The following is a 57,671-nucleotide window of genomic DNA, read 5'->3' on the forward strand; positions in this document are numbered from 1 at the left end:
TGTGACTAGCATGCAACTCTCTTAAGTCTGTTAATTTAATACTACTGTCAACCGACACACCTATATTAGTAAGGTCATCAATCATCTTGCGCTTGTCTTGACGTGACTTGCGTTGGCGTTCTGCTGCTGTCATTGTCACATCAATATTGGCGTGACCTTGTGTGACATCGCTTGTGACATGCGTGTGACTTGGTGTGACAGCTTGCGTGACATTAGTGTGACTGTTTTTGAATTTGTAGTTTTTAATCTCTCTATCAATACGATGGTGGTGATGACGCTTACCACGTTTGACAAAAAACTCATCAAGCACATATTCCAATGAAGCGCGATATTCAGCACTGGTACATAGCAGACGACGTGCCAGTCTATCTATATCTGATGTATCGATGGCTTGCTCGCTGTGGTAGTACATATCTATCAAGTCACGATAGATAGCACGCTCAGGCAATGATAAGTGACGTGCTGAGTTGTTGAAGTCAGCAGGGTTAAACATATAAAAATGCATTACGCCACTCCTTCACTAATCAAACGCTCAACGATCCATGCTTCACCGCGCTTGGTGAACATAGCTTGTGAGAAACCTTGGTCAGTCTGTTTGACTTCGCCCAGTCCTTTATCGATAAACCATTGCTGGAATACACGTGAGCGCTTCACGGCCTTGTTATAAACACCAAGCTCGTCAAGTATCTTATTCATAGCAACAGCTGATAGGCGAACCTTTTGAGCAACTTGTGTGGCATTAAGCAAGCCAGCACGCTCAACTACATTGTCATAATGATTAATCTTAGGCAGAGCTATAGTTAATTGTGCTTGTACAACCTGCTTTGCTTCTAGTTCATCAGCCCAAGCGCGTGCCGCTGTTACTGGATTGGTAAAATCAGGCATCGTTACTACTGGAGAATTAGATTGTGCACGACGCTCTAACTCAACCCATCTGCGATTAATACGGAAACGTAGTGGACGACTATAGCCACTCACCAAATCAAGGCATTGCACTTCTGTCAGCTCGTACTGGCGATAACGCTGTCCATTCTGTTCGTTGTAATAATAGGTCTCCCCAATTTTGGGGAGACCCTCAGATTCATAATCTTTATTAACCAATTCGATATCACGGCAGACATGCTCATGACGTTTATCGCAAAGCTCTGCAATTTCACGGCTAGACATGCGTTTATCGTTATTTGCTTGCATCAATTGAATATTCATTGTAAGATTCCTTCATCAAATGTTTGTATTACAGAAACACCTAAAGCCCATCAATGTCCGTTGATGGGCTTTTTGCTTGTTCGGCTCTTAGGTAATCAATCGCTTCTAGCTTGTCACCCAAATCAATTATCTGTTGATTGCGCTCGATGCATTCAAACTCACGTTTGATATCTGCATCATTGCCAGCGACTTCTACTCTCGCTCTTAAACGGCAGATTTTGCACTTGTCGTTACACATGATCAGCCCCACAATGCTTTGCGATTTGAACGCTCAATGTGCGAAACGTTACGATGGCGTTCTGAATAGCCGTTTGAATTGCGTCATGCTCATTACAATCGATACGACCGTCTTCTAATGCTTTGTGCATCTCAGACATAATGTCGCCCTGGCATGCTGACGTAGATAATGCTGTCATGAGTATGCTTGCCTGCGTCGCCTCGCCATCAACCTGATAAAACACACCGCCAAGACGCTGGGCCATGGCTTGGATGATAGCCGTGTCGTTGGTGTACTCCATGATGGTCAAAGCTTCGTCTAAGCGCAGATGATGACTATCAGTGTTTGGATTAACCTTGTTATTTAGTACTGTGCTCGACATACCCATGCGTGCGGCAATGGCTGTTGAGCCGCCATGCTTTGGGTTATGTACTGTGCTGTGTGCTGCGTCTATTACGTCCATCGTGTCCTACCTATTTATAAAAACGTTTTGTTGGTGGCTGGCGGGTTGTATTATCTAATCAACTGTTTCAAGTTCGGCTAATGCAGGGCAAAGATCCACGGCTTTAAATTCGCCATTGGTTAGACGCTCTGCCTTTAATGCCAAAGCGGCTGACATATTGGCTTTGCCTTGAACCCATTTCCATACACCAGGCTGACTACAGCCTAGTGCTTTAGCCGTCTTATGCTGATTCCCGAAATAGCTAACTAAGGCTTCATAAGGGTTGTTAGGTTTCATTTTTATTACCTTGGGTATATTTATACCCCAATAATATAACTTTAGTTATTATAAATCAATAACTTTAGGTATTTTACATTGATAACCTAGGTTATTAGAATGATTGCAATAACTGGAGAATAGTAATGAGCACATTAGCGGAGAGGGTTAAGCTGGCTAGAGATAGGCTGAATCTGTCGCAACAAGATGTTGCAGATGCCACAGGCATGTCTCAGCCAAGTTATTACAAGATAGAAAAAGGACTAACTAAGCGGACTACATACATCAACGAACTAGCCAAGGTTTTTGAGGTGAATGTTGATTGGTTAGCAAATGGTAGCGGAGAAATGCTTTCTGGCGCAGCCAATAAGGCCAAAGATACCAAGAGCACTGGTAACGAGGCTGTAACTAATTCTAAGATAGAGCTTGCGAGAATATTGGAAGCAGGATCTGTATCTACAGATGATTCTGATGACGATATGGTATCAATCCCTATTTATGATCTTTATTTTTGCTGCGGCGATGGCAATGGTTCTTGTGAGTTCGAGAACATCAAGGGTTACAGAAAGCTACCACCTTCTTTTTTTAAAGATAGAAATATTAGACCGGAGGACTTTAAATTAATTTGTGCTATCAACGACAGCAATTACCCTTACATCAAAGATGGTGATGAGGTTGGTATTGTAATAACCGATAGAGAGGTAAAGGACGGCGAGTATTACGCAATCTTATTGGATGGTGATCGCATGATAAAGCAAATCTTCAGGGAGGCTGGAGGCTCTTATAGACTGAGCAGCTTCAACAAGGCTTACCCAGACAAAGTGGTTACTCCTGAGCATAATGAAAGCTTGATTATTGCAGGCCGACAAGTTTATAGAGCAGGATAAAAATTATGGATAACAGTAAATTACCGATAAACCAGTTAATAGCTAAAATTAATGAAGCGGCAGAAAATGACGAAGCGCTAAACTTAACTGTTGATGAAGTAAAATTAGCAGCTAAAGAATTTGGCGGTCTGGTCATGATTCCAGTTTATAGTATGGATAATTTTCCAATTAAGCGTCGCAATCGTAATGAAGATGCTGATGTGGGTAAAGAATAACTAGGGTTTTTATTAATAAAGGGATTTTACAGATGACAGACTGGCATTTTGGCTATCAGTTCAACACCCCAATTGTGGGTGAATCGAACTATCAAAAAGCTTTAACAAAGAGCTATAAAGATCCCAATGCTTTTGTAAAGGGCGAGTCTGCTTTTGTTGATGTAAATTTAGTTTACGAACCAAACAATCCTTACGATAAGAATGCAGTAGCTGTTGTTTCTACTCACGGAACATTAGGCTATCTATCTAAGCAGGATACTATTCGCTATCGTCATTTATGCGAAGGCGAACGAGAAACTTTGTCTGTAAGATGCAAGATATATAGAGGCAGTAAAGGCCTCTATGGCTCGTGGGTTGATTTGGATCTAGAGGATTTAGCTGAATCACCACAAAGCTTAAGAAAATACAAAGATGCAGCGAGCCAGCCTACACCACCTTCCCTTCCAGAAAGCCCTAAACAAAAAATATCAATAACAACGATTGTCGTAGGCGCACTAATATTGTTTTTTGTTTTCTTAATAGTCTTCTAAAGCTAAGAGTTGGCGAATACTAAATAGGCGTCAGCGTCAGCACGCTTGAGACTGGCGATAAAATGAGGTGAAATTATGGTTTTATACTCTATAACTTATGATCTTGTTAAAAATAGAGATTACGAACGCTTGTATAAGGCGATCATCAGTTTATCTAATAACACTTATACGAAAACTACTGAGTCTCAATGGATCGTACAATCTGATAAGACTGCTACGCAAATATTAGAGTTTTTGAGGAAGCACGTAGATAGCGATGACATTATATTCGTCATCAAAGTGGATAGAAGTTCATGGGCGTCAGTGAATATGAATAAGACCGCCTCTAATTGGCTAAATAGTTAAAAAACAACCGCGTTCATTAGAAATTACTAAGAGCCGCCCTATATGGGCGGTTTTTTGTGTCTGAAATTCCAATCTAACAATTACTTACAGTTTATTACGACCGTAAAAATCCCAAAGTAATAAATATTTTCAGTATTTATTACTTTGGTTATTGAAAGTAATTATAACTATGGTTATAATTGATGCATCACAACGACGCAGAGTAACTGTTATGAACTCAATCAAAGACTTTCTAGCCAGCATCGGCATCCTTGCACTACTAATCCTTGGTATGACGGCAGCAACGGCTGGCGTGCAACACATCAATGACGCATTTAATCGCTCACAAGCGGGTCAGGACGCGATGATTGCGGAACATAAGGCCTATCTAGCCAGCGATGATGACAACTATGTCACTGACCCGATGAATGGCTTTGATGCTGAGGCTTATGAAGCGTCTGAGCAGGCAAAAGCAGCGCGTCACGCTAATCTTTTTATATCTAATGCTTATGGGAGAGAGTGATGACGACTTATCACATGAAGCAATCGATAGCAGGATGCCTTCGTAATAACCGTGTCGGTACCATCGATTTTTTAGAAGATGAAAACGGCAAACCTCTATCTGACGCTGAAGCAAGAATTGAATTAAACAAGCTGTTAGAAGCAGGTCACACCGTTATGCCAGTTGGTGACGACTGCGAAGGTTTTGACGTATTTGGTGGTGGTTGCCCTGGTCATGAGCCACTAACGGGTGGTGACTTATGTAAGGCGATATTGAAAAACCAAGTTTACCAGCCTTGTTTTGTTTCTGATGTTTCTGAGTCTCATGCTATCGAGCGCAAGCAAACAGCAATGATAGATAAAACTTATTCAGGAATAAAATTTACTTTTAGAAGCGGGTGCAATGGATGGGCTTACGTTGTCCCAATCAGTAATATGGGCAAAATATTAACAGCTAAGGAAGCAGGGCTATGAGCAAGTTAAATTTCGCAGAATTGGCGAGCAATCTTAAGACGCAAGATAACCTCGCTACTCAACACCCTTTGTATTGCGTCTACTCCAAGCGTTCTATTTACATAGAAGATGGTTATGGCGGCATGGAAACAAAAGACGTTTGGGTTGATGCTGATGATTACTCGGAAGTAGAGGGTGACGGGTTATCAGAGGCGCTATCTGTAATTTCAGAAGGGTATGACTCAGTAGAAGTTACTGTTGATGACTATAAGCGCCAGTATCACCGAAAAACTGTAGGAGTAATTCCTCAGTTTGAAACCGCCTGTCTCACTCGTGCTGGTGCAGATGCTTACCTTGAAGCCAATGGTCACAACTTAAACCAGCCATACATTCACGTACATTCACTAAATCGCAATGATGAAATGATCGGTTTGCGTGAGCACGTAATCGATACATTTTAAGAGGAGGTGACCATGAAAAGCTCTTTTGAGAATGCAGTAACGATGCCAAGCGGCGTTGTTTATAAATGGGATGCTAGTAGGACCAAGCGCGGATTGTTTGGTAGCAAGCATGACAAGACGATATGGCTAAAGCGTTTTAACTCGAAGTATAACGTTGAAAGTCTATTGATGGTTTTAACTGAAACGAATGTATTTATCTCGCTTTATATCAACGGCGTAGATGCGACCGGAATACTTCATCCGACTGGTGAACAACTATCAAAGCTATTAGGTAATGAGTTATCGCTTGAAGAAACTTTTGAGTATTGCCGCAAGACGTTCTGCCCTGACCTGACCTATCGGCCGTTAATACCAAGCCAAAAAATAAACCGGCAATCATGGCTCAGCCTGATTTGTTTGAAATAGCTTAAGGATTGAGATATGGCTGATGATATCGACCTAGCAAGCGAACGCATAGATGCTGAGATGAAAGCTCGCCTGCGCGTAATGCCAACGTTTGACATTGCATCATTAATCGAATGCCAAGAATGTGGCGAAGAAATACCAAGTAAGCGACGTGCCATTGGTGGTGTTAAGCGCTGCTTTGATTGCCAAAATAACTTTGAAGGACGGAGATAGTTATGGACCTAATCGAATTAAAAACAGCCTATCTAAAAGCTATGTTGTGTGCCGCTGCCAAAGAAGACGTTAGATATTACTTGGAAGGTGTGTACTTCGTCGGCGGTGACAACAAAGTGTTGGCCTACTCTACTGATGGTCGTCAACTACTACGCTGGATTGTGAGTGAAGACTATCAAGGCGATGACTTCTCTTACATCCTTAATCGTCGCTGCATCAAAGATGCTATCAAGACCAAGTACCACATTCATTTAGAAGCCTCAACTGGCGACCTTGTTTGCGCTAAAGACGAAGACTTCAGAAAATTTAAAGGCTTGATTGATGGTAAATATCCAGACGTTAAGCGTGTTGTTTCAGGCTACGTTGACAATATCAATTCAGAGAAGGACGAAAATATATTGATCAATGCCAGCTACTTAAAGAGCTTAAGCAAGATAGGTAAAACCGTCGGAAAACATTACAAGCTCAAAGATGTGCCAATACGTCTCTACAGCTCAAAACCATTGAATCATATTACTAATATATTTACATTCAACGGTAACAAAAACCTTATGTATATCGTTACCAGTTGCCAATCTGCAGGCACTACAGATGAAGAACATCATGCGGTTCTGCTTGATGAACACCCAATCCCAAAAAATGAAACTCAGCAATGGATTGACGAAGGTTTTGGAGCGATATGCAGCGTCAGCAATAAATCTCCAGATGACGCCAAAGGCTTTGCTGAATTTGCTATAAATCGAAAAGTTATTGTTGATTATGACGACGATGGCTATATGGACTCAACAGGCAAAATTTGGCGGTTTGTTTATTTCATTGACGCTGTTGAGCCGAACTCACACTTTAAACAAGGAGTAAGTCATGGATAACGACACCTTAAACATGCTCCATCAGATGGGTCTAACCCCACTCGACTGGGTAGATGCCAAGCAGTTTGCCGAGCTAACTGGCATTGCAGAACAGAAACTTACTCACCGTAAGCAACACTGGCCAGAAAACGTTGTTTGGACGCGAGAAAGTAATAATATATATTACTCAATAAGAGGATATAACAAGTGGATGACACAGCAAGCAGACATACGTTACCGCAAGGCGTGCGGCTTAGATCGGGACGCATTCAGATCTACTTTAGCAGAGACGGTAAGTCCTATCACGTCACGCTCCCGCACCCAGTCACTGCGGAAGGCATCAAAGCAGCTGCTAAAATTAGACGCGACCTAATTACCAAAGCGGAATGGGGTGTGCTCACAGAGGCAGACCTCGCCAGCGCAAAAGGTGAGATAGTTAATGATGATAGCGTTATCGTTGGTGATGGCGCTTTATTCCAAGAAATCGCCCAAAAGTATCTAAAGCACTGTGAAGCCAATACAGACTCCAAAAAAGACTACGTGAGTGCATTGAACAAGCACTGGATGCCTGAAATGGCACTGATACCCATTCACGAAATAACGTCTGACCTAATACGTGACATCATCTCTGACATTAACTTCAAGTCTGACAAGACCTTTAATAATTGCCTGGTACCACTGCGCGGCGTATTTGATAAAGCCATTGAGCTGCGATTAATCACGCCTGCAGAAAACCCCATGGCCATGATTAAGAATAAAAAGGTACAGTCAGGACTACCCGACCCATTTACCCGCGCTGAAATGGATGCGCTACTAAATTGGCTAGATAAGAATTTGATTGATAAAGACCACTTCTATTACTGGTATTTCGAAGTAGCATTTTGGACGGGCTGTCGCCCAAGTGAGCTTTACGCTTTGAGATGGAAGGATATAGACTGGTTTAATGGCTCAGTGATTATTAATAAGAGTCGTGTGCGTGGTGTTGAGAAGCAAGTAACCAAGACTCATACCGCGCGTGAAGTCTATCTGAATGACCGCTCGAAGCGTGCATTTGAAGCACTGGATGCTATGAAGCTGAGTGATGACTATGTGATGATATGCCCAGAAACAAGTGAGCCTTTCTACAATGAAAAACCTGCCCGCATGAGATTGATTGAAGCAATGAAGTCTACGAGGGTGAGACATCGTCCAGCATATAATGCCAGGCACACCTATGCCACAATGCTGCTCATGTCAGACGTGAACCCAGTATTTGTCGCCAACCAATTGGGCCATAGCTTACAGATGCTCATTAAGCGATATGGTCGTTGGCTGCATGGCGATCAGAACAAGCTTGAGATATCAAAGCTCACAACTAACTGAATAACCTGTCATAGATTATAAGCAGTCATCAACATTGCCCTAATCCTACTAATAAGTTAAAGTTAATGAATATTTTTTTCTGGGTTATCACGAAAAGCTAACAACTATCGGTATAATTCGTATAAAAGGAATTCACACTTGAAAAAAGTAATACTAGCCACTGCACTATCTATATTCGCACTTTCAACTAACGCTGCACTTAAGACAGTAGATAATCCGTTCCAAAGCAATACAGTTTTAAAAGAGTCTGTCGAAGTTGATCACCCACTATTTGCCAAAGGTGCTGGCGGTTCGCAATGTAAAGGCTTACCTAGTACTTGCGGCCAAATGGCTAACTGTGAGCAGGCTAAGCAAGCTCTGAAGTGTGGCAACACTCGATTAGATCGAGATAAGGACGGAGTACCATGCGAATCAATATGCCCAGGTGGTTAATTGGTGCCGTCTTACTTTCGACCGTAACTGCCTGTACCCCTTCCCAAGATAGAAGTTACGCTAGTAAGTTCGTTTCTGGTAATACTGTGGTACATGAAATGTTTTGGGGAGCCGATCATAAGACGCCCTACCCTTTCACCACGTCAGGCGAGATATTGTGTGTCTATTATCCTGATTTTGGTATTGAGGTGTATTTTGAACCTGCAGGCTACAGTAAAGACTCATCTATCGGTACGCCGCTCAATAAGGCCGCTGCTAAGGCTCTGAAGCGTGATGGTATGAAGCCGAATGTGCCATATAGTATTAAGAAAGGTGCTGACTTGAGTGAGGCTGTAGAGGTTGGGCTGCGGGTGTGTGATGAGCAGATGGATAAGACTGAGGGTATGTAAGGCGTTGGATTGGGATTGATACAAGGATGGAGTTATGAGTAAAGCGTTATTAACGGCCTTATTGATTTTACCATTGGCAGCTAACGCTGTTGACTGGGTTGATTTAGGCAAGACTGCTGACAAAGAAGTTCAGAGTTTCTTGGATTATGATTCTGTTAAAAGACAGAATATTACGGTCTATGGAGGCGCTAGTAGTTTTAGAGGCGCAAAAGAAAAACCAAAATATATTTCAGCTATATTTCAATCAACATACATCAACAGGAACCCATTAAGAAAGAAAGGCTTTTACTATTCAAAAGAACAATGGTTTATATCATGTGAAGACCAAAATTATTTTGTTAAGGCTCGTATAGTTTATGGGTTTAAGGATGAGGTAATGGAAAGCTGGAAATCACCTAAAGGAACGCTATCAGAGTCTGACTTCTCTTATGCGTTTCCTGAAACCCTGGCTGGTAATAACGTCGAAACAGCTTGTGGTGCAATAGTACTGAAAGAGTTAGACAGCACTGAGAACTATGAAGATTACCTTCAAAAATACATTTATGATGATTAGATACTAATGCTAATGTGCCCTATAGCATTAAGAAAGGTGCTGATTTGAGTGAGGCTATAGAGGTTGGGTTGAAAGTGTGTGGTGATGAGATTCAAAGTAATTTTTAAAACAGTTAGGTATAAAGCCTAGAAAGAAATAATAAAGTTCATACTCAAATATCTACACAAGATAAGTAGATTTCACAACATAGAGATTGATATGATTTGGAATATTCACGGTGTTATGTACCCAGTTGCACCAAACGAACTTGGCCATAGTGAAAATCGCTCTCCATACAATATTAGTATGTCTGATTTCATAAATATTTTTGCAACTTCTCAAGAAAGGATTGAGATATTAAAAGGTTTATTGGCTTATAGAGCGGTTCTATACAGTGTTGACGTAACATGTGGATTCCAATGGATCAATGGTAGTTTTACTGAAAATGTAGAGGTATTGCGAGGAAGGCCACCTAGTGATGTAGATGTCGTGACTTTTGCAAATATGCTAGATACAATTCCGGACTATAATAACTGGGCTATGAAAAATCACTTATTATTTAGTTCTTCAGATATGAAAGCTGCATATAAAGTAGATTGTTATTGGGTTGATCTAGACTTAGGGTTTAATGCACATACTGTAGAACGTTGTACGTACTGGTATAGCATGTGGTCACATCAGAAAGTAACCGACTTATGGAAAGGGTTCTTCTGTATTGCACTTTCACCATCAGAAGATTTGCTTGCACAAAATATGTTGTTAGAGATAAATATTGAGAAAGATAATGCATAATTATGATTATCAAAAGCTACTAGCTGAAAAAAATACCCTGGAAAGGTTAATTGCCAATATTCCAGAGAGAGCTATTGTAGATAGAATGAGCTTGCAATCACGCATAGATAATGTAAAACAAAAAATCGACGCTGTTAATATTAAATTAATTTCTAAGAAAGCTATAGTTACGTTTCGTGGCAAACCGGTTGATGAGAGCCATGGCATTACTGCTGAATTTTCAGGAAAAGCGATCAATGGTCTAAATGAAATGGTAGCTAGTGTTGTTGCTAGCTTAAATAATAATTTGAAATTTATGGGGCCTATACCGAATCGAGAACAACATCAGCTTATGATTACTGGCACCGCTGTTGGTTCTTTCGGCTTTGAGTTCGAACTACCTGAACCAAAATACGATATCTTTGCAGAAAAAAATGGCACCGAAACAGCTTTATCAGATATTTATACATTACTTAAAGAAACAACTGATAGCGTAAATGATGACATTAGTGAAATTGTGTCTAAACTGCATCCAAGAGCAATTAAGAAAATATCAGAATTCTTAATTATCTTACAGAAAAGTGAGGCTTTATTTGCTCTGCAGCATAATGAAAAAGTATTCAGGGTAGAAACCTCAGCTCAGCTAGACACTATTATTAATCGCCTTAATAATGCAGATATTGAGGAAAGAGAAGAGGTTTATACAGGAGAGTTTTTAGGCGTTTTACCGAAATCAAGAACCTTTGAGTTTGTCGAACACTCAAGTAAAGATGTAATTAAAGGTAAGATTGACGCATCTGTACTAGATCCTGAAACTATCAACTTAGATTACTTGCATAAACCTATAAGTGTCACTTTCAGCGTTCTTCAAAATGGACAAACTAAACCTAAATATACGCTTTTAAAGCTATCAGACATAAACATCTAATTAAAGTAAACTTAAACCAGAAACCCACCTCACAGTGGGTTTTTTATTACTTAGTCAATAATCTTTTGACTTAATAGTAAACTTGGAATCACCGTTCAATTAAAGATAGTGCATCGTCTTGCCAGCCAATGATGTCAAAATGATGTCATAAAAAAAGCCAGCCACCTAAGTGACTGACTTCTTTAATAAAATTTGGTGGAGATGGCGGGAGTTGAACCCGCGTCCGCCAGCATTACGCTCATGAATCTACATGTTTAGTTTCTGTCTTTAATTTTAGTCCTCACCGATCCGACAGTCAGGATGGATTGGACGATTCTCTACTTTTGAACCCAAGCGATTGAGACAATCCCTTGTGGCGAACCTATATGCGGACGCTTCAACTGGGCTAACCAACTATAGGTAATCGGCAGCGCAGTAAGCAGGGTTTAAGCTGCTAGAGCGTAAGTTTCGTCGTTTGCGACTATAACAATATATGTTTTATTAACGAGAGGACATACACTCTCGACATGCATCATTGAGTTTCATCACCAGCGTCGAAGCCAGAACATCCCCAATAAGACTGGCTATTATATAGGAGATACTGGTTAGGTTTCAACCTATAAGTAGTCTGCATTACATTACGTTACAGCTTGATAGATTAAGCCAAAACAGTATTTAACCATTTGCCAATATTTTGAATTTGTGGCATACAGACTTGATGTGCCATCGGATACGTATTGTAGGACACATTATAATCTTTTGCTGATAATAACTGCTGCGCTTGCTCACCTAAAATGACGGGCACAACTGGATCATGAGTGCCATGCTCAATCAAAATCGGCATCTCTTTATTGGCAGCGCTATACTCAATATTGTCATTGGTTGCTAAGTAGGTAGAGAGCGTCATCAAGCCCGCCAAACGCTCTGGATAGCCAAGTGCTACATGGTAGGCGACTGCCCCACCCTGCGAAAATCCTGCAATGGCGATATGCTCTGGTAGCACGCCGCGCTCAATCTCACGGCTAATCAAATCATGTATTTGCTGAGAAGACTCTTCAATTTGAGCCACATCTACTTTACGCTCAAGACTCATCTCTATGATGTCGTACCATGCTGGCATCACCATGCCGCCATTTACTGTGACTGGACGTTTAGGTGCATGCGGGAAAATAAAACGTACTGCCATATCATCCGCCAGTCCAAGCTGCGGTACAACTGGCTCGAAGTCATGACCACTAGCACCTAAACCATGCAGCCAAATCACCGCGCGATCTATCTTTTTTTGAGAGGGATTGTGCTCAACGACGACTGCATCTAAATAGTTACTCATAGTTATCCTTAATAGTTGATGAGATATGCTTTAAGCATTTGTGTGTTTTTTGCCAAAATAAAGTGTGTGTCATTATATGGTCAATATCATCTGTTAGTTTGAGAGCGTGGTCAATAGCGAGGTACTAAACGAATAATAGTAAAAAGATGCGTTTTATGACTAATGGTTTCGCTACTATCAAATTCAAATAAAGTCATTTGTCTATTAATTATCGCTTTTACTACAGTTGTATCTGTATTAATGCTAAATTCTTACAAGGCCAATTTCTTACAAGGCTGAGCTCTTACAACAATATCACGACCTTTAGCTTCTTTTAGCAAGTAGCAACCAACACTCAAATATCAATCTTTTAATTCCTATCAATATATCCGATGGAATTTTTTATAATTTTGCAGGAACATTTTACATGACAACTTCTAACAAATCAGTGCTTGGGCTGAGTAAGCAGACACTGACTAAGATTAATATCGCCTTGCCTCTAACCCTTATCAGTTCATTATTGATAGTAGGCTGCTCTACCGATAGCCGCTCAATGCCCACATCAACAGCGCAACCTCAATCACAGCTACAATCGTCTTCACCTGTTGCATATACCTATGGAATGCGTCCATTTTATCTGATAAATGATATGGACGAGGGGCCATTAAAAGAAGAGCTACAGGCATGCAAAGGACAATTGCCAAGTAAGACAGATTTCTCTATTGCGCATCGAGGTGCGCCATTACAGCTGCCTGAACATACCTATGACAGCTACGTGGCTTCGGCACAAATGGGTGCTGGTATCTTGGAATGTGATGTCGCTTTTACCAATGACGGTGAGCTTGTCTGTCGTCATGCCCAAAACGATTTGCACACCACGACTAATATTTTGACCACGCCGCTGGCCAACCAATGTACCGTACCGCCTATATTAGATGCTACAGGCAAACTTACTAATGCCGATAGTATCGAATGTCGCACCTCAGATATCAGTGCCGCTCAGTTTAAAACATTGACAGGTAAGATGGATGCTGGCAATAAAGAAGCAACCAGTATTAGTGAGTATATGGATGCAACCGCGCCTTGGCGAACAGATTTGTACTCGCAAAATGGCGAAGTAATGACGTTAAAAGAGCATATCGCGTTGGCGCGCCAGCTAGGCATGAAACACACACCTGAACTAAAAGTACCTGCAGTGACCATGCCGTTTAATGGCTATCGTTTGGACGATTATCGTCAACAGCTGATAGATACCTACAAGGCAGCAGGTGTACCTGCAAGCGATGTATTTGCACAATCATTTAATATAGAAGATCTAGATTACTGGATTAAAAACGAGCCAGCTTATGGATCCAATGCCGTTTATCTGATCGACGATAGCAATGAGACTGCTAAGGATAAAACGTTTGATAAAGATGACGCAACCACTTGGAAGCACTCATTGGCTGATATCAAAGCACGCGGCATCAACACCATTGCACCAGCACTTTGGTTATTAGTCACCACTGATGGTAAAGGAAATATGCAGCCATCAGAATACGCAAAACAAGCCAAAGTCAATGATCTAAAAATTATTACTTGGTCGATAGAGCGTTCAGAGCCATTAACCGATGGTGGTGATTGGTACTATAGCGGCCTTAGCGATGCTATCAACAATGATGGTGATATGATGAATTATATTGACGTACTAGCGCAAGACGTTGGTGTCCAAGGCATTTTTTCAGACTGGCCTGCTACGGTGAGCTACTACGCCAACTGCAAAGGTCTTAAATAGTTTTTGCTTAGTCTATTAGTAGACAATCACGCTTAATTCTTGTTACCAAGGCCAGCTTATTCATTGAGCTGGTCTTTTTATTGAATGTATTAACACGACTGCATCGTAAATTGCCTACTTAGCACCCTGCTTTTCCATTAACTTTTCACACCATTTAACTCGTGGCAGCGAGAGCAACCCGCTCTTTTGTGCTACGATAATTTACTAAGCTTATAAGACGATGTAGAGACTATGATCCATATTTTACTGGTAGAAGATGATCCTGCGATCGCAATGTCGCTCAAGGTCACTTGCAAGCGCGAAGGGTGGCAGATAACTTGGTTGGATAATGCCAGTAGTGTGCTACCCATGCTGCATAGTCCTGAGGCACAAGATTTATCGGCGATCATTATAGATGTCGGTCTACCAGATGGTGACGGTTTGAGCCTATGCCAGCAAATACGCCACACACCTGATATCGACGGCTTAAAAGATTTACCTATTGTGTTTTTGACCGCGCGTAGCGATGAGGTCGATCGTATTTTGGGGTTAGAAATGGGTGGTGATGATTATTGTGCAAAACCCTTTAGTCCACGCGAACTTGTCGCCCGTCTAAAAGACATTTGGCGACGTGAACAGCTGATTCAACAGTCAGGAATTCATACCAACCACTCAGATGACATTGAAAGTATGTCCTCGAACAATATGTCAGAGCAAGCATCAACGTTCGAAAACCAATCTGGCACTTGGCATTATCAACCGCTGAACTATTCGTTAACGTGGCAAGCGCAAAAGCTTGAGCTGAGCAATACAGAACGCAAAATCTTGCTGGCATTATTACAAGCACCTTATCAAGTCTTTAGCCGCGAACAACTGCTTAACGCCGTCAGTGACTATCCCGATCATCGTCTGGCTCGAACGATAGACAGTCATATCAAATCAATTCGTAAACAGCTTGCTACGGTAGATTCAACTATTGATGTTATCCATACACATCGTGGACTGGGTTATGCATTATGTCCTGCTTGATAACGGCCGCTAGTTTATGAACAATAAAGCCAATAACTCCGATTATGCTGCTGATAACGACCAAAGCAATTGGTATGCCAAACTGCACCCCATTGGTACTGCTCAGCAAGCCCCTAAACGCAAACGACTGCTCAATTTAAGTATATTTTTTAGAATTTGGCTTGCAGTTGCGTTAGTGCTCGTCATATGTGGCGTGGTGGTATTTACTCAGTTGTTTGGCTACGTCAAACCAACAGCGCAGCAAGTCATCGAAGACACACTCTTAGATACCAGTAAATTACTCGCGGCCAGTCTACAAATACCGTTATCTACAGGACAGCTATATGATGAGAGTTATCAAGCGCAACTCGATGCTGCATTTGTCGGCATGCCAGCGACGGATGAAACGCTCAGTCCTGTCGATCAAACCAAAAGCTACAGTAGCTTTCGCATATATGTGACAGACAGTAACGGTATAGTCATTTACGACTCATTGCCCCCACCTGACAATAACGAAGGGCAAAACTACGGTCGCTGGAACGACGTCTATCTCACTCTAAAGGGACAGTATGGCGCAAGAAGTACACTGCGAGATTATCAGCAGCGGGACGGTTCGGTCATGTATGTGGCTCAGCCTATACAAGACACATCTGGAGATATCATCGGCGTGGTCAGTGTCGGTAAGCCTGTCGCTAGCGTATTACCTTATTTAGATGACACTCGTAACCGTATGCTCATCACCGCCCTACTTATCAGCATCGCCGCCCTTATGTTGGCAGGTCTAGTAGCATGGTGGCTTAAACAGAGTATTACTTTGGTCACTCAGTACACTGGCGCACTGGCAGAAGACACTAAAAAGCCTTATTTTTATCTGGGTCACGAATTAAATAGTTTGACAGATACCATCGAGACCATGAAGCATCGACTCGAAAATCGTGCTTACGTCACTGATTATGTCCATACGCTCACTCATGAGTTAAAAAGCCCTTTGACTGCCATACGTGCCAGTAGCGAGCTGTTAGAGGACGATGGAGTGGATGCTAACAAACTGGATGATGAAGATCGGCAAATGCTAATCGAGACGGTAGGTGAACAAAGCGTAAAAATGCAACAGCTCATCGACCGACTACTACTGCTTGCTAAAGTAGAACAACCTACCTTTAAGCTCAACCGACAATCGACCCCCCTATTACCGCTTTTGCAGAGTCTGGTGAAAGATAATACAGCTAAGCAGCAACAACAAAGCCTAAACCCTATCGATATATATATCGATGATAAACACGTGACCAATACTGCAAATTTACCAGTAGAAGTACTGGCATCGACTAGTGTGTATGCTGATCAGTTTTGGTTAATACAGGTACTACAGAACGTGCTGGACAATGCAATCCATTTTGCAAAGCGTACTGTTGATATTTCACTGCATAGCACTGCCCGAACCGTCACTATCGATATATTTAATGATGGTAAGCTACTGCCCGAATACGCTGTCGCAAAAGCATTTGAGCGTTACTTCAGCTTGTCTCATCAAAGCCAACCATCTTCTCAAGCAATAAATCAAACAGACATTGATGAGCCAAATCAGACTGACCATAGTAGTAACATGCTCAAGAAGGGTACGGGTCTTGGCCTTACTTTAGTGAAGCAGGTGATTGAGCATCATGGTGGTCAGGTAGCCATCAGTAATGTCCATATCAGTGATAGTAAAGCTGACACTGATGAAGCTAGAGCTAATATTGATAATAACCAGCGTTCTGGTGTGATGGTTATTATCACTCTACCGCTAGCTTGATACTAAGATTTATAACAGTTCATGAATTCTCCATCATCACTACACAGGATTTCTACTTCTTTGTTTTACGATGACGTTATTCAGATTCGTAAAGCAAACTAGGAGTAAAAACCCCATGTCACATCAATTAACTGATAACCCTATCATCAAGAGTCTCATCGGTCTTAGTCGTCATCACTGTGCACAAACCTTATCAAGCGAAGGCGTCGATAGTATTGAGTTTGGTCATTGGCTAGCGATTCCTAGTCAGCAATTGTTGTTGGTATTTCGACATCAGCAGTGTGTGACTATTGATGAGTACCAACTAGCAGCCTAATACTTTGCTAACTCAACGCGTTGATTGCATTTAAGTAATATTTGTATTTTATTTGGACATAAAAAAGCCCTTTATCATTTCTAGTGTTAAATCACTGAAAACAATAAAGAGCTGATTACGTTAAAACAAAAATACTAAGTAATTGATTGTACTGGTGGCTGTACATCAGCGTTTTGGCCACGGTGACGTAGATAGTGATCGAGCACGACAATCGCCAACATCGCTTCGGCAATGGGCGTAGCACGTACACCAACACAAGGATCATGACGACCCTTGGTTAGCATATCGACTGCTTCACCCTGGGTGTTAATACTCTTACCAGCAGTCGTGATGCTAGACGTTGGTTTTAAGGCAATACTCACACGGATATCTTGACCTGATGAGATACCACCCAAGACACCACCAGCATGGTTGGCTGCAAACCCATCTGGCGTCAGCTCATCACGAGCGCTATGCCCGAATTGACCTGCCACCGCCATCCCATCGCCAATCTCGACGCCTTTGACTGCATTGATACTCATCATCGCATGAGCGATATCGGCATCTAAGCGATCAAACACTGGCTCGCCCAAGCCTACTGGTACACCGCTCGCAATGATATCAAGACGCGCGCCGCAACTAGTGCCTTCACGGCGCAAGTTATCAATTAAGGTTTCAAAACGGCCAATCGCTTCTTTGTCTGCACAAAAGAATGGATTGCTATTTACAAACTCCCAGTCAATTTGGCTAGGATCTAGAACGTTACTATGCTCGTTACCGATTTGGGTAACGTGACCACGAATTTGTACGCCCAGACGTTCTTGCAAATACTTCTTGGCGATGGCACCAGCTGCTACGCGCATTGCCGTCTCACGCGCTGACGAGCGACCACCACCACGATAGTCACGGAAGCCGTATTTCATACTATAAGTATAGTCAGCGTGTCCAGGACGGAAAGTATCTTTGATATCGCTATAGTCTTTTGATTTTTGATTGGTATTACGAATCAGTAGACCGATAGACGTACCTGTGGTTTTGCCTTCGAATACACCGGAGATAATCTCAACTTCATCAGACTCACGGCGCTGGGTTGAATACTTAGACGTACCCGGTTTGCGACGATCTAAATCTACTTGTAAGTCGTCTGCAGATAACGCTAAACCTGGTGGTACGCCATCAACGATGGCCATAAGGCCTGCACCATGCGACTCACCGCATGTGGTAACCGTAAAAACCTGCCCAATACTATTGCCTGCCATAACTATCCTTAAACAAGTAAACGCTACTGATGACTATGTGACCAATCACTCATGCCACTTATGATGACTGCTTATGTTGCTTATAATGAGTGATTGTATTGTTATTTATAGTTTCGGCTCATGCAGCCGACGTATTCAACCTAATATCTATTGAAGGCTATCCAATAGCTGAACATAAGAGGCAAACAACTGACGATTCGAGACTAGCTCATCATAGGTAATCGCAAAGACACCATGACCGCCAAGTGCAAACTTCAACCAATCAAACTGGATTTCAGGATAGGCTTGTTTTAAGGCCCATTCGCTGTCACCCACTTCACAGATCAGCAAACCATCTGGGCTCAGATAGTCTGGCGCTTCAAACAAAATACGATGTACTAAATCTAGACCATCTTGACCAGCGGCAAGTGCATGCTCAGGCTCATATAAGAACTCAGGCGGCAAATCTGCCATGATGGCAGCATCCACGTACGGTGGATTGGTGACGATAAGCTCATACTGATTCTCAGCAGGTATCTTGGCAAACAAATCAGACTCAATTACGTTCACTTGATGGCCAAGGTCATGATGGTCAACGTTGACCATTGCCACTTCTAATGCGCCTTTATCGATATCAACGGCATCGACCAACCCATCAACGAAACGAGTAGCAAGCGCGATAGCGATACAACCAGAGCCAGTACACAAGTCCAAGATACGCTCAGGCTGCGACAATTGCTTCACATCCAAGCCATGATCATAAAATACCGCTGACTTTTCGTTCGGACTGACACCCAATGGTTTGGCCAACTCAGTAACTTCAAAGTACGGATGGAACTGCTGACGAATTAGCTCTGCGATTGGCGAACGAGGAATAAGAACACGCTCATCGATATAAAAAGGCAAATCACAGAAGTACGACAAGTTAATCAAATAACTGAGTGGTTTACGCTCGGCGATACGTTCTTCTAACAGCCCTAATACCAACTGCTTCTCAGACGTGGTCAGACGACAATCTAAAATCTGCTCATTGGCAGACCAGTCTAGAGACAAAGAGTGCAAGACAATGGCTGACGCTTCTGCAAACTCATCGGTCGTCCCTTGTGCAACAACGACATCATAGTTACGCAGCTGCGTGACTGAAAAACGAATAAAGTCGCGAATACTGACAAGCTGCTCACGTGCTTCGTTTAGCTCTGCATGTAAGTTGGCAAATTCATCGTGCTCACCAAGAAGCCCAGTTTCTAAATCATACTCCATTTCACTGCCCAAGCCCTCAGACTCATTGTTGAAGTATTGGTTTTGAAACTCTTCTGCACTCATTGTTTGGTCTTCTGACATATCGCACCTTATGGATTAACTGCTGGCGGGTTAAATTGCTTTTTGCTAAATATCGTTATATTAAATAAAATTCAGTCATACATTATAGACGTAAACCTCTAGTAGCGCCAATAACTGTCATTTTTACTTGCATAAAAAATAGTGCGCATAATTAATACTTTGCGTAGGAATCAAGCACGATGTCATACACACCTTGGTTAAATTATTACCTAACTGTAGCGAATACGTCAGCAGTTGACGTTTGGCAAGTCTTAAATGCAAAAAGATGTGTCAAAAGTTTGCGATACAATCAAATTATGCGCATAATAGCCGCATTAGTAGCAACTACAAGTGACTCAATATGATGAAAATAAAGCCTATTATTACTGCTATATCTATCGCCGCTGTAAGTGCCAGTGTGGCCGCACTTGCTGCACCTGCCGATAGTACTCGCACATTGCCAGTACGCACGGCTGACGCTATGCCAGATATTGCAAAAAAGGTCAGCCTTAATGTGCAAGAAAACCGTAGTCGCTCAGATGGCGCTGCTACTGTACAGCTAAATACAGAGAAAGCACAATCAGTCGACAGCATGAACCAGCTTATTAATAACAAGCAAGAAGCCAACCAAAACGCGCCAGCCCCAGCTGCTGACAATATTAGCGCAGTAGAGTTGACACGTAAGGATGAGCAAGCTGACCGTAATGACGACATTACTGAAGGGCAAGCCGTTGCTGCTCCTAGCGATATATCGTCTATCGACTCATCTGATCCACTCTCTTTTGAGTTGCCAGAGAACGAAAAACGTCAAGACTTCAGTGACGATCCAACCATTAAGAATATCGAAGATAAAAATGGTAAGAGACACACAACGCTGAACTTGTCGAACTATGCTAAGCAAGTAAATGGTGCTACCTGGTCACCTAACATGAAAGTCAACTCAGCAATGACGATCAAAATCCAAGCATTGCTCGACTGGAACCATGCTTCTCCTGGTCCTATCGATGGCGGTTGGGGCATGAATAGTAAAAAAGCCCTTATTAACTTCCAAAAAATGAAAGGCTTGTCAGCCACAGGTAGAATGGATCAAAAAACTTGGGATGCATTGGTTAAAAATATTCCTGCAAACAAACCTGTACTGGTCACTTATACGTTAACCAAAGACGATATCGATACCAAGTTTGCAACCACACCTTCTGGTTCAGAAGCGAAGTCAAAAATGAAAGGGCTGTATTATCAAGATATCAAAGAAATGCTGGGTGAACGTTTCCATATGGATGTACGTTACTTAGATAAGCTAAACAAAAATAAAACGTATACCGCTGGTGAAACTATCACAGTGCTAAATACTCGCGAAAAGCTTAACCAACGTATCAACCGTGTCGTTGCCAATAAAGCAGATAAAACATTGTATGCGTATAATGATGATAAATTGGTAGCTACCTATCCGACGACTGTTGGCAGTGATGCCACGCCGTCTCCAAAAGGTACTTTCAAAATCATCAATAAAGTAAAAATGCCTTGGTATAGATCAACGGTCGGTAAAGGCGCTGAAAAGAAAGTTCATATGATAGCACCAGGACCAAACAACCCAGTCGGTGTCGTTTGGATGGGACTGTCTAAGCCTTCTTACGGTCTACATGGCTCACCAGTACCTGAAGGTATCAGTCGTCAAGGTTCAGCAGGTTGTGTTCGTTTGACCAACTGGGATGTACTAGAAGTATATGCCAATATCGAAAATGGCGCGGTTGTCGAACTTCAATAAATTGAACCTCAGCAAACCTAGCCTTGATGCTAGTTAGTAAATACTTCTATCAGCAAATAAAAAAAGACCTCAATATTGAGGTCTTTTTTTATTTGCTGATAGATAACTCCACTCTATATCTATATCACTATTCGACTTTATGTTTTATAGCCTTCCTCATTGCCAGTAATGCTACCAATTTTTTTGGTAAAGAACAGCCCTATAGGTATTGACGCTAAAATACCCAATCCAACTGCTACCTGTATATGAAATATCTCATCAAACCCTGTAATGAGAGCGCTAATCATAAAAAGCCCAATAGTGACAGTTGCTGCCATTGAGTAAACGACAGAAAATAATGGCCAGTTCATAAGTTATTCCTTATCTTTACTGTGGATATAATGTATTTAACCTTAATCCCACAAAAAAAGTAAGTATTTACCGTGACCTCATATATCAGTTATATCTAATGACTTTATATTTAAAACCATGCTACTATTAAGGTTTTATATTTAAATATATGAAATGTTGGCCTCTACTCCTATCCAATCTCAACTCTTTTCTATCATCTTCACGAATTTCCTATATCTTTATTTATTTATCATTACAATAATGACTTTCTTTATCTATTAAGAATACCATCTGATATGTCCTCATCTGAAAAAAACGCTGCACCTAATTCAGTGGATCAACAAGATTCATCGGTCACAACTGACGTCTCTCACAATCAAGACGCGACAATTAAACCAGTAGTTGATGATGCAGCTGTAGGCAATGATGAAAGCGAAGACATTCAACGCAAGCAATCGACTGATACAGATAATAAAACAGATACTGGAACAGACTCCAAAGTAGACACTGAATGTGCGCAGCCACCTGATGCTGAAATAACCATGGAAACCATCAGTGATGACGTGGTCGTCGCATCATTGGAGTCAACAGAACCTGAGTCACAATCCAACACTAAAGCGTCCGAAATTGCAGAATCAGAAGCTATAGGCACAGGAAAGAAGTCGGATTTTTTTCAGTCAGATACAGCAGAAAAAAATGTTGAAAGCGATGATGACACTAAAGTGGCGGTAGAAGCGAAAAGCGACTCCCCTGCTAATGACCAAGATACTGCAACACATTCATCAGAAGATAAAGCAGCGAGTCATACAAAAACAAAAAACGAATCTAGTCTCGATGAAAATAACCAAAACAATAACGTAGAAGATAGTAATCAAAGTAAAAATACCGATATAGAAGATAGTGATGTTCAAGAGACTCAAAACGAAAGTGAGGAAGATGAGGTACAAGAAGAAAAGGAAGCCAAACTTGAATCTTATAAACAATTTGTTGCCGAGCAGTTTAGTAATCAGAAAGTAGATTATCCAGAGGTACGAGTTAGGATTGAAGCAAACGCGTTGCCTAGCAAGATGTACTTCATCATGAACATACTCTCTGCCATTATTGCCAGTTATGGCCTAGTAACCAATTCAGCAGCCGTAGTCATCGGCGCGATGTTGGTTGCGATGATGTTGGGCCCTATTACTGGTATAGCGCTAGCAATTATCGATAACCGGATGCCATTGCTACGTAAGTCACTTTTCACCGTTGTTGTCGGTGTCTCACTGGTAGTATTGGTCGGCTTTATCGTTGGTTGGCTACATAAAGACCAACCGCTAACGGCAGAAATCCTATCACGCACCCAGCCAACTTCCATGGATCTGATGATTGCTTTAGCTGGTGGTACGGCTGGTGCTTATGCAATGGTATCTCCGCATCTCTCGGTTGCAGTTGTCGGCGTTGCAGTTGCCACAGCCTTAGTGCCACCGCTTGCTGCTAGTGGTATCTTGCTCGCTAATGGCGAGATGCAGCTTGGGCTTGGTGCACTTTTATTGGCGGCGACCAACATCCTTGCTATCCAGTTTACCAATGCGCTTGTATTATGGATTTTAGGATTCCGTCGTTTGGTCGATGATGATTATAAGTCCAATACCTATCTGACTTTTTTGCAGCGTAACGCCGTGACCTTATTACTACTCGGTGGCTTGGGTGCCTACTTGACCATCAACCTACAAACCAACGCCAAGCAGCAAATATTTGAGAGTAGCGTCAAAGAAACCATCAACAACTACTTTATTGATCAAGGCAATGTATTGACCAATACGCAGTTTGATACGTCAAAGACAAACCAAGTTGTGCGTGCGATCGTGCGTGGAGAGACGTTACCGAGCTCATACGATGTACGCCAGATTGAGACAATCATTACTCAAGATATGACAGAGAACTTTCCAGGATACCTACCAATAAAACTGCAACTACGCTATTTGCCAGTACAAGTGATCGAATCCAATCCAACGACGCAAGACAAACTGGATGAAACCGATGCGGCAATTTTGACCAATTAACGCTTAGGTGGTGTCATCAATATCTTGCCCCTAACCTTCAAAGACGTATCTAAAGTCGCCAGCCTCTAATATTCTTATGAGACCATTGGTATTCTCATTAAAAAGCCAGCTCACCACCAAGTCCTTACCCTTACTATCCATGTGATTACTTACAAATTAAATATACAAAAACAGCAAGCTTTTTAAATAAGTATATAGGCTGTACTTGATGACTGACTTCTATTGAATACCGTGTTAGTATCTAGGGTTTTTTTAAGCCTTACTGCCATGATTTTGTTATCTGACGCTCAATCGTCTATTAATAAAACATCGGAGCCTATATTTCGCGCTACAACAACAATCAAAGCAAGTTAGCCTAGCAAACCGAAACTTCAGGGATAGGAGTACATAATAGTGAACAAACAATCTTGGCAAATAGCCGCAGCCTATATGTCAGTAGTCGTTGGTGGCGGTTTTGCCTCTGGTCAGGAAGTTCTTCAGTTTTTTACTGGCTATGGTGTGGCAAGTGTTATTGGCACGCTGGTTAGCGCCGCGCTTTTTGCTTTTTTAGGAATGCAAATTGCGCGAATGAGTTCGAATATGCAGGCCAATTCACATAAAAAAGTACTGTATACCTTATTTGGTACACGTGCTGGATTGGTTATGGATATGGTGTTATCGTTCTTTTTATTTGGTGTTGGCGTGGTCATGCTGGCTGGTAGTGGTTCCATTTTTACTCAGCAATACGGCTGGCCACCGCTAGTGGGCAGTATTTTCATGACGGTACTGGTAATCGCTACACTCTGTTTAAAAGTAAAAGGCATTATAAGGCTAATCAGTATCATCATGCCTGTACTGCTGCTATTGATATTGGCTATTACCACGTACTCAATTTTTAACAGTAGTGCCTCAAGTGATACGCTAAATAAGGTAGCGCAAGAAATACCCACTATCAGCTCAAACTGGCCAGTCTCAAATTGGTTTTTTGGTGCGGTGCTTTATGCCTCATTTAACATTGCGGTTGGCTTTCCTATGTTGGCAGTCATTGGCGGTATGACTCGCTCAGAAAAAACAGCAGCCAGCGGTGGCGCGATGGGTGGGCTTGGGTTAGGCTTATTAGTATTCTTACTCAATATTGGCCTTTTTTCTAACATCGATAAACTCATAGGCATTGAAATGCCTACTTTAGGATTAGCCTCAAATATTTCACCCGTGTTATCCATAATTATGTCAGCAACTCTCATTTGTATGATATACAGTACCGCAGTGGGTATGTTTTTTGCCTTTAGTACACGCTTTGCGACGCCAGGAACAAATCGCTTCAAATCGCTTAGCGCATTTTTCGCTATCGTTGGTCTAGGCTTAAGCCAGCTTGGTTTCAGCAAACTCATTGGCACCGTGTATCCAATGCTGGGCATTATTGGTCTAATAATGATGGTGGCTATTATTTTGGCGTGGGTTCGCAGCCGTAAACAGCCAGCACAAATACAAATACAAAGTTAACATTGAGCATACTGAAATTGATACCATTAGTGATTTTTTGGCAGCTCATGCCGTCATTCGCAGTGAAATCAATTAAGGATGATTACTTGCAAATTAAAGTACCACTCGCCTTCGTATAATAACCTAGTAATTATAACTCTTATACCAAGAGCTTAGGCGTTTGTGCTAAAATCGCTTGCAAAATTATTTTATCTCAGTTACTTAATTCTATCCGTCAGTAAGGAGCCGCTGTGAGCCAGCCATTTCGCTCAGCCGATATTCGCCAAGCATTTTTCGATTTTTTCATGAGCAAGCAGCATACCCAAGTTTCATCCTCTAGCTTGATTCCATACAATGATCCGACATTGCTATTTACCAATGCCGGTATGAATCAGTTTAAAGAAACTTTTTTGGGTATGGAACCACGTGACTATACACGTGCGGTAACCTCGCAAAAGTGCGTGCGTGCTGGCGGTAAGCACAATGATTTGGATAATGTTGGCTATACTGCGCGTCACCATACTTTCTTTGAAATGCTTGGTAACTTCTCGTTTGGTGATTACTTCAAGCAATCAGGCATCGAGTATATCTGGGAATTTTTGACCTCAGATAAATGGCTAGCGATTGATAAAGACCGTCTCTATGTCACTATTTATGAGACTGATGACGAAGCCTTTGATATTTGGAATAAAGACATCGGTATTCCAAGCAACCGTATCATTCGTATTGGTGATAATAAAGGCGCCCCATATGCGTCAGACAACTTCTGGACGATGGGTGACACTGGTCCTTGTGGTCCCTGTACTGAAGTCTTTTATGACCATGGTGCCGACGTTGAAGGCGGCTTGCCAGGCACACCTGAAGAAGACGGCGACCGCTATATTGAGATTTGGAACTGTGTATTTATGCAGTTCAATCGTCAAAAAGATGGCACGCTATTACCACTCCCTGCACCAAGTGTCGACACAGGGATGGGGCTTGAGCGTATCAGTGCCATCATGCAAGGCGTTCATGGCAACTATGAAATCGATTTATTTGTTCATTTGATGGATGCAGCTGCTGACATTCTAGAAATCAATAATGAGCAACAATCTTCACTAAAAGTCATCGCCGACCATATTCGCGCCGTGGCATTTTTGATTGCTGATGGTGTCACGCCTAGCAACGAAGGTCGCGGTTACGTATTGCGCCGTGTCATTCGTCGTGCAGTACGCCATGGCAACAAGCTTGGTGCTGATAGCGAGTTCTTTTACAAAATGGTCGAGCCGCTAGTCGCTGAAATGGGCAGTGCCTATCCTGAGCTAAAAGACAAACAAAACGTTATCGAAAATGCCATTCAAAAAGAAGAAACGCAGTTTGCCAAAACATTGGCACAAGGCTTACGTTTGCTTGCTAGCGAACTTGAAGGCCTGCAAGATGGTGATACCTTATCTGGTGAAGCCGCATTTAAGCTTTATGATACCTATGGCTTCCCGCTTGATTTGACTGCCGATATCACTCGCGAGCGTGGTATTGCTATCGATGAAGCAGAGTTTGATGAGCATATGCAGGTACAACGTGAGCGTGCTCGTGATGCTGGTAAGTTTGATGTTGATTACAGCAGCGTGATTCAAGTAGAAACGCCCACGATATTTATTGGCTATGAGCAGCTTGAAGAAGACGGCGTGACTATTGACGCGCTTTACCAAGACGGTACTCCAGCAGACAGCTTAACGGAAGGTATGGAAGGCGTTGTGGTATTGGATCGCACGCCATTTTATGCTGAAGGTGGTGGTCAAGTTGGCGAACTTGGCGAGATTCGTACTGAGTCAGGTGTCTTTGAAGTACAAGATACCAAAAAATCTGGTCAGGCGATTATCCATTATGGTGTCGTGACCATGGGCGATATCAGCACTAAGCAAACCGCTGAAGCGCAAGTATTGTCTAGCATTCGCGCAGCCAGTGCCAAAAACCACTCGGCCACTCACCTATTGCATGCAGCGCTAAGAGAAGTGCTGGGTGATGAAGTTACGCAAAAAGGCTCACTGGTCTCAAGCGAAGTACTACGTTTTGACTTTGCTTATGACAAGCCTGTCAGTGCTGCTGAAATCTCGCGTGTTGAACGTCTCGTCAATGAGCAGATTCAAGCCAACACCCCTGCCCGCATCGAGCACATGTCGATTGATGAAGCGATGAACCAAGGTGCGATGGCACTGTTTGGCGAAAAGTACGGTAGTGATGTTCGAGTATTAACCATGGGTACTGACCGTAGCGTCGATGGTCAGCGTAAACCTTTTTCTATCGAACTATGTGGTGGCTTGCATGTGCAGCATACTGGCGATATTGGTGTGCTCAAAATCACTAGTGAGTCTGGTATCGCTGCCGGCATCCGCCGAGTTGAAGCCGTCACAGGTATGAATGCAGTCAAAAACATTCAGCAAAGCGAGCAGCAACTAAGCGAGTTGGCAAGTCAGCTGAAAGTAAAACGTCCTGAAGTGGCGCAGCGTGTCCGTACTATGGCTGATAAGCAACGTGACCTAGAAAAACAACTAGAACGCTTGCAACAAAAAATCGCCAGTGCACAAGCAGCTAATCTACTCGATGACGTGCAAACGATTGCAGGTACCCCAGTTCTTGTCAGTACCTTAAGCGGTATCGATGGCAAATCGATCCGTACACTGATGGACGATATCAAATCAAAATTACCTGATAGCGTGATTGTATTGATCGGCGATAAAGATGACCAATTAGCACTCGCAGCAAGCGTCGCAAAATCTGTCACTGCCAAAGTGAAAGCTGGTGATATTATTCGTCATTTGGCAAGTGAGCTTGGTGGTAAAGGTGGCGGTAAGCCTGACTATGCGCAAGGCGGTGCACTGAAGTCTGGCAATAGTACAGCGGTTATCAGCGCTCTACCTGCTTGGATTGAAACCCAGCTTAGCTAAACTGGCGAATATACTAGTATAGCGCGTCACAATGTGCCTTTTCTTTATTGCATAGCTTTGCTCTACTACGCACAGAATACGTGATTGGTTATAGCTACTATAACCAATCGCCATATATCTAAGCGGTCCTTAGGCTTAAAGTTATGCAGTAGATATGGTATAAAGGTCAACGTTTGGGCATATTGTTCATTCTATAAGGTTGCGACAGACCATTAGAAGAATGAAAGACCTAGGGCATAACTCTTATAATCTGGCTTTATCTATACAAGCATTGACGAGTATCACATTGACTCTCATCAATGACAATAAAAAGTCATTATTGAATAAATAGGTAGATTTTTATGGCGTTAATAGTACAGAAATACGGCGGCACCTCGATGGGCAGTATCGACCGCATCAAAAACGTCGCCAAACGAGTCAAACGCTGGCATGACAATGGCCATCAAGTCGTCGTCGTGGTTTCAGCCATGAGCGGTGAAACCAACCGTTTGATTGATTTAGCACGCCAAATTAGCACGCAGCCTGATCCTCGCGAATACGATCAAATGGTTTCAACAGGTGAGCAGGTTTCTATTTCGCTACTCGCCATGGCCATCAAAGAGCTTGGTATTGGTGCTCGCTCATTGACTGGTCGCCAAGTAGCGATTAAAACCGACAATGCCCATAATAAAGCCCGTATCGAAAGTATCGATGACAAAAACATACGTGAGCAGCTCGATGCTGGCAATATCGTTATTGTGGCAGGTTTCCAAGGTATTGATGAAGCAGGCAACGCGACCACATTGGGACGCGGCGGTTCTGATACCACAGGTGTGGCGATTGCTGCTGCCTTGGGCGCTGACGAGTGTCAAATCTATACCGATGTCGATGGCGTATATACCACTGACCCTCGTGTGACCTCAAAAGCCAAAAAGCTTGAAAAAATTACGTTTGAAGAAATGCTTGAAATGGCCAGTCTTGGCTCTAAAATTCTACAGATTCGCTCAGTAGAATTCGCTGGTAAATATGGCGTGCCGCTGCGTGTACTTTCTAGCTTTGATGAAAACACAGACGGTAGCTTTGACCAAGAATTTCAAGACAACGTTGGTACCCTAATTACGATAGACGAAGGAGACAATATGGAACAGGCAATCATCTCAGGTATCGCGTTCAACAGAGACGAAGCAAAAATTTTAGTACGCGGTGTGCCTGATCATCCTGGTATCGCCTCTGCTATCTTAAGCCCAATTGGTCGTGCGAATATCGAAATCGATATGATTGTACAAAATCTTTCGGATAATGGTACCACTGACTTTACTTTCACGGTTAACCGCACGGATTTAGATAAAACGCTAAAAGTGCTTAATGAAGAAGTAAAAGATGAGATTGGCGCGAAAGAAATATTGGGCAATAGTGAAGTTGTCAAAGTTTCATTGGTTGGTGTTGGCATGCGTTCACACGCTGGTGTTGCGAGCCTAATGTTCCAAACGCTCGCTGAACACAACATCAATATACAAATGATTTCAACCAGTGAAATCAAAGTGTCTGTCTTAATTCAAGATCAACATTTAGAAAAAGCCGTCAAATCATTGCACACGGCATTTGGTCTAGATCGTGAAGACGGTGAAAGCAAAATCGCTGGGCTATAAGACATAAAAACTGTTAAAATATAGCACTAGTATTAACGATTATCTATTGACTGCTATTAACGAATTGATATAGTGCGTAAATAAACATCATGTAAATTAATAGTGTCTAAATAAAAACAGTACTTAAATAAAATAGGATCTTTTTAGGTCCTATTTTTATTTTTTATCGTAGCTAAAATGAGCATTTATCTAATAGTTTTGTGAAAAACCGTGACAGTATCTGTTATGCCACCTATAATGGGGCTTTCATTTGGGCTAAATGAATCTACCTATCATTACCGCTATTGGCACGATATCGAGCATTATAATAATGGTTATATTGCGTGTTTAGTGCTTCGGTGATGTTCTGCAATTGAGAAGTAATCTGATGAGTAATAATTTGTTGATGCGACATAAGGAGTGTGACGCATGTTAATTTTGACACGCCGCGTGGGCGAAACGCTAATGATTGGCGACGAAGTAAGTGTGACGGTTCTAGGCGTCAAAGGCAATCAAGTACGTATCGGTGTAAACGCACCTAAAGATATTGCAGTACACCGCGAAGAGATTTATCAACGTATTCAGCATGAGCGTTCTGTACAGTCGCAAATGCAACATCTTGAGCAAGGCAATTTTTCGCCTTCATTCGATGATGAAGACTACTTTAATCGCTAAGCTAGCTAAACTATAATGCTGAATGCTCAACGGCTATTATCATCATTGAGCACACATAAATATTATATTGTTTTTTAATCTGCTCTGAGGTCATTTATTTATGAGTATCCGCCAATCAGATGTATCGGCATTACTTAATGGTTTGAACAAAAAGGCCATTGGATTCAATGATGTCATCAGCTTTATCGATGATTTTTATCGCTATGCACCTGCTCCTTTTGTAAATGGAATGGTACATAACGCAGCTGGTGAGAACGAAGGTAGCGCAAAGATTTTTGGTTTTGCTAAGCACCATGGCTTGAATCAATTGGACACGCTTAAACTATTTGGCGAACATTATGCCAAGGTTCAAGCAACGCCTAACGGTACCGATCATGTCAATATCCGTAACTTTTTACATTGGGGCTGGCAAGGGTTTTTGATGCAGAAGAATCCGCTAACAGCTCGTCCTAGTGTCGATACGACTGCTATTTAATTATTTATAATGGTTCAGTTACTTCTGATAATTTAATCATTGGTAAAGTAAAAAAAGCCACGCTAAATAGCGTGGCTTTTTTATAATGAGTATTTCTGTAACAACTATTATAGACCTACTTATAGTTCTATTTATCACGAAACTTATTTGTCACGAAATTTGACAGGCTGCACGGCACCTTTAGGATTCGGCATATTAGGATAGTGATGCTCGTGCTCGACATCACACTCAGCGCCAACGACAGCACCATCATCTTTTACAGGTTTATGAATATAACCCGTACGCTCAGCTGGTGGTAGGTGCTCATGTTCCCATACCATCACTGCTTGCATGCAGGTTTCGCGCTGTTCAGCGGTGATTTTTTGACCGTCAGGCCATTTACCTAACTCAATCGCCATACGAAACTTATCAACCACTTCGGGCGTTAGACTTGCTAGTATTGTTTGTTTATCCATCTTGCCTACTCTCCACTACCATTTTTTGCATTATATTTGTGTCTAATAGATACGCTTATTCATCGTCTATAATATCATCATCGACATCAAGACTGAATTCTTCGGCATGTACGTTCCAGTGCAGCTTTGTACGGCAGGCCTCATAAAAGTCAAACCCAGGCGGGTGCAACAAGGTAAGTTTATCAGGATGTTTACGAATATATAGGCGTTGCTCTTGCTCAAGCGGCACGCTCGGCTTACCATCCGCACTCACCATCGGCTGAGTACGATTGTCTTCATGAATACGAATACAGACCTCACTATTACCACTAACCACAATGGGTCTGCTAGATAATGTATGCGGATGCATCGGTACCAGACAAATAGCATCCATGCTTGGATGAATGATTGGACCACCGCCTGATAAGGCATAAGCAGTAGATCCAGTCGGTGTAGCCGCTATCAAGCCATCACTATGCTGTCTATAAACGTCATGTCCATCAATTTTCATCTGAAAATCGATCATATGTACGGATTTACCAGCGTGTAGTACGATATCATTCAGCGCCATATCTTCATGGATAATCTTACGCCCCTCTCGTATCTCCATCGTTAATAAAAACCGATGATCTAGTTGATAGTCTCCCATTAATACTTGGCGTAACTTGAACGCAGCTTCATCAGGCTTTACATCTGCTAAGAATCCTAGACGACCACGGTTCACCCCGAGTACGGGTACACGGTAGCGTGCTAATGCTTCGGCTGCATGTAGTATTGAACCATCACCGCCAACAACAATAACTAAGTCACAAATTTCACCAATCAAACCACGTTTAACGATTTTGACTCTTTCTATGTCTGTGAGGTTCAGCGTTGGCAAATTGGCAGTTTGTACATCCATTATCAACGTCAAATTCATGTCATTGACGGTTTGGGCGATTTGTACCAAACTTTGAGTAACACTACGTTTACCAGCACGACCCATTAAACCAATACGCCTAAAGGCAGGGTTTTTAATAGCGTGGAATAGCTCTGATTCATGTAAGTGTGGCAATCTTGCTGACTGCGCTGAGTTTTCCATAAAACGACTCGGTATAACGGTGAAGTACAAGGTAATAATAGCGATAAATGCGCGCTTAGACTAGCATGTTTATGAATTATCGTTGTTAACTGTCGTAACTGACCCCATATAAAGACTATCAAATATTTACTTAGCCTGATCTGTCTGTTCAGTTCCGTATTAATGTATTGAGCGATACAGTAGCCCGATACGCTAGCCAACGAGCAGCCTAAGGTCAAGCCGCAGCGGTTGTCACGCAAACACAGTTGACAATAATGGCGGTTTTGCTAAAGTAGCTAACATTACTAATTTTATATTTTATTATTAAGGACTTATGTATGGCCAATCCTATTGTCAGTCGCGCAGAACTTGCGATCGGCGGTAATCCAATGACGGTCAAGGGCGTAATTCAAAAGACCAGCTTGTTACTTGGTTTATCAGCTATTACTGGTGTGGGCTTTTTCTTTTATGCGCTGATGGCAGGTTTATCGCAAGGTTTTATTACGATGGCAGCCTTTGGTAGCATGATTGCTGCGTTTGTTCTCGCTCTTTTTATTACCTTTAAACCGCAAAAAGCCAAAACGTTGGCTGTGCCTTATGCCTTGTTAGAAGGTATCTTTTTGGGCGGTATCTCATTGTTCTTCATGAGAATGTACCCAACAGTACCAGTCACGGCAATGTGTGCAACTTTCGTCACAGCTGCAGTTATGCTTGGTCTATATCGGTCAGGTCTAGTTAAGGTTACTGAAAAATTCCGTTCTATCGTGACTTCAGCCGTTATTGCCATCATGCTTGTCTATGTAGCACAGTGGGTACTTTCCTTAGCGTTTGGCTCATCATTGCCATTCCTATTTGAAGGCGGCGCTATCGCTATTGGCTTTAGCTTGTTTGTCATCGTTATCGCTTCTTTCACCTTACTATTAGATTTTGATAATATCGATCGCGGCGTGGCGATGGGTGTTTCTGAAGATTACGAGTGGTTGTTCAGTATTGGTATTCTTGCAACTCTAGTTTGGATGTATATCGAATTTATGCGTCTATTAAGCTATCTACAAGACTAATTGTAAGAATTATCTAACAATATCTCTGTATAGAAAAAACCGCCTTTCATTTGATGTAAGGCGGTTTTTTTATGAGTAAAATTTATTGGCCTGTGCAAATTAAGTACTTTTTAAAAAGACTAAGCACGTTTTAGGCGTAAGGCATTTAATACGACAAACAATGAACTGAGCGACATGCCAATCGCAGCAAGCCATGGTGGTACATAACCTAGAGCAGCTGGTATCAGAACGATACTATTATAAGCAAGTGCCCAGCGGAAGTTTTGTTTGATAATACGTTCGGTTTTATCAGAGATACGTTTAGCCGCAGTGATGGCCTCGATTTGTCCGTTTAAGATAATACTGTCACTGGATACTTGTGCTAAGTCTGCCGCACCTGCAATCGAGGTCGACACATCGGCCGCTGCTAGCACTGGTGCATCATTAATGCCATCACCTACCATCAGTACAACGGCTCCGTTGGCTTGCAGCTTCTGAATATGATTCACCTTATCAGTTGGAGATAAACCATTGTACGCAGCTTGCATTCCTAAATTATCAGCCATCACTAGCGCTTGCGGACTTGGGTCACCTGTCAACATAACAGACTCGATACCTAGTCCTTTGAGCGTATTGAGCATCGACTGAGCACTATCACGTACCTTATCGTTGAAATAAAAGCATGCTAGCGCCTGCCATTTTCTGCTATCAATATTCTGACAAGACAGTACCACTGCTGAGCTGGCTCGCTGCGCCAACAGATCAATGGTTATATCGTCACTTGCAGAGATATTATTAGTACTATCGCTTGCTTTATCTAACGCAAAGTCCTTGTGACCGATTCGATATACAACGCCATCAATCGTCGCTTCCACACCCCCTGCTGGATAATGCTGTGCGGCTTGCGTCGATGGCAGGTGTAACTGATAGGCCGATGTCAGTAGCGCGTGGGCAATGGGGTGACGACTGCCTACTTCTAGTGCAGCTGCAATTGCCAACAGCGTATCTTTTTGCGCCGTTGATGATAAATAATCAGATTCGGTCTGGCTTTTTGGTTTTATTAACTCGATATTTAATAAATTTGGTTTGCCATAAGTCAGCGTGCCTGTCTTATCAAAAGCGACATGCGTAATTTCAGCTAACGTCTGTAGTGTATGCCCGCGTGTGGTTAAAAAACCATAGCTAGCCAGGCGGTTCGTTGAGACGGTCAAAGCAATTGGCGTCGCCAATGATAGTGCACAAGGACAAGTAGCTACTAAGACTGCTACTGTCGCCCAAATCGCTTGGCTTGGATCAACAATATACCAGCCGACAAATACTAGGACGGACAATACCAAAATACGCGCGACAAACCAACGTGCCAGCTTATCCGCTTGCTGCGCCAGTTTGGGTTTTTCGCTCATAGCGCGATTCATTAATCGATCAATTAAGCCTATCTGGCTGTCTTTTGGTAATGCTGTGACTAGCATTTCAAACGGCTGGCTATCATTTTGTGAACCACCAACAATATAGTCGCCTTGAGACTTGATGATTAAATCACCCTCGCCCGTCAGTAGACTTTGTGAAACCGTTGCAGTGAGACTTAGCAAGATGCCATCACTGATAATCTCTGAACCCGCTTCAACCAAAATGATGTCACCCACTTGTAGACTATGAGCAGTGACCATTTGCTTCGACTCTGTATCGCCTTCGGGTTGTGATAGCGCATTTTGTTGGTTGCGTGACTGCTGCCAATCTTGAGCGATACGCGATGTAAGCTGATGAACATTGATGTCTATACGCTGCATAAAATCAGGCATAACTTCAGCCGTCGTACCTGATCTCTTTTGAGCCTCATCTTCAGTAGTGTCATCTTGTAGAGATTCATTTTCTTTCAGCTGCTGCAAAATACGCTCTGCTGCTGCTTTTTCTTCAGCGATTTTTTGTACCAACACCGGCTCAACCACAACCAAATCGTTAGCCATAGTTGCGGCTTTTAGGCGTGCATTATGCTCGATATAACGCCCTGCCAACAAAAAGAAAATAAACATACTGACTGAATCATAGTACGTTTCCCCTTGACCTGTGATAGTAGCGTAGAGACTGGCAAAAAAAGTGATAATCAATGCAAGACTGACGGGCACATCCATATTGACTTGGCGCGCACGAACCGCTGACCATGCGGAAGTGAAAAAAGGAATGCCAGCATAGAAGAATACAGGCGTGCTCACAAACAAAGATACCCAACGCAAAAAATCACGCTGAAATATCAACATGTCGCTATACTCGCCAAAATAAAGCGCAACGGCATACATCATTGCTTGCATTGAGCCCAGTGCAGCGATACCGAGGCGCAGTAGCATCTGATTGTTATGGCGCGCCAGCATAGCTTCATGAGTATCTTGGCGGTAGGGCTTTGCTTCGTAGCCGATCTCGTTGATGACTGCTAAAATACGACTAATGGGTAATTTGTCTTCATTCCAAATAACCCGCATACGCTGATTGGTCAAATTCACCTGACATTTACCAATACCTTCTAGCTCATCAAGACGCGACTCAATAAGCCAAGTACAGGCAGCGCAGCGTAGGTTATTGACCGATAGCTCTGCTACTGACATTCCATCTTGCGCGTAAACGAATTGCGATTTTATCTCGTCATGATCATAGACTTCGAGGCGCGTCAGCTGAGTTGGCAAACTTGCCGTGCGATTAATTTCTGAACGGTCAAGATAATATTGCTCAAGACCAGCTTCTACAATGCTTTGGGCAGCCAATTGACAGCCCATACAACACATCTCTCGTGACTGACCTAATATATCAGCATGAAATGGTGGCTGAGGGACTGGGTCACCGCAGTGAAAGCAGTGGTCACCTAGCGGGAGTACCAAGCCTTCAGTAATAGAAGCGTCTTCATAAGAATAGTTAGTGGAAGATGATACTGATGATGGGATACTAGACATAATCGCGCTTGCTTCCTTTGACAGGCTTGTTCAAAATGCGTTCTTTTAAAGCAAACTTACTCTTATTGACTGTGCTGTTTGTAGCGTAGTCGCTTATGATCGTTTGAACATCGTTGCCACTGGCAGCACAATATTAATCAAAAGTGGCTAGTAGCAAACCATTAGCAACAGCAAATTCATACAAAATACATCGTGAGAGCAATCGTAAATTGCTATCTTATATGACGCTTATTTACCAGACTGAAAACGACTGATGCTTTATTATAAGTACTGGTCACTTTCGATGGAGATTATACTATAAGCTATCATTATGAGTAATAATATCACTCATGACCTATGACCAATAAATGCCTACGTTGACGATGATAGATTGAAAAATTTGTCAATTTGCGTCATTATGAGGCAGTTTTTTATCCAAAAATGGTGCGACATCTGTGCAAAAACCTAATTACAAGTTACCAAATACCAAGTTCTCACCGTCATCTAAGTCTACCATGCATACGCTACCCTCGCAGCAGCGCGGCTTGGTCTTTAGTAGCTTGCTATTGATTACCATCATTGCAGGCATGGTGCTGTTGGCGCTGTATTTGATCAAACTTGATCGCACCATTACTCATAAGTTTGAGGGTAAGCGCTGGGATATTCCAGCCAAAGTGTACTCGCAACCACTTGAGCTGTATCAAGGTGCTAATGTCGATAGAGATACGATGAAGATATGGCTAGAATTGCTCAACTATCAAAGTAACAAGGCTTATGACCGCACGGGTACTTATCATCGGGCAGGCAATACCTACTTTATTCACACGCGTGGCTTTACGTATAGTGCCAATGATAAAGATGCCGAGCAAGTCATTAAAATGACGATTTCTGGTAACAAAGTAGAGTCCATTCAGAGTACCCTGCCTGCCAAAAGCGGTATTATTCGTTTAGAGCCTGTCAATATTGGTGGTATTTATCCAGACAGTAACGAAGATCGCATGGTCGTGTCTTTGGACGAAGTGCCTCAGCCATTGATCGATGCACTCATCGCTACAGAAGATCGCGCGTTTTATGAGCATAAAGGGGTATCGATACGCGGTATCGCACGTGCCGTAATTAACAACTTTACAGGTGGTGCCAGGCAAGGTGGCTCGACCATCACGCAGCAGCTGATTAAAAACTTTTATCTCAATTCGGATCGCACACTAAAGCGCAAAGCCAATGAAGCATTGATGGCTGTGTTACTTGAGCTGCATTACAGCAAAGATGAAATTTTACAAACCTATTTGAATGAGATTTATCTGGGTCAAAATGGCAATCGCTCTATCAATGGCTTTGGTTTGGCCTCGCAGTTTTATTTTGACAAGCCGCTCAATGAGCTGCGCTTAGATCAGCAAGCTATGCTGGTTGGTATGGCAAAAGGCCCAAGCATCTATAACCCACGTCGCAATCCAAATGACTCAAAAGCACGCCGTGATGTGGTACTCAATAATATGCTGACAATGGGTACACTGAGCCAAGAAGACTACGATGAAGCTTTAGATCAATCACTTGGTATCGTGGATAAGCCTACCGAAGGCAAAAGCCAGTTCCCCGACTTCTTAGATATTGTCAAACGTGAACTAAATACTGTTTATTATTCTGATGATCTTAAGAACGAAGGTCTAACTATTATTAGTACCTTAGACCCTATCGCTCAACTGGCAGCAGATAAAGCTGTTGATAATAAACTTGGTGAACTGCGCCGTAACAGTAGCAAAACTAAGGATTTACAAGGTGCGTTAGTTAGTGCTAACCCTGAGACTGGCGAGCTAGTATCTGTAGTAGGTAGTGGTAGTGAATTTACAGGGTTTAACCGTGCTGTCGATGCCAAACGCCAAGTCGGCTCACTGCTGAAGCCTATTATTTATATGACTGCTCTTGAGAGCGGTCGTTATAATTTGGCCAGTTCAGTAGATGACTCACCTATTACCGTCAATCTAAACGATGGTGCTGACTGGAACCCTAAAAACTATGACAATCGTGATCATGGTTACGTACCATTTACCTCGGCTTTATCTCAATCCTATAACCAAGCAGCGGTACGTTTAGGTATGGAATTTGGCGTTAATACCTTTGCCAAGCAGTTACAGCGTATGGGTGTTAAAGAAGAAATTCCACCTTACCCATCAGCATTATTAGGCTCAGTTAATTTGAGTCCGATGGATATGCTTGGTATTTACCAAGTATTTGCTACTGGTGGCTTTCGTACGCCTATTCACAGCATTCGTACTGTCATTGATGATCGTGGCCGTATTTTACAGCGTACTGGGCTTAACACTCAGCGTAGCATCCCACCTGAAACCAACTTTTTGACCAACTATGCATTACAACAAGTGGTCTTAAATGGTACAGCTAGACGCGCGCAATCGCTGGGTAGTAATTTGAACCTAGCAGGAAAAACAGGTACGACAAATGACTACCGCGATGCTTGGTTTGCAGGCTATAGTGGCAACTATGTGAGTGTTGTTTGGGTTGGTCGTGATGATAACAAACCGATTGGTTTAAGTGGTGGTACTGGCGCCTTACCAGTTTGGGTTGACTATATGAAACGCCTAAAACTAACTCCGGTTGCTCTGCCAGAGCCAGAAGGTATTGAATGGTTATGGCTAGAGAACAACTCAGGCAAACTGTCTAATGAACGCTGCGCCAACGCTCGTTATCTACCTGTCTTATCAGCGCATTTGCCAGAAGAAGCTAGCAGTTGCGCGCTGAGCCTATATCAGCAAGAGCGAGCGCGTGAACAAACGCAGTTTCAAAACCAGCAAGGTGACACCAATCAGAATGAAGGCTTAGAGATTCCAAATGGCGAAGCTGTTGAATCTGATGGTTCTGAGGGCAGCAGTGATGAAGACAGTGCTGATACTTGGTATGACCGCGCTGTTGAATGGTTCTAACATTGTTTTTGGTTTCTAGCTTTTAATATTTAAAAAAGGTTTTAACATGATGGTGTCATCTTTAAGGACAACTACTTCAGTAAAACACACAATGATGCTATGGCGTAAAAAAATCACGTCAAGTAATATCCTGCTTTTAGGTAGCGCGATCATTGGTGTGCTCGGTCTAAGTGCTTGTCAGACGGCGCCTAGCACATCAGCTACGGTGCAAACAACGCCTGTTCAAACAGTACCAACATCTCAACCGACAGGACAATCGATAACCCAAGCGCCTACCACTAAAGCAGATAGTGAAAACAACTATACAGCCGAGCCTTACGATATGGTTGAACAGTCTGAAGCACCAAATCCATTAACACAAGAAACGCCTGTATTTACGCCTACTACTCCAGAAACAACGCAGCCTGATCCTGTTATCATTACTCCCTCTCGTAATGACTATATAATCTCCGAGCCGTCCGTACCGTCACATAACGAGCTACTGGAACACGCTAGAAAAAACTCACAGCAACGTACTCAACAATCTGCCAGCAACAATAGCAACCTACCCGCATTTCGCAATTTGATGCAAGTAGGCACCAATCAGCTGAAAGCGGGCAACCTCACCAATGCAGAGAGCAGCTTTACACGTGCACAGCGTCTAGCACCAAAATCATCGGCGGTATATTTCTATTTGGCACAAGTAGCATTGAAAAAAAACCAACCTCGTAAAGCAGAAGCGATGGCACGTCGTGGTCTTAGTGTTTCTCAAAGTGCTAGTCGTAGACGAGCATTATGGCAGGTCATATTGCAATCAGGACAAGCTCAAGGTAATTCACGCGTGGTCAATGAGGCAAGACAGGCGTTACGCTAATAACTGCATATTTATACATTCCAGACTCATTAAAACCCCTATATAACATTATGTATTTGACTGTATATAGATTTGTCTAGGGCATCCCCCTAACATCTACATTTATTTTTATTTCCGCTTAAGGTTAATTTTATGGCATGGCAACAACTGCATTTACAATGTGAAAAATCAAACGTCGACTTGGCTGAAGCACTTTTATTAGAGGCAGGTGCATTGTCAATAGCTTTAGACGATGCTGGCGATCAACCTCTATTTGAACCACTTCCAGGTGAATCACCACTTTGGGATGAGGTGATACTAACAGGATTATTTGATGCAACTACAGATGCTGGTAGTCGTCAAGCAGTTGAGCAATTAAGTCATGAAATCGCTGCACAAGTACAGGCTACTCGTATCTGGCTAACGGCTGTTGATGACAAGGACTGGGAGCGCGAATGGATGAGTAATTACCATCCTATCGAATGTGCTAATGACTTATGGATCATACCTAACTGGATAACACCACCTAACCCTGAGGCCACTAATATCATTATGGATCCAGGCTTGGCATTTGGTACTGGCTATCATGCTACGACTCGACTATGCCTAGACTGGCTAACAGAGCAAGACTTAACAGACAAAGTGGTTATCGATTATGGTTGTGGTTCAGGCATTTTAGGTATTGCTGCTTTGCTATTAGGTGCGCGTCAGGTGTATGCGGTCGACATTGACCCACAAGCAGTACTTGCTACCAATCAAAATGCGCTACGCAACAATGTAGGTGATCGTCTGCAGGCATTCTTACCAGAAGAATTCACAGATTATTGCTCGAAAAATGATGTTTTGCCTGTCGAGATCATCGTTGCTAATATTTTGGCAAAGCCACTTATTGGTCTAGCACCTTACTTTGCCACACTAATTGCGCCTAAGGGCCGTATCGTATTGGCAGGCTTGATTGAATCGCAAACTGAGCAAGTAACTGAGGCTTATCAGCCTTATTTTTCACTCGACCCAAAGCATGCTTTTACTGCACAAGAAGATCAACATTGGCAGCGTTTATCAGGTACGTTTGCTAGCTAGCAACATTTAATTACATCTGTTACGATAGCAGGTAGTCAAATATTATGCATTTGAGACCACTCTGTCATTGCCCATAATTCATTTAAATTGAAAAGTATAAAGAGTATTATGGGCAGCAATTGGTGAGTGGCTAAACGGTATTGATAACCATACTTTTTTGGATTTACCTTTATGACCACGCCAATAAAAACTCAATGCCCCCATTGCCAAAACTGCTATAGCGTCAAACAAACTCAACTGAACCAAGTCAATGCTACCATTAGCTGCGATCGTTGCCAGCAAAGCTTTTTGGTCAATAAACATCTTGTGGTAAATTCTGATGTCATACACAAGCCTGCACTCAAGACTAGCATCCCTAATAAAAAATCAGCTCAAAACCAACCAATACCGAACGCACAAAAAGCGAATACTAGTAGCAATCAGTATAAACCTCAAAATGTGACGAATACTTCCACATCTTCACTTCGTAAGAAAAAATCATCTGATACTTTGATTCATGACGACTTAATCTATGATGATATGGATATAGATGAACCAGAAGAGGATATTCAAGAGTATGACTCACTAGATTGTATGAGCGCATGGTTATCCCAGCCAAGTAATACCGATGCTAGCATAACAATAAAAGAAAAACCCAAAGAGCTTTCCTCTAAGAAGGCTAATAAGAGCAGTCATTTGTCAGCAAAGAAAACATCTACAAATACAACAGCAGCATCCCCAGCAACGCAGGACATACTCAGCTCGGCAGCAGCCAACGATATTCATGCAAACGTTGACACTACTGATGATAATTCATGGCTACAAAAACTGTTAGAGGAACAAAATCAGCCCGAAGAATCACCATCAGATGACACAGATTTATCACAACTTCTATCTGATATGGGAGTACCTATTAAAGAGGAAGATTCCTCTGCTGAAGAACGTCTCAAAAAAACACCGCTGCCGTTTGCTCCAACTCCAACAACACGTTCAATTGCGTCATTATTGTGGATACTAGGTTGTTCGGTTTTAGTACTCCTACTCGCGGCACAGTATGTTATTTTTAACTTAGAAAACTTAGTCAAAAATCCAGTCTATGCTCAGCGTCTCCAATCAATATGCTCAGTTGCTGCTTGTAGTTTGCCCAGTGCGGACGTATCAACGCTTACCATCAGCAATGCTCGTCATAGGAGCAGCCAGATTAAAACTGCTGATACGTTTAGCGATATAAGCGCTACTTTAAGCAATGAAAGCATGCAATCACAACTGTACCCAAATATAAAAATAAGCGTTTATGGTAGAGACGATCTCATTGGAGAATTCGTTGCAGATCCAAACGATTATTTATTAGGAAAGCAAAGTCAGTTAGCTGCCAATACAGATAGGCAGTTACTATTCACTGTCCCTGTGTCTAGTGCTCAGATTCAAGAAATCACGATGACTGCTCTTTATTGATTTAGGGCGTCGTACATAGATGGGTGTAAGTAGGAAATATACTGTAAATACATTTTCAATTAGATCTTGATAGCCAAGATAACGATGAATCTGTCAGCGCTAAGCGATATTAATTTGATATACTATGGTTCTAATCTCTTATAATCAGACTTCTTCTTCATCTCAAGGATTTTATTTTATGGCACCTCACGCACAGCATAATGCCAATCATTTTGCTAAAAGCTCTGAGCATCTTGCCGATTATAATAAAGACGAATACCAATCTTCTACGCACGACTTTGATTTTGCTGCACAGAATTATACAAGTAGTGCACAGCAACCATTGCGAGTTCATGTAGAACGTGTGGTGCGTCAATACTTTGCGATGCTAGGAGATGAGATGCCTACTGATTTATACGAGCTGGTTTTAAAGCAAATCGAAGAACCTCTCTTATCTGTCGTCTTAGAAAAAACAAGAGGCAATCAAACTAAATGTGCCCAAATATTAGGTTTAAATCGAGGTACTTTGCGCAAAAAAATGAAAACCTATGATTTAATGTAGCATTATTATATGAGCTTACCCATCATTGACTGTCATTATGTATGGCAATCAAATGTTCGTCGCTTTATCTATCATGATACGGCATACAGTTGTCATCATCACTCTGCCAGACGTTTACGTCAGGCTTTTTTTATGGAAAATTTCTTATGAGTACAACCCCACTTGCCCTACTATCGGTTTCCGATAAGTCTAATATCGTCGAGTTTGCTCAAGGCCTTCTCAAAGCAGGTTTTGGTTTATTGTCTACTGGCGGTACTTATCGCTTGCTCACAGAAAACAACGTCGACGTGACTGAAGTATCAGATTACACAGGCTTTCCTGAAATGATGGATGGCCGTGTTAAAACGCTGCATCCTAAGATCCACGGTGGTATTTTAGGACGCCGCGGTACAGATGATGCAGTAATGAGTGATCATGCGATTGAACGTATCGACTTGGTCGTCGTGAACTTATATCCGTTTGCTGAAACTATCGCGCGTGCTGACGTGACTATGAACGACGCTATCGAAAACATCGATATTGGTGGTCCTACCATGGTTCGTTCAGCAGCGAAAAACCACGCGCATGTAGGTATCGTAACTGATCCAGCTGATTATGACCGTGTACTTAACGCCTTAGATGGTGGTACTGAACTGACAACTGCTTTGCGTTATGACTTAGCAGTAAAAGCCTTTGAGCATACTGCACAGTATGACGGTATGATTGCGAACTTCTTGGGTAGCCGTGTCAACGAAACTCAAGAACCAGAAAATTTCCCACGTACATTCAATGTACAGCTTGAAAAAGCACAAGACCTACGCTACGGCGAAAACCCGCATCAAAACGCGGCTTTCTATACTGAAAACCAACCTTTAAAAAGCAAACAAGCTTCAATCGCGACAGCTAAACAATTACAAGGCAAGGCCCTGTCTTATAACAACATTGCTGATACCGATGCCGCGCTTGAATGTGTCAAAGCGTTCAGTACCCCTGCTTGCGTAATCGTTAAGCACGCCAACCCTTGCGGCGTCGCAGTTGACAATGATCAAGTAGCTGCTTATAAAACTGCTTTTAGCACCGATCCTGAATCATCTTTTGGTGGTATCATCGCATTCAACCGTCCATTGACGCTTGCTGCTGCAAAAGCCATTATTGATAACCAGTTCGTAGAAGTAATCATAGCGCCTAGTATCGAAGACGGTGTACTTGAAGCGACAGCTACTAAGAAAAATGTACGCGTATTGGTATGCGGTGAGCTACCAGCCCCAGATCAGCGTGATAATCAGCTTGACTACAAGCGTGTCAACGGTGGCCTGCTGGTACAAGAGCAAGATCTTGGCTTAATCACTGCCAATGACCTAAAGATCGTCACTGACGTACAACCTACTGAAGCACAAATTGCCGACCTGCTATTTAGCTGGAACGTAGCAAAATACGTCAAATCTAATGCCATTGTCTATGCAAAAGGCCAACGCACTATCGGTGTTGGTGCAGGCCAAATGAGCCGTGTTAACTCAGCACGTATTGCGGCTATTAAGGCAGAACATGCTGGATTAGCGACTGAAGGCGCTGTTATGGCATCAGATGCGTTCTTCCCTTTCCGTGATGGCATTGATAACGCTGCTGAAGTAGGCATCTCTGCTATCATTCAGCCAGGTGGCTCTATGCGTGATGACGAAACTATTGCTGCTGCTAATGAGCATGGTATCGCAATGGTATTCACTGGCATGCGTCATTTCCGCCACTAAATAATCACATGTTAATTTAAGGCTGGTATTAGTAGCAGTAACAAATATAAGTACTGCTACTAATTTTCAGTTTATATGGATTTCGTGATAATTATCGTTAAAAAATCCCCACAAAAAAAAAGCCACTGTATCAATCGATACAGTGGCTTTTTTCACATCTAAGAATAATCTAGCAAATATTTAGCGACCTTGTGCGTTTGCCATGTTGCTTTCATTAATCTCAACTGTATACACCAAACGTAGGTAGTCCAAATAGTCTTGCAACTGATCTTGACCTAAGTTGTCACGAATGATACTGGCCGTTTGTGCTCTTTGTACGTCAGACAACGATGATTGCTGCTCGGTCTTAATACGATCTCCAACCAATAGCGTTGCACCCGTCTCAGTTTCGCTAGCAATTGCGACGACACTATCAGCAGCAGCCTGCTGGCTAAATGCCAATCCACGCTCTTTGTCTGTTAGCTGTGTCGTTTGACGGTTGATCTCACCCAGTGCTTGGAAGCTTACCGACTGCTGACTAATATCAGCTGGCGTTTTGATACCAGCGGCTATTGCTTTGGCGTCGTTTAGTGCTAATGCCGTCGCTTTCTGCTGGCGTAGTATTTGGGTGATTCTTGGTGTTGCATTTGCTAAAGTAAGCGTCTTAGTAGGACGATAGTTACTTGGTTGCACCCATACAGTTCCATTACCCACTTCGATACCAGCAGTCACTGCTTGGTCCTGAATGGTGAATTCATCGAAAGCTTGCTTGATCACTGCTGGTTGTGACAATACCGATTGATTGTTCTCTTTGCGATAGTCTTTCAAACGTTTCAATGTCACATTCTCTTGTTGAGCAATGTCTTCAATACTAAAACCATCTGCCGCCATGTCATTAATGGCCGTCACTTTATCGGCATACATCTCTTGACGCTTATAATCTGTTGCTTTTGCTGTCAGTTCATCACGCATACTATCTAGCGTTGGTGCTTTGTTGCCATTGTCTTCTGTTACAGTAAATATCTGATAGCCAAAGCTGGTCTTGATAGGCGCGGTTACATCACCAACACTCAACCCTTCTAATGCAGCTTGTACCGTATCTGCATCACTACCAAAAACTGATGGATTAAAGCGACCGATACCACCACCTGTCTCTCCTGATGGATCATCTGATTCTGCTTTAGCTACGGCTGTAAAAGACTCTCCTTTATCTAGGCGAGCTTTAACATTTTCTGCTCTTGCTTTAGCGTTCTCACCTGTTAATAAGATTTGACTAATTTGACGCTCATCAACGATGGCTTGTTCTTGCTTATAAGCTTCATATTGCTGCTGCAGCTCTTCTGTTGTAACGTCAGTTACTTGAATGGTTTGAGGGCTCAGTTGTAAATAAGCCAAATCAACCATTGCCGCACTTTTTAGTGTGTCTTTGTTGGCATCGTAATAAGATTGAATGTCTGCTTGGCTGAGCTTAACCTTGTCAGCATAATCCTGCCAATTAAAGCGATGCACCCAAACGTTGCGTGACTCAAGCTGTAAATCAATCAACTGACTAACTGCTTGCATAGGATAGACGGCCGTACCGACGATACTGGCGTTCAATTGATCCAAGCTTAACTGGTTACGAAATTCAGCAAACAATTGGTTTTTGGTCATGCCGCGCTGACGCAAGAAGTTCGAAAACTGATCGTTTGAGAAGTTACCGTCTGCGTCTTGGAATATTTCCTCTTGGCGCAACAAACGGTTGATCGTGTCATCAGAAACTGTCATGCCAAGCTTGCCTGCTTGCTGCTCCAACAACGTACGATCGATGAGACCCTTTAATACTTGCTCATGAAGCACATCTTCATTCAATAAGCTGGCATCTTCGACCTGTTCTAGCACTTCAGAACGACGGCTATTGACAGCAGTTTGATACTCGGACAGTCCTACGCTTGACTCACCTACCTGCGCAATCTGGTTAGGATCGATGTGACTGCCAAAATAGCTTTCGACACCCAAGAGAGCGAGCGGCGATAGGCATAAAATCAATAAAATGCGACCTGGCCAGCTTTTTAAGAAATCGCGCAATTTATCCATAGTTATCTCTGCTTTATTAACCTATATTGATGAAAAACCATTGTGATATTTCTAGGAGCTGTTAAGTGCAACCTGCCAATATCAGTGCTATCTAAGCTGGCAATGGTAAGAGTAAGAGCGTATGTATTTTATAGTAAAAAACAAAATTTATTAAAGAAATCCGACTTAAATGACATACCTATCGCGCGCCCTATGATACGTGATTTTTCATCTATACTCAAAATATTCACGACGCACAATAAAAACTATAGCGATAAAAAAAGCACCTAAATATTAGGTGCTCTCTTCGATGGCTAGCTGATTGACTCAGCTATAGTCCACCGACTATCATTCTACGCTAAAAAAAGCGGCTTAGTTTAAGCGCTCTTTTAAGTTTTTACCAGCTTTGAAGCTTGGTACTTTGCTTGCTGGAATGCTTAGTTCTTCGCCAGTCTTAGGGTTACGACCAGTGCGTGCTTTGCGATCTTTTACACTAAAAGTACCAAAGCCAACTAATGAGATGCTATCGCCAGCTTCTAGCGCTTCGCCAACACTTTCCATAACAGCGTTTAATGCATCACCAGCTTGGGTTTTATTTAGACCACTTTTGTCTGCGATGCTATCAATTAATTCTGACTTATTCATAAAATTTCCTTCAAGTTTAAGGGGATAATAAATGCTCACGCCAAGTATTGTAACGCTCTCATGGTGCTTACGCAATAAAAACTACCTAACTGGCGCATTAGCAGGTTCTTCTTTGTTATCGTCTTTATATCAAGGCAGCATAAGGAGCGCAAGCGATTTTACATATTTTTGTGCTCTATACTACGTATTTGACACCTAATGTTACGCAAAGCGTTAAGAATTTCTCATATAAGCTAATTTACATCACTGAGGCGATGGGGTTTACTATCGTCTATGCCATTGAGCATCTGATAGTTGGCGCCTATGCATTGTTATTCATTGTGTTTGTATACTACTGGTCATAAATAAGAGTGTCTTTATTGACTGCTAAATTGTAATGTAATAGTTTAGCCACTACAGAAACTAGCGTTACTTTTTATTATAAAGACGTTACTATAAGCGAAATATCACTGCAAATCCTAGGCGAATACAGACTTCTGTTTGCTAAAAACATAAAATTTGCTAAATAAAAAACGGATTATTTACATGAAGCGTTCTACGTTGTCTCACTCTTTTCTTAATATCATTTTAGTATTTATCGAGTCGGCGCTGACATTGCTGTTACGTTTGGATCCTGAATTGCGCAAAGCCGCTTACCCGCTTGCCAAGCAAGGCACTGTGGTGGCGCTTCGCTTGTATTTACCACATGTAGAAGTGTTTGCCACTTTTAATACCAAGGGCGTACTACTGGATGCTCAACTGCCAATTGGCCGTAGTGAGCCTGACGTGGTTATTAATGCCTATAGCATACAAGTTATCAATGCTATCACTACTCATGACAGCGAAACGACTGAAAAGTTACAGATGCGCGGCGAATCGATTCAAGTACAACTGGTTAAACAGTTTATTATGCAACTTGGACTTGCCAGCCTAATCCAAGGACTAATCAAAAAAATAAAAGGTGACAAAACTAAAACCAAACCTACAGAAGCTGATTTGGAAGAAAAAAAGAACAACTATAAACTTCGTATCAAAGAACAGCAGACGCAGATTAATACTCTGACCATCAAGAATCGTGAACTTGAAACAACCGTAAAAGAGCTTCAAAGTAAGCAAAAAACGTTGATGATTGTCACTGTTATTGCGCTTGTGATTACGATCGGTTCAGTCATTGCCCTATTAATGAATTAGTTTTGGCTCGTTGTATTACTTACAAATAAGCGTTCAATGTCTTCAATAGGTATTGAACGCTTATTTTTTACTTTGTTAAATCTGTCTGTAGCACAAAAATCAAGCTACCCATGCTTCCCTCATATACCTTTTTTAAACATCATTGTTTTTATCAATTACAGCAATAAGCTTGATTAACCATTGAACCACACTTTAATCTTGACTAAATTACTCAGGATTAAGTATAATTACCTTAATCGTTGCACACATCGGGTTAATCATCTGTTGTTCAATAGCGATAAGACAAAACTTAGCTGATTTATTATTGATTACTCTTTTTATTTTATGAGTGCTCATGCAAACTCTTGGCTAAGATCGTTGTTAAACATAAATGACATCAAGTTTGGAGATAACACATGCGTTTGACTACTCGGGGCAGATACGCTGTTACCGCATTATTAGATTTGGCATTGCAGACTAGCCAACAAGACAGTGCTGTATCGCTATCCGATATCGCCAAGCGGCAATCTATTTCTATCTCATATCTTGAACAGTTATTTTCTAAACTTCGTAAACGTGGTCTTGTCACGAGTATTCGCGGTGCTGCAGGTGGTTATCATCTGGCTAAACCACTGAATGAGATAGATGTAATGAGCATCATATCTGCGGTTGATGAGTCGGTAAACGCGATGCAATGTGAAGGGCGCGGTGATTGTCAAGGTGGTACAATGTGCCTAACTCACGATCTATGGTGTGCACTATCAAATCATATCGAACAGTACTTGAAAAATATAACATTAGCGCAATTATTAGATATGGAAAACGTGCAGTCAGTATCAGATCGTCAGCACACCTCTACACAAGATATTTCCATAAAGGACATTAACACTATTACTCTATCGAACAGCGAGGCAAACCCAGCATGAGCCAACATAACAACCTTATATACTTAGATTATGCCGCCACTACCCCAGTTGCTAAATCAGTAGCTACTAAGATGAGCGAGTATTTGACTGTAGATGGTGTCTTTGGTAACCCAGCTTCACGCTCACATGGTTACGGCTGGCAAGCAGAAGAAGCAGTAGAAACTGCTCGCGGTCAAGTTGCTGAAGTCATTAACGCTGATCCACGCGAAATTGTCTTTACTTCTGGTGCAACTGAGTCTGACAACCTAGCTATCAAAGGTGCAGCACATTTTTATCAGTCTCGTGGTAAGCATATCATTACCAGTAAAATTGAGCACAAAGCGGTACTAGATACCTGCCGCGAGCTTGAGCAAGAAGGCTTTGAGATTACGTATCTTGAGCCACAGCCAAGCACAGGTCTTATCCTGCCAGAGCAAGTAAAAGAAGCACTGCGTGATGATACAATTTTAGTATCACTTATGATGGTCAACAATGAGCTTGGTACTATTACTGATGTTGCAGCGATTGGTGAAATCACCCGTGAAGCTGGCGTGGTTTTCCATGTTGATGGCGCGCAGGCTGTCGGTAAAGTAAAAATCAATCTTGAAGAAATGAAAATTGATTTAATGAGTTTCTCAGGCCATAAAGCATACGGGCCTAAAGGTATCGGCGCATTATTTGTTCGTCGTAAGCCACGTATTCGCTTGAAAGCTGAGCAACATGGCGGTGGTCATGAGCGCGGTATGCGTTCAGGTACTTTACCAACGCATCAGATTGTTGGTCTAGGAGCAGCATTTGCTTTGGCTAACGAGCGTTATGAAGAAGACCACGCACATGCAGCCAAACTACGTCAAAGACTTTGGGATGGCCTGCAAGACATCGAAGAGATTTACTTAAACGGCGATCTTGAGAATAGCGTGCCAAACATCGTAAACATCAGCTTTAACTTTGTTGAAGGCGAGTCATTGATGATGTCGCTTAAAGACTTAGCGGTATCATCAGGTTCAGCCTGTACATCAGCGACGCTTGAGCCATCATATGTACTACGTGCAATTGGTCGCCCAGACGAATTGGCACATAGCTCAATCCGTTTTAGCTTCGGCCGTTATACCACTGACGAAGACATTGATACTGTCATCAAACAGATGCATGAAGCTGTTGATAAACTACGTGCTCTATCACCACTTTGGGATATGTATCAAGAAGGTGTTGATTTAAACTCAGTTGAATGGGCTGAGCATTAATTTCTAATATGGCTTTTTAGTATAGCTAGCAACATATATTTATTACACAATTGATCAGACAATTAAATTAAGCGTTTGACCCCAATTATCGATGAGTAGTTAAGCATTTAAAGCTGATAAACGACTACTCATCATCTAACTAGGAGAAAACCCCATGGCCTATAGTGACCAAGTTATTGATCATTACGAAAACCCACGCAACGTTGGTAATCTTGACAAAAGCGCCAAAAACGTTGGTACTGGTATGGTCGGCGCCCCAGCATGTGGCGATGTAATGCGTCTACAAATCCAAGTCGACGACAATGGCATTATCGAAGATGCGCGTTTCAAGACTTATGGCTGCGGTTCAGCAATTGCTTCAAGCTCGCTTGTTACTGAGTGGCTAAAAGGCAAGAGCTTGGACCAAGCTGGCGAAATCAAGAACAATGATATTGCTCAAGAACTGGCTTTACCACCAGTAAAAGTGCATTGCTCTGTACTTGCAGAAGACGCCATTAAAGCCGCTATTAGCGATTATAAAGGTAAGCATGGCGCAGCAGCTCCAACAGAAGAAACTGCGATCTAAGTTAAGCTAAGTCTGCTAGCGTATGCGCTACGTTGTACTAGCAACGCTAAAGTAGCGATATACAATCGCTACTGACGCTAAAGAGGTGACAATGACACTTATGTAATTGTCACCTTTTGTTTTCTGATAGTTGCAAGCCTATCGTTTTGGCAATCTTATAATTACGACTGCCATTTTATCTATATTTTTTTATTGATGTTTATGATTAATAGTCAATGGGAGTTGGCATGATTGAAATGACAGAACGCGCCGCTCAGCATGTTCGAGACTTTTTGGACAATCGCGGTAAAGGCGAAGGCATTCGAGTTGGTATCCGTACGGCGGGTTGCTCAGGCTTGGCTTATGTTTTAGAGTTTGTAGATACCCCTGATGAAAATGACACGCGTTATGAGAGTCGCGGTGTTAGCATTTTTATTGATCCCAAAAGCCTAGTGTATCTAGACGGCTTATTGATGGATTATGAAAAAGAAGGTCTAAACGAAGGCTTTAAATTCACCAACCCTAACCAAAAAGGTGAATGTGGTTGCGGTGAGTCTTTTACAGTTTAATTGTTTGATGCCTGAAAGCTGATAGTTTATGTTCAAATAATTTTCATACGAACAGTCCATTATCTCTATTACAGCGATGAAGAATGGTTAATTTAGTTACTTCATCAAGCGACTTAGATATTCTTAGCTAGGTACTGACTTCAAAAAAATAAAAAAGAAAGGCATTAGATTATGACAGACATCACTTCAGAGCCACAATTTGATAACTTCTTTGCCCTATTTGAGCAGCCTGTACAATTTGAGATCAATCAAAACAGTCTAGATCAACGTTTGCGCCTACTACAGAAACGCTATCACCCTGATAATGTTGCTAAGAATCAGACTGACATGGTTCAAGCACAGCTACAGTCTGAAAAAGCATCAGCTCTAATCAATCAAGGGTATCAAACACTAAGCGCCCCTGATAGCCGTGCTGGTTATTTGTTAGACATGGCGGATCAAGCACAAAATCTAGAGCATTCAATCGCAGATTTGGACTTTTTGGAAGATGCGATGCAGATGCGTATGGACTTAGATGACGCTATCGAAGACAAAGACCTTTCGGTCTTGCAGCAACTACATCCTCAAATTACAGATCGTCTAGCAAATCAATCTGAACGCTTTAATAACGCTTATCAAAATCAAGATTGGCAAACAGCGATTGATGCGACACAGAAACTAAAATTTTTAGTTAAGCTAAATGCTGATGTGACGACGGGGCTTGATGACGTTGCAAATTCATCGCACTCAGATGACGATGACCTGTACGTCTAAACAGCTGTGGGTATATCTCTCACTATCAAGCTAAATTCTATATATTTGATTAAAATAGTGACCATGATACCGTATAATCTTTGAGTCTAAGCGCATCAGACTGTCAGAATCTTTATTCTATGGAGTGAGATTACAGACGCTAAGCTCTCGCACTGCATATGCTCCATTTTACTTATTCATTTTATCTCTGAGTTATCCTTATGTCTTTAATGCAAATTGCTGAACCCAATCAAAGCGCTCAACCTCACCAACATAAATTTGGCTTGGGCATCGACCTTGGTACTACACGCTCGTTGGTTGCGGTAGTGCGTTCAGGTAAGGCACAAGTCTTAGAGGCAGGCGCAGCGACAGATACGTTATTACCGTCTGTTGTCTATTATCCAGCTACTGGCACGCCATTAGTTGGCCATGATGCCCTAACGCATTTAGCGGATGATCCAAAAAATACGATCGTCTCGGCTAAGCGTTTTATGGGTCGTAGCCAAGCTGATATTAAGTTCTCCCATCCCTATGAGTTGTCTGGCAGCAAAGATGATATGCCCGCCTTTGTTACGGCACAAGGCGAGGTTTCTCCTGTTGCAGTATCAGCGCATATCTTAGCCGCTCTTGAACAACGTGCAGCGAGTGCCTTACCTGCAGATAGCATTGAAGGTGCCGTGATTACGGTTCCAGCTTATTTTGATGAGGCACAGCGCCAAGCAACCAAAGATGCTGCTCAGGCAGCGGGTATTAACGTACTTCGCTTGTTAAATGAACCAACTGCTGCTGCAGTTGCTTATGGGCTTGACCAATCATCAGAAGACAGTAAAAAAGAGAGCTATTACTTAATTTATGATTTGGGCGGTGGTACGTTTGACGTCTCTATCTTAAAGCTTACTGATGGTGTCTTTGAAGTATTGGCAACGGGTGGTAATAGCGCACTAGGCGGCGATGATGTTGATCGTCTTATTACCAATTGGATTATTAAACAATTAAATATCGATCCAAAGGACGTCAGTCTGCATGACAAATCAATACTAGCTCAGCAAGCCAAAGCCTATAAGCAAGAATTGACTGATGCTGAACAAGTGGATATTAGTGTTACTATCAATGGACAGTCTTATCAAGGTGTATTAAGCCGTACAGATGTACTAGCTATCGTAGAGCCTGTTAGTCGCCGTACGCTAAGTGTGTGTGAACAAGTCCTACGTGATGCCAAGCTATCTACTACAGATTTAGATGAAGTTATCTTAGTGGGCGGTTCAACTCGTATGCCCGCAGTACAGCAAGTCGTGACTGAATTTTTTGCTAAACAGCCTCTTTGTCGTCTGAATCCAGATGAGGTTGTTGCTCTAGGTGCTGCTCAGACTGCTCATCAATTGGTTAATGGTGATAGTGACAACAATTTACTATTATTAGACGTGACACCGTTATCGCTAGGTCTTGAGACGATGGGTGGTTTGGTCGAAGTACTGATTCCGCGCAACACGCCTATCCCTGTAAAAAAACGCCAAGTGTTTACCACTTATCAAGATGGTCAAACAGGTATGGTGATTCACGTGGTGCAAGGTGAGCGCGAAACGGTAGAAAACTGTCGCTCTCTTGGACGCTTTGAGCTGTATGGCATCCCGCCAATGAAAGCTGGGTTTGCTCGTATCGAAGTCACCTTTAGTATTGACGCTAACGGCCAGCTTACTGTTAGTGCACAAGAAACCACGACCAAAACAGAAAGTAAAATCGAGATCGTGCCTTCTTATGGGCTATCAGATGAGCAAAAAGAACAGTTGCTTATTTCAGGGTTCAAACACGCAGAAGAAGATAAAAATGCGCGCTCTTTGATCGAGACAAAAGTAGAAGCGGAACGTGAAGTACTAGCATTAGAGTCGGCACTAAACGAATTTGCAGCGTTGCTCTCTTCTGATGAGCAGCAATCTCTAGCAAAGCATATACAGTCGCTACGTGCGTCTCTCAGTACTGATGATTTAGCGCTTATTGAAGCAAAGCAGGCACAGCTAAAGCCACATAGTGATGCCTTTGCTGCACGTATCATGAATCAAAGCGTCAAGACCAGCATGGCAGGTACTAGTGCCAAAGACTGGTAACAAATACATCGATATATATAGCTTAGCTGACGTATTAAGTTAACTTCTAATATTTTTTAAATTGATTAGCATCGGACAGATAATTTATGCCAAAAGTTACCGTATTACCCCACCACGAAATTTGCCCTGAAGGCGCAGAAGTTGAGCTACAGGCTGGTGAAAACTTATGTAAAGCACTTTTAGAAAAAGGTATTAAAATCGAGCATGCATGTGAGATGTCAAAAGCTTGTACCACATGTCATGTCGTAGTACGTAAAGGTTTCAACAGTTTAGATGAAATGGATGATGTCGAGGCAGATCTACTTGATCGTGCTTGGGGTTTAGAACCTGATTCACGTTTGTCTTGTCAGGTTATGCTTGATGATAAAGATTTAACCATCGAAGTACCTAAATATACGCTTAATCATGCCAAAGAAAACCATTAGACGCTGATAGTACTTCCAGTTATGACTAAAAAGGCCAGCTATGTGATAGCTGGCCTTTTTTTATATAGGATTTTAAGATATTAATCTTGAAATACTTATTTGCGATTAGAGTCTTCACGTTTACTTTCTACAGCTGTACTCGTTACTATTTTTTCTTCTTGCTCTATACGCTCCAGCGCAAAATTTAAGCGAGCTCTAATATCTTGATAATCATTGTCTTTCATATCTTTAAAATTCAAATGCAAGTTGAAACCAGGTAATGTGTGGTCGACCCATTTAGACAGATGACCTGCTGTATCGGTGCTAGGATCAAATACTTGCCACGCATTAACTTTCTCGTCGAGACCTTTTAAGCAAAGCGCTGCAACGTGTGCGCATTCATAGTTGTGGCATATATAGTCGTAAGTGCTTTCGCTGACCAATATCTGATCTTTACCAGCACAAGCCTCAAGTCTAGAAGCTAAATTAGCTTCTTTACCAATAATTGTATAACTAAGCCGACTATTGCTACCAAAATTACCAACGTGACAATATCCGGTTGTGATTCCGATACGTATATATAAACCTTCAAAGCCCATTAACCGCCATTTTTGTCGTAGAGTACGCATTTCGCGGCGCATATCAATTGCCATCGCCACACAATCTAGTGCATCTTGACGCGAGCCACGGCTATTCGGTTCACCGAAAAAGCATACCATACCATCACCAATGAACTTATCCAGCACTGCGCCATGTTTATCAGCGATCGACGTCATGCAAAGCATATAAGTATTGAGAATATCTGCCAAGTTATCAGAACTTAGACTATCAGACAATTCGGTAAATCCAACGATATCTGAAAACATGATCGTTATTTTTGCGCGTTTATTAGAAACCTTAACTGGGCTATCTGATTTAACAATAGGCTCCCAAATTTGTGGTGGCATAAATCGAGTCAGTTTATTGATCACTGATACCATTGTTCTTACACGGCCTTTAGCTTTATATGCGGAGGCTTTATAACCAGTATATTCTTGGTACATGCGTCGAAACTGACAAAGGATGACGGTCATACTACTTAACATTACTGTAGGAGGTAACCAACCACTTGCACAGTCCAGCTCATTGCTACTTAGGATAGTACTGACATAATAGAAAATAATTGCAGTCACTAGAGCTACTGCAATCAACCTCAGTTGATTGTCAGGGCGACTAAAAATAATACGGATGCCAATTAGAGACACTAAACTGAGCGATATAACAGTACAGAACTGTAACGTTCCAATGACAACTGACAATAGAATGATGACAATACTAGATGTCCAAAAACTGGTCTGGCGTCGATAGTTATAAATTAAAATCATCAAACTTGGCAGGGTAACAATGACTAGAAGCGCCATGGCTGGTGGGCGAAACTCAAAATGCAGTGCAAGTAGTATAACAGTGAATATTAGAACAAACACTTCAGGATAATCGAATCGACAAGTTTGACCTGCCTTTAACGGCGTCATCGATTTGAACGTCTCTGATAAAGGCATATGAAGGTCACTTAAATGATTCGAACGATACGAGAGAGACGGATAAAGCACACTAGCACATGTGTATTATTTGCCCTTATGATGATTTACCATAAGATATATTTAATAATATATTATACTTTTGAAATAAGTTAAAACATAGGTCATTGGTTACTGAAAAGCGACCTTTTGTCCAATTTACCTTCTCCCTTACAATTTTTTAAAATTTAATTAAAAAAGGCCAGATACTTCTAAGTATCTGGCCTTCTCTTTCATATATACGATTAGCATTCAATCTATTTCTATTAAAGGTAGAATAGATTGATTATACCATTTGCCAATCAAACGGCATTTGATGATGACCACGTAGCGCCATCATTAATGTTTGCTGCATCTGCGCTAATACTTCTTTGGTATATGGAACAGCTGGCACACCCCATACTGGGTTTGGCCATTGCA

At 42.1% G+C, this 57,671-nt stretch carries 57 protein-coding genes, 1 other RNA gene and 1 pseudogene (1 of these 59 running past the window's edge); 42 read left to right on the forward strand and 17 right to left on the reverse strand.

Annotated elements, in window-relative coordinates:
* From ACT3QQ_RS07825 to ACT3QQ_RS07845, 5 genes are all read right to left on the reverse strand, one after another.
* Positions 1-505: YdaU family protein (locus ACT3QQ_RS07825; protein WP_444527562.1), on the reverse strand; the 505-nt coding region annotated here is incomplete at its 3' end.
* Positions 505-1,206 (reverse strand): Rha family transcriptional regulator, encoded by a 702-nt coding sequence (locus ACT3QQ_RS07830; RefSeq protein WP_444527563.1) that lies wholly within the window; start codon positions 1,204-1,206, stop codon positions 505-507. The genes ACT3QQ_RS07825 and ACT3QQ_RS07830, both read right to left, overlap by 1 nt.
* 40 nt (positions 1,207-1,246) lie before the next feature.
* The gene (locus ACT3QQ_RS07835) at positions 1,247-1,444 is read right to left on the reverse strand and encodes a hypothetical protein (RefSeq protein WP_444527564.1); all 198 of its coding nucleotides are present in this window, start codon (positions 1,442-1,444) and stop codon (positions 1,247-1,249) included.
* Positions 1,437-1,886 (reverse strand): phage regulatory CII family protein, encoded by a 450-nt coding sequence (locus ACT3QQ_RS07840; RefSeq protein ID WP_087814135.1) that lies wholly within the window; start codon positions 1,884-1,886, stop codon positions 1,437-1,439. Before ACT3QQ_RS07840 ends, ACT3QQ_RS07835 begins: the two co-directional genes overlap by 8 nt.
* 54 nt (positions 1,887-1,940) lie before the next feature.
* A complete protein-coding gene (locus ACT3QQ_RS07845; protein WP_087814136.1) occupies positions 1,941-2,162 on the reverse strand; it encodes a transcriptional regulator in 222 nt (73 codons plus the stop codon).
* A 125-nt stretch (positions 2,163-2,287) separates the two neighbouring features.
* On the opposite strand from ACT3QQ_RS07845, the gene ACT3QQ_RS07850 reads away from it, so the two are divergent.
* The 16 genes from ACT3QQ_RS07850 (at position 2,288) to ACT3QQ_RS07925 (ending at position 11,392) form a co-directional block, all read left to right on the forward strand.
* The gene (locus ACT3QQ_RS07850; RefSeq protein WP_087814137.1) at positions 2,288-3,028 is read left to right on the forward strand and encodes an XRE family transcriptional regulator; all 741 of its coding nucleotides are present in this window, start codon (positions 2,288-2,290) and stop codon (positions 3,026-3,028) included.
* Positions 3,029-3,033: 5 nt separating this feature from the next.
* Entirely contained in the window at positions 3,034-3,243 is a 210-nt protein-coding gene (locus tag ACT3QQ_RS07855) for a hypothetical protein (protein ID WP_087814138.1), read from the forward strand.
* Positions 3,244-3,275: 32 nt separating this feature from the next.
* Complete coding sequence (locus ACT3QQ_RS07860; RefSeq protein WP_087814139.1) at positions 3,276-3,773, forward strand: HIRAN domain-containing protein; 498 nt, start codon at positions 3,276-3,278, stop codon at positions 3,771-3,773.
* A 556-nt stretch (positions 3,774-4,329) separates the two neighbouring features.
* Positions 4,330-4,620, forward strand: coding sequence for a hypothetical protein (locus ACT3QQ_RS07865; protein ID WP_444527565.1), 291 nt, complete (start codon positions 4,330-4,332; stop codon positions 4,618-4,620).
* Complete coding sequence (locus ACT3QQ_RS07870; protein ID WP_444527566.1) at positions 4,620-5,072, forward strand: hypothetical protein; 453 nt, start codon at positions 4,620-4,622, stop codon at positions 5,070-5,072. The genes ACT3QQ_RS07865 and ACT3QQ_RS07870 overlap by 1 nt, the downstream gene beginning before the upstream one ends.
* A complete protein-coding gene (locus ACT3QQ_RS07875) occupies positions 5,069-5,512 on the forward strand; it encodes a hypothetical protein (protein ID WP_444527567.1) in 444 nt (147 codons plus the stop codon). The genes ACT3QQ_RS07870 and ACT3QQ_RS07875 overlap by 4 nt, the downstream gene beginning before the upstream one ends.
* Before the next feature lie 12 nt (positions 5,513-5,524).
* On the forward strand, positions 5,525-5,917 hold the full coding sequence (locus ACT3QQ_RS07880; protein WP_444527568.1) for a hypothetical protein: 393 nt from the start codon (positions 5,525-5,527) through the stop codon (positions 5,915-5,917).
* A gap of 15 nt (positions 5,918-5,932) precedes the next feature.
* Positions 5,933-6,130, forward strand: coding sequence for a TraR/DksA C4-type zinc finger protein (locus tag ACT3QQ_RS07885; RefSeq protein ID WP_444527569.1), 198 nt, complete (start codon positions 5,933-5,935; stop codon positions 6,128-6,130).
* A 2-nt stretch (positions 6,131-6,132) separates the two neighbouring features.
* Positions 6,133-6,999: a DNA polymerase III subunit beta family protein gene (locus ACT3QQ_RS07890; protein WP_444527570.1), complete on the forward strand. Its 867-nt coding sequence runs from the start codon at positions 6,133-6,135 to the stop codon at positions 6,997-6,999.
* A complete protein-coding gene (locus ACT3QQ_RS07895; RefSeq protein ID WP_444527571.1) occupies positions 6,992-7,351 on the forward strand; it encodes a hypothetical protein in 360 nt (119 codons plus the stop codon). The genes ACT3QQ_RS07890 and ACT3QQ_RS07895 overlap by 8 nt, the downstream gene beginning before the upstream one ends.
* Positions 7,246-8,340, forward strand: coding sequence for a tyrosine-type recombinase/integrase (locus tag ACT3QQ_RS07900; protein ID WP_444527602.1), 1,095 nt, complete (start codon positions 7,246-7,248; stop codon positions 8,338-8,340). The genes ACT3QQ_RS07895 and ACT3QQ_RS07900 overlap by 106 nt, the downstream gene beginning before the upstream one ends.
* A gap of 138 nt (positions 8,341-8,478) precedes the next feature.
* Positions 8,479-8,772, forward strand: a complete 294-nt coding sequence (locus tag ACT3QQ_RS07905; protein WP_444527572.1) for an excalibur calcium-binding domain-containing protein — start codon at positions 8,479-8,481, stop codon at positions 8,770-8,772.
* Positions 8,757-9,161 carry a hypothetical protein gene (locus ACT3QQ_RS07910; protein ID WP_201627427.1) on the forward strand — a complete coding sequence of 135 codons (405 nt, stop codon included), beginning with the start codon at positions 8,757-8,759 and terminating at the stop codon, positions 9,159-9,161. The genes ACT3QQ_RS07905 and ACT3QQ_RS07910 overlap by 16 nt, the downstream gene beginning before the upstream one ends.
* 34 nt (positions 9,162-9,195) lie before the next feature.
* A complete protein-coding gene (locus ACT3QQ_RS07915; protein WP_444527573.1) occupies positions 9,196-9,714 on the forward strand; it encodes a hypothetical protein in 519 nt (172 codons plus the stop codon).
* A gap of 198 nt (positions 9,715-9,912) precedes the next feature.
* Entirely contained in the window at positions 9,913-10,485 is a 573-nt protein-coding gene (locus ACT3QQ_RS07920) for a DUF6932 family protein (RefSeq protein WP_201627344.1), read from the forward strand.
* On the forward strand, positions 10,478-11,392 hold the full coding sequence (locus ACT3QQ_RS07925; RefSeq protein WP_201627342.1) for a hypothetical protein: 915 nt from the start codon (positions 10,478-10,480) through the stop codon (positions 11,390-11,392). Before ACT3QQ_RS07920 ends, ACT3QQ_RS07925 begins: the two co-directional genes overlap by 8 nt.
* A gap of 193 nt (positions 11,393-11,585) precedes the next feature.
* Here the strand turns inward: ACT3QQ_RS07925 and ssrA are convergent.
* Positions 11,586-11,944: a transfer-messenger RNA gene (gene ssrA, locus ACT3QQ_RS07930) on the reverse strand.
* Between the two features lie 85 nt (positions 11,945-12,029).
* Positions 12,030-12,701, reverse strand: a complete 672-nt coding sequence (locus tag ACT3QQ_RS07935) for an alpha/beta hydrolase (RefSeq protein ID WP_444527574.1) — start codon at positions 12,699-12,701, stop codon at positions 12,030-12,032.
* 406 nt (positions 12,702-13,107) lie between these two features.
* Here ACT3QQ_RS07935 and ACT3QQ_RS07940 point away from each other — a divergent pair, with 406 nt between their 5' ends.
* The 4 genes from ACT3QQ_RS07940 to ACT3QQ_RS07955 all read left to right on the forward strand — a co-directional run bounded on the left by ACT3QQ_RS07940 (position 13,108) and on the right by ACT3QQ_RS07955 (position 17,549).
* Complete coding sequence (locus ACT3QQ_RS07940) at positions 13,108-14,454, forward strand: glycerophosphodiester phosphodiesterase family protein (RefSeq protein WP_444527575.1); 1,347 nt, start codon at positions 13,108-13,110, stop codon at positions 14,452-14,454.
* 231 nt (positions 14,455-14,685) lie between these two features.
* Entirely contained in the window at positions 14,686-15,462 is a 777-nt protein-coding gene (locus ACT3QQ_RS07945) for a response regulator (RefSeq protein ID WP_444527576.1), read from the forward strand.
* A gap of 16 nt (positions 15,463-15,478) precedes the next feature.
* Complete coding sequence (gene creC / locus ACT3QQ_RS07950; protein WP_444527577.1) at positions 15,479-17,233, forward strand: two-component system sensor histidine kinase CreC; 1,755 nt, start codon at positions 15,479-15,481, stop codon at positions 17,231-17,233.
* A 115-nt stretch (positions 17,234-17,348) separates the two neighbouring features.
* On the forward strand, positions 17,349-17,549 hold the full coding sequence (locus ACT3QQ_RS07955; RefSeq protein ID WP_444527578.1) for a hypothetical protein: 201 nt from the start codon (positions 17,349-17,351) through the stop codon (positions 17,547-17,549).
* A 134-nt stretch (positions 17,550-17,683) separates the two neighbouring features.
* Here ACT3QQ_RS07955 and aroC read toward each other — a convergent pair whose 3' ends face one another.
* Both aroC and prmB read right to left on the reverse strand, forming a co-directional pair.
* A complete protein-coding gene (gene aroC, locus ACT3QQ_RS07960; protein WP_444527579.1) occupies positions 17,684-18,787 on the reverse strand; it encodes a chorismate synthase in 1,104 nt (367 codons plus the stop codon).
* 147 nt (positions 18,788-18,934) lie between these two features.
* Complete coding sequence (gene prmB / locus ACT3QQ_RS07965; protein ID WP_444527580.1) at positions 18,935-20,107, reverse strand: 50S ribosomal protein L3 N(5)-glutamine methyltransferase; 1,173 nt, start codon at positions 20,105-20,107, stop codon at positions 18,935-18,937.
* 340 nt (positions 20,108-20,447) lie between these two features.
* On the opposite strand from prmB, the gene ACT3QQ_RS07970 reads away from it, so the two are divergent.
* Positions 20,448-21,851 carry a L,D-transpeptidase family protein gene (locus ACT3QQ_RS07970; RefSeq protein ID WP_444527581.1) on the forward strand — a complete coding sequence of 468 codons (1,404 nt, stop codon included), beginning with the start codon at positions 20,448-20,450 and terminating at the stop codon, positions 21,849-21,851.
* Positions 21,852-21,988: 137 nt separating this feature from the next.
* Here the strand turns inward: ACT3QQ_RS07970 and ACT3QQ_RS07975 are convergent, their stop codons facing one another.
* Positions 21,989-22,201 (reverse strand): hypothetical protein, encoded by a 213-nt coding sequence (locus tag ACT3QQ_RS07975; RefSeq protein ID WP_444527582.1) that lies wholly within the window; start codon positions 22,199-22,201, stop codon positions 21,989-21,991.
* Positions 22,202-22,477: 276 nt separating this feature from the next.
* Here ACT3QQ_RS07975 and ACT3QQ_RS07980 point away from each other — a divergent pair, with 276 nt between their 5' ends.
* The 6 genes and pseudogenes from ACT3QQ_RS07980 (at position 22,478) to ACT3QQ_RS08005 (ending at position 31,365) form a co-directional block, all read left to right on the forward strand.
* Positions 22,478-24,223 (forward strand): DUF389 domain-containing protein, encoded by a 1,746-nt coding sequence (locus ACT3QQ_RS07980; protein WP_444527583.1) that lies wholly within the window; start codon positions 22,478-22,480, stop codon positions 24,221-24,223.
* 393 nt (positions 24,224-24,616) lie between these two features.
* On the forward strand, positions 24,617-25,705 hold the full coding sequence (locus ACT3QQ_RS07985) for a YkvI family membrane protein (RefSeq protein WP_444519508.1): 1,089 nt from the start codon (positions 24,617-24,619) through the stop codon (positions 25,703-25,705).
* Positions 25,706-25,935: 230 nt separating this feature from the next.
* Positions 25,936-28,608 carry an alanine--tRNA ligase gene (gene alaS, locus ACT3QQ_RS07990; protein WP_444527584.1) on the forward strand — a complete coding sequence of 891 codons (2,673 nt, stop codon included), beginning with the start codon at positions 25,936-25,938 and terminating at the stop codon, positions 28,606-28,608.
* A 341-nt stretch (positions 28,609-28,949) separates the two neighbouring features.
* A complete protein-coding gene (locus tag ACT3QQ_RS07995) occupies positions 28,950-30,236 on the forward strand; it encodes an aspartate kinase (RefSeq protein ID WP_444527585.1) in 1,287 nt (428 codons plus the stop codon).
* A 408-nt stretch (positions 30,237-30,644) separates the two neighbouring features.
* A pseudogene (gene csrA, locus ACT3QQ_RS08000) lies at positions 30,645-30,812 on the forward strand (carbon storage regulator CsrA); the annotation flags it as partial.
* A 178-nt stretch (positions 30,813-30,990) separates the two neighbouring features.
* Positions 30,991-31,365, forward strand: a complete 375-nt coding sequence (locus ACT3QQ_RS08005) for a HopJ type III effector protein (protein ID WP_444527586.1) — start codon at positions 30,991-30,993, stop codon at positions 31,363-31,365.
* A 143-nt stretch (positions 31,366-31,508) separates the two neighbouring features.
* Here ACT3QQ_RS08005 and ACT3QQ_RS08010 read toward each other — a convergent pair whose 3' ends face one another.
* Entirely contained in the window at positions 31,509-31,820 is a 312-nt protein-coding gene (locus ACT3QQ_RS08010) for a YeaC family protein (protein ID WP_444527587.1), read from the reverse strand.
* A 55-nt stretch (positions 31,821-31,875) separates the two neighbouring features.
* Entirely contained in the window at positions 31,876-32,880 is a 1,005-nt protein-coding gene (locus tag ACT3QQ_RS08015) for an NAD(+) kinase (protein WP_444519504.1), read from the reverse strand.
* Between the two features lie 317 nt (positions 32,881-33,197).
* Here ACT3QQ_RS08015 and ACT3QQ_RS08020 point away from each other — a divergent pair, with 317 nt between their 5' ends.
* A complete protein-coding gene (locus tag ACT3QQ_RS08020; protein WP_057759239.1) occupies positions 33,198-33,920 on the forward strand; it encodes a Bax inhibitor-1/YccA family protein in 723 nt (240 codons plus the stop codon).
* A 119-nt stretch (positions 33,921-34,039) separates the two neighbouring features.
* On the opposite strand, the gene ACT3QQ_RS08025 is transcribed toward ACT3QQ_RS08020, so the two are convergent.
* Complete coding sequence (locus tag ACT3QQ_RS08025; RefSeq protein ID WP_444527588.1) at positions 34,040-36,838, reverse strand: heavy metal translocating P-type ATPase; 2,799 nt, start codon at positions 36,836-36,838, stop codon at positions 34,040-34,042.
* A gap of 494 nt (positions 36,839-37,332) precedes the next feature.
* On the opposite strand from ACT3QQ_RS08025, the gene mrcB reads away from it, so the two are divergent.
* The 6 genes from mrcB to purH all read left to right on the forward strand — a co-directional run bounded on the left by mrcB (position 37,333) and on the right by purH (position 45,367).
* Positions 37,333-39,753, forward strand: a complete 2,421-nt coding sequence (mrcB, locus tag ACT3QQ_RS08030; protein WP_444527603.1) for a penicillin-binding protein 1B — start codon at positions 37,333-37,335, stop codon at positions 39,751-39,753.
* Positions 39,754-39,799: 46 nt separating this feature from the next.
* Positions 39,800-40,606 carry a tetratricopeptide repeat protein gene (locus ACT3QQ_RS08035; protein WP_444527589.1) on the forward strand — a complete coding sequence of 269 codons (807 nt, stop codon included), beginning with the start codon at positions 39,800-39,802 and terminating at the stop codon, positions 40,604-40,606.
* 132 nt (positions 40,607-40,738) lie between these two features.
* The gene (gene prmA / locus ACT3QQ_RS08040; protein ID WP_444527590.1) at positions 40,739-41,665 is read left to right on the forward strand and encodes a 50S ribosomal protein L11 methyltransferase; all 927 of its coding nucleotides are present in this window, start codon (positions 40,739-40,741) and stop codon (positions 41,663-41,665) included.
* A gap of 171 nt (positions 41,666-41,836) precedes the next feature.
* Positions 41,837-43,099, forward strand: coding sequence for a DUF3426 domain-containing protein (locus ACT3QQ_RS08045; RefSeq protein WP_444527591.1), 1,263 nt, complete (start codon positions 41,837-41,839; stop codon positions 43,097-43,099).
* A 178-nt stretch (positions 43,100-43,277) separates the two neighbouring features.
* Complete coding sequence (gene fis, locus ACT3QQ_RS08050) at positions 43,278-43,640, forward strand: DNA-binding transcriptional regulator Fis (RefSeq protein WP_444527592.1); 363 nt, start codon at positions 43,278-43,280, stop codon at positions 43,638-43,640.
* 146 nt (positions 43,641-43,786) lie between these two features.
* Positions 43,787-45,367, forward strand: a complete 1,581-nt coding sequence (gene purH / locus ACT3QQ_RS08055) for a bifunctional phosphoribosylaminoimidazolecarboxamide formyltransferase/IMP cyclohydrolase (RefSeq protein ID WP_444527593.1) — start codon at positions 43,787-43,789, stop codon at positions 45,365-45,367.
* Between the two features lie 180 nt (positions 45,368-45,547).
* Here purH and ACT3QQ_RS08060 read toward each other — a convergent pair whose 3' ends face one another.
* Both ACT3QQ_RS08060 and ACT3QQ_RS08065 read right to left on the reverse strand, forming a co-directional pair.
* Positions 45,548-47,422, reverse strand: a complete 1,875-nt coding sequence (locus ACT3QQ_RS08060) for a SurA N-terminal domain-containing protein (protein WP_444527594.1) — start codon at positions 47,420-47,422, stop codon at positions 45,548-45,550.
* A 351-nt stretch (positions 47,423-47,773) separates the two neighbouring features.
* Positions 47,774-48,046: an HU family DNA-binding protein gene (locus tag ACT3QQ_RS08065; protein WP_045445077.1), complete on the reverse strand. Its 273-nt coding sequence runs from the start codon at positions 48,044-48,046 to the stop codon at positions 47,774-47,776.
* A 525-nt stretch (positions 48,047-48,571) separates the two neighbouring features.
* On the opposite strand from ACT3QQ_RS08065, the gene ACT3QQ_RS08070 reads away from it, so the two are divergent.
* The 8 genes from ACT3QQ_RS08070 (at position 48,572) to fdx (ending at position 55,716) form a co-directional block, all read left to right on the forward strand.
* On the forward strand, positions 48,572-49,216 hold the full coding sequence (locus tag ACT3QQ_RS08070) for a hypothetical protein (RefSeq protein WP_444527595.1): 645 nt from the start codon (positions 48,572-48,574) through the stop codon (positions 49,214-49,216).
* 395 nt (positions 49,217-49,611) lie between these two features.
* A complete protein-coding gene (locus tag ACT3QQ_RS08075; protein WP_444519495.1) occupies positions 49,612-50,121 on the forward strand; it encodes an Rrf2 family transcriptional regulator in 510 nt (169 codons plus the stop codon).
* A complete protein-coding gene (locus tag ACT3QQ_RS08080; protein ID WP_444519494.1) occupies positions 50,118-51,344 on the forward strand; it encodes an IscS subfamily cysteine desulfurase in 1,227 nt (408 codons plus the stop codon). Before ACT3QQ_RS08075 ends, ACT3QQ_RS08080 begins: the two co-directional genes overlap by 4 nt.
* Positions 51,345-51,498: 154 nt before the next feature.
* Positions 51,499-51,909: a Fe-S cluster assembly scaffold IscU gene (gene iscU, locus ACT3QQ_RS08085; RefSeq protein ID WP_444527596.1), complete on the forward strand. Its 411-nt coding sequence runs from the start codon at positions 51,499-51,501 to the stop codon at positions 51,907-51,909.
* A gap of 227 nt (positions 51,910-52,136) precedes the next feature.
* The gene (iscA, locus tag ACT3QQ_RS08090) at positions 52,137-52,457 is read left to right on the forward strand and encodes an iron-sulfur cluster assembly protein IscA (RefSeq protein WP_021814983.1); all 321 of its coding nucleotides are present in this window, start codon (positions 52,137-52,139) and stop codon (positions 52,455-52,457) included.
* 171 nt (positions 52,458-52,628) lie between these two features.
* A complete protein-coding gene (gene hscB / locus ACT3QQ_RS08095; RefSeq protein ID WP_444527597.1) occupies positions 52,629-53,210 on the forward strand; it encodes a Fe-S protein assembly co-chaperone HscB in 582 nt (193 codons plus the stop codon).
* 200 nt (positions 53,211-53,410) lie between these two features.
* Positions 53,411-55,291 (forward strand): Fe-S protein assembly chaperone HscA, encoded by a 1,881-nt coding sequence (gene hscA / locus ACT3QQ_RS08100; RefSeq protein WP_444527598.1) that lies wholly within the window; start codon positions 53,411-53,413, stop codon positions 55,289-55,291.
* An 86-nt stretch (positions 55,292-55,377) separates the two neighbouring features.
* Positions 55,378-55,716 carry an ISC system 2Fe-2S type ferredoxin gene (fdx, locus tag ACT3QQ_RS08105; RefSeq protein WP_444519490.1) on the forward strand — a complete coding sequence of 113 codons (339 nt, stop codon included), beginning with the start codon at positions 55,378-55,380 and terminating at the stop codon, positions 55,714-55,716.
* A gap of 95 nt (positions 55,717-55,811) precedes the next feature.
* Here the strand turns inward: fdx and ACT3QQ_RS08110 are convergent, their stop codons facing one another.
* Positions 55,812-57,233, reverse strand: a complete 1,422-nt coding sequence (locus ACT3QQ_RS08110; protein ID WP_444527599.1) for an adenylate/guanylate cyclase domain-containing protein — start codon at positions 57,231-57,233, stop codon at positions 55,812-55,814.
* 304 nt (positions 57,234-57,537) lie between these two features.
* Positions 57,538-57,671, reverse strand: partial view of an HIT domain-containing protein gene (locus tag ACT3QQ_RS08115; RefSeq protein WP_444519488.1) — the 3' end only. The gene runs 301 nt beyond the window's last position; only the last 134 of its 435 coding nucleotides appear in the window; its start codon lies off the right edge, out of view — the gene reads right to left on this strand; its stop codon occupies positions 57,538-57,540.

It is taken from the genome of Psychrobacter sp. AOP7-A1-24, assembly GCF_052376235.1.
Classification (GTDB): domain Bacteria; phylum Pseudomonadota; class Gammaproteobacteria; order Pseudomonadales; family Moraxellaceae; genus Psychrobacter.

What these genes read in the sequence shown, in the direction of transcription:
- ACT3QQ_RS07855 (WP_087814138.1), top strand. Translation starts at nt 3,034, where the DNA reads ATGGATAACAGTAAATTACCGATAAACCAGTTAATAGCTAAAATTAAT.
- prmA (WP_444527590.1), top strand. Translation starts at nt 40,739, where the DNA reads ATGGCATGGCAACAACTGCATTTACAATGTGAAAAATCAAACGTCGAC.
- ACT3QQ_RS08015 (WP_444519504.1), bottom strand. Translation starts at nt 32,880, where the DNA reads ATGGAAAACTCAGCGCAGTCAGCAAGATTGCCACACTTACATGAATCA.
- ACT3QQ_RS07980 (WP_444527583.1), top strand. Translation starts at nt 22,478, where the DNA reads ATGTCCTCATCTGAAAAAAACGCTGCACCTAATTCAGTGGATCAACAA.
- ACT3QQ_RS07875 (WP_444527567.1), top strand. Translation starts at nt 5,069, where the DNA reads ATGAGCAAGTTAAATTTCGCAGAATTGGCGAGCAATCTTAAGACGCAA.
- ACT3QQ_RS07880 (WP_444527568.1), top strand. Translation starts at nt 5,525, where the DNA reads ATGAAAAGCTCTTTTGAGAATGCAGTAACGATGCCAAGCGGCGTTGTT.
- ACT3QQ_RS08010 (WP_444527587.1), bottom strand. Translation starts at nt 31,820, where the DNA reads ATGGATAAACAAACAATACTAGCAAGTCTAACGCCCGAAGTGGTTGAT.
- ACT3QQ_RS08005 (WP_444527586.1), top strand. Translation starts at nt 30,991, where the DNA reads ATGAGTATCCGCCAATCAGATGTATCGGCATTACTTAATGGTTTGAAC.
- mrcB (WP_444527603.1), top strand. Translation starts at nt 37,333, where the DNA reads ATGCATACGCTACCCTCGCAGCAGCGCGGCTTGGTCTTTAGTAGCTTG.
- ACT3QQ_RS08045 (WP_444527591.1), top strand. Translation starts at nt 41,837, where the DNA reads ATGACCACGCCAATAAAAACTCAATGCCCCCATTGCCAAAACTGCTAT.
- ACT3QQ_RS07920 (WP_201627344.1), top strand. Translation starts at nt 9,913, where the DNA reads ATGATTTGGAATATTCACGGTGTTATGTACCCAGTTGCACCAAACGAA.
- ACT3QQ_RS07955 (WP_444527578.1), top strand. Translation starts at nt 17,349, where the DNA reads ATGTCACATCAATTAACTGATAACCCTATCATCAAGAGTCTCATCGGT.
- ACT3QQ_RS07910 (WP_201627427.1), top strand. Translation starts at nt 8,757, where the DNA reads ATGCCCAGGTGGTTAATTGGTGCCGTCTTACTTTCGACCGTAACTGCC.
- hscA (WP_444527598.1), top strand. Translation starts at nt 53,411, where the DNA reads ATGTCTTTAATGCAAATTGCTGAACCCAATCAAAGCGCTCAACCTCAC.
- ACT3QQ_RS07865 (WP_444527565.1), top strand. Translation starts at nt 4,330, where the DNA reads ATGAACTCAATCAAAGACTTTCTAGCCAGCATCGGCATCCTTGCACTA.
- ACT3QQ_RS07870 (WP_444527566.1), top strand. Translation starts at nt 4,620, where the DNA reads ATGACGACTTATCACATGAAGCAATCGATAGCAGGATGCCTTCGTAAT.
- ACT3QQ_RS07890 (WP_444527570.1), top strand. Translation starts at nt 6,133, where the DNA reads ATGGACCTAATCGAATTAAAAACAGCCTATCTAAAAGCTATGTTGTGT.
- ACT3QQ_RS07895 (WP_444527571.1), top strand. Translation starts at nt 6,992, where the DNA reads ATGGATAACGACACCTTAAACATGCTCCATCAGATGGGTCTAACCCCA.
- ACT3QQ_RS07885 (WP_444527569.1), top strand. Translation starts at nt 5,933, where the DNA reads ATGGCTGATGATATCGACCTAGCAAGCGAACGCATAGATGCTGAGATG.
- creC (WP_444527577.1), top strand. Translation starts at nt 15,479, where the DNA reads ATGAACAATAAAGCCAATAACTCCGATTATGCTGCTGATAACGACCAA.
- ACT3QQ_RS07845 (WP_087814136.1), bottom strand. Translation starts at nt 2,162, where the DNA reads ATGAAACCTAACAACCCTTATGAAGCCTTAGTTAGCTATTTCGGGAAT.
- iscA (WP_021814983.1), top strand. Translation starts at nt 52,137, where the DNA reads ATGATTGAAATGACAGAACGCGCCGCTCAGCATGTTCGAGACTTTTTG.
- ACT3QQ_RS07970 (WP_444527581.1), top strand. Translation starts at nt 20,448, where the DNA reads ATGATGAAAATAAAGCCTATTATTACTGCTATATCTATCGCCGCTGTA.
- ACT3QQ_RS08025 (WP_444527588.1), bottom strand. Translation starts at nt 36,838, where the DNA reads ATGTCTAGTATCCCATCATCAGTATCATCTTCCACTAACTATTCTTAT.
- purH (WP_444527593.1), top strand. Translation starts at nt 43,787, where the DNA reads ATGAGTACAACCCCACTTGCCCTACTATCGGTTTCCGATAAGTCTAAT.
- ACT3QQ_RS07830 (WP_444527563.1), bottom strand. Translation starts at nt 1,206, where the DNA reads ATGAATATTCAATTGATGCAAGCAAATAACGATAAACGCATGTCTAGC.
- ACT3QQ_RS08020 (WP_057759239.1), top strand. Translation starts at nt 33,198, where the DNA reads ATGGCCAATCCTATTGTCAGTCGCGCAGAACTTGCGATCGGCGGTAAT.
- ACT3QQ_RS08110 (WP_444527599.1), bottom strand. Translation starts at nt 57,233, where the DNA reads ATGCCTTTATCAGAGACGTTCAAATCGATGACGCCGTTAAAGGCAGGT.
- aroC (WP_444527579.1), bottom strand. Translation starts at nt 18,787, where the DNA reads ATGGCAGGCAATAGTATTGGGCAGGTTTTTACGGTTACCACATGCGGT.
- ACT3QQ_RS08075 (WP_444519495.1), top strand. Translation starts at nt 49,612, where the DNA reads ATGCGTTTGACTACTCGGGGCAGATACGCTGTTACCGCATTATTAGAT.
- ACT3QQ_RS07850 (WP_087814137.1), top strand. Translation starts at nt 2,288, where the DNA reads ATGAGCACATTAGCGGAGAGGGTTAAGCTGGCTAGAGATAGGCTGAAT.
- prmB (WP_444527580.1), bottom strand. Translation starts at nt 20,107, where the DNA reads ATGTCAGAAGACCAAACAATGAGTGCAGAAGAGTTTCAAAACCAATAC.
- ACT3QQ_RS08060 (WP_444527594.1), bottom strand. Translation starts at nt 47,422, where the DNA reads ATGGATAAATTGCGCGATTTCTTAAAAAGCTGGCCAGGTCGCATTTTA.
- ACT3QQ_RS07925 (WP_201627342.1), top strand. Translation starts at nt 10,478, where the DNA reads ATGCATAATTATGATTATCAAAAGCTACTAGCTGAAAAAAATACCCTG.
- ACT3QQ_RS07935 (WP_444527574.1), bottom strand. Translation starts at nt 12,701, where the DNA reads ATGAGTAACTATTTAGATGCAGTCGTCGTTGAGCACAATCCCTCTCAA.
- ACT3QQ_RS08080 (WP_444519494.1), top strand. Translation starts at nt 50,118, where the DNA reads ATGAGCCAACATAACAACCTTATATACTTAGATTATGCCGCCACTACC.
- ACT3QQ_RS07945 (WP_444527576.1), top strand. Translation starts at nt 14,686, where the DNA reads ATGATCCATATTTTACTGGTAGAAGATGATCCTGCGATCGCAATGTCG.
- ACT3QQ_RS08035 (WP_444527589.1), top strand. Translation starts at nt 39,800, where the DNA reads ATGATGGTGTCATCTTTAAGGACAACTACTTCAGTAAAACACACAATG.
- fis (WP_444527592.1), top strand. Translation starts at nt 43,278, where the DNA reads ATGGCACCTCACGCACAGCATAATGCCAATCATTTTGCTAAAAGCTCT.
- ACT3QQ_RS08065 (WP_045445077.1), bottom strand. Translation starts at nt 48,046, where the DNA reads ATGAATAAGTCAGAATTAATTGATAGCATCGCAGACAAAAGTGGTCTA.
- hscB (WP_444527597.1), top strand. Translation starts at nt 52,629, where the DNA reads ATGACAGACATCACTTCAGAGCCACAATTTGATAACTTCTTTGCCCTA.
- ACT3QQ_RS08070 (WP_444527595.1), top strand. Translation starts at nt 48,572, where the DNA reads ATGAAGCGTTCTACGTTGTCTCACTCTTTTCTTAATATCATTTTAGTA.
- ACT3QQ_RS07940 (WP_444527575.1), top strand. Translation starts at nt 13,108, where the DNA reads ATGACAACTTCTAACAAATCAGTGCTTGGGCTGAGTAAGCAGACACTG.
- ACT3QQ_RS07915 (WP_444527573.1), top strand. Translation starts at nt 9,196, where the DNA reads ATGAGTAAAGCGTTATTAACGGCCTTATTGATTTTACCATTGGCAGCT.
- ACT3QQ_RS07995 (WP_444527585.1), top strand. Translation starts at nt 28,950, where the DNA reads ATGGCGTTAATAGTACAGAAATACGGCGGCACCTCGATGGGCAGTATC.
- ACT3QQ_RS07840 (WP_087814135.1), bottom strand. Translation starts at nt 1,886, where the DNA reads ATGGACGTAATAGACGCAGCACACAGCACAGTACATAACCCAAAGCAT.
- ACT3QQ_RS07975 (WP_444527582.1), bottom strand. Translation starts at nt 22,201, where the DNA reads ATGAACTGGCCATTATTTTCTGTCGTTTACTCAATGGCAGCAACTGTC.
- fdx (WP_444519490.1), top strand. Translation starts at nt 55,378, where the DNA reads ATGCCAAAAGTTACCGTATTACCCCACCACGAAATTTGCCCTGAAGGC.
- iscU (WP_444527596.1), top strand. Translation starts at nt 51,499, where the DNA reads ATGGCCTATAGTGACCAAGTTATTGATCATTACGAAAACCCACGCAAC.
- ACT3QQ_RS07860 (WP_087814139.1), top strand. Translation starts at nt 3,276, where the DNA reads ATGACAGACTGGCATTTTGGCTATCAGTTCAACACCCCAATTGTGGGT.
- ACT3QQ_RS07835 (WP_444527564.1), bottom strand. Translation starts at nt 1,444, where the DNA reads ATGTGTAACGACAAGTGCAAAATCTGCCGTTTAAGAGCGAGAGTAGAA.